Source organism: Kitasatospora sp. NPDC091207 (assembly GCF_044768625.1).
Taxonomy (GTDB): Bacteria; Actinomycetota; Actinomycetes; order Streptomycetales; family Streptomycetaceae; genus Kitasatospora.
On sequence record NZ_JBIVVS010000001.1, the window covers coordinates 304,427 to 360,533 of the forward strand.

50 protein-coding genes, 1 tRNA gene and 3 pseudogenes are annotated in these 56,107 nt (G+C 73.7%); 21 read left to right on the forward strand and 33 right to left on the reverse strand.

Features of this window, described 5'->3' with window-relative positions; genetic code table 11:
• The 3 genes and pseudogenes from ACIQTO_RS01350 to ACIQTO_RS01360 form a co-directional block, all read left to right on the forward strand.
• Positions 1–506 (forward strand): annotated as a pseudogene (locus ACIQTO_RS01350) (hypothetical protein); the annotation flags it as partial.
• Between the two features lie 184 nt (positions 507–690).
• Positions 691–1,947, forward strand: coding sequence for an SPFH domain-containing protein (locus ACIQTO_RS01355; protein WP_402381287.1), 1,257 nt, complete (start codon positions 691–693; stop codon positions 1,945–1,947).
• On the forward strand, positions 1,944–3,035 hold the full coding sequence (locus tag ACIQTO_RS01360) for a C40 family peptidase (RefSeq protein WP_402381290.1): 1,092 nt from the start codon (positions 1,944–1,946) through the stop codon (positions 3,033–3,035). Before ACIQTO_RS01355 ends, ACIQTO_RS01360 begins: the two co-directional genes overlap by 4 nt.
• Before the next feature lie 198 nt (positions 3,036–3,233).
• Here the strand turns inward: ACIQTO_RS01360 and ACIQTO_RS01365 are convergent, their stop codons facing one another.
• Complete coding sequence (locus ACIQTO_RS01365) at positions 3,234–4,199, reverse strand: aldo/keto reductase (RefSeq protein ID WP_402381293.1); 966 nt, start codon at positions 4,197–4,199, stop codon at positions 3,234–3,236.
• Between the two features lie 162 nt (positions 4,200–4,361).
• On the opposite strand from ACIQTO_RS01365, the gene ACIQTO_RS01370 reads away from it, so the two are divergent.
• The gene (locus ACIQTO_RS01370; protein WP_402381296.1) at positions 4,362–4,562 is read left to right on the forward strand and encodes a hypothetical protein; all 201 of its coding nucleotides are present in this window, start codon (positions 4,362–4,364) and stop codon (positions 4,560–4,562) included.
• A gap of 54 nt (positions 4,563–4,616) precedes the next feature.
• Here ACIQTO_RS01370 and ACIQTO_RS01375 read toward each other — a convergent pair whose 3' ends face one another.
• The 8 genes and pseudogenes from ACIQTO_RS01375 to ACIQTO_RS01410 all read right to left on the reverse strand — a co-directional run bounded on the left by ACIQTO_RS01375 (position 4,617) and on the right by ACIQTO_RS01410 (position 14,897).
• On the reverse strand, positions 4,617–5,363 hold the full coding sequence (locus ACIQTO_RS01375) for an endo alpha-1,4 polygalactosaminidase (protein WP_402382698.1): 747 nt from the start codon (positions 5,361–5,363) through the stop codon (positions 4,617–4,619).
• Between the two features lie 319 nt (positions 5,364–5,682).
• Positions 5,683–6,378 (reverse strand): spherulation-specific family 4 protein, encoded by a 696-nt coding sequence (locus tag ACIQTO_RS01380; RefSeq protein ID WP_402381298.1) that lies wholly within the window; start codon positions 6,376–6,378, stop codon positions 5,683–5,685.
• Positions 6,375–7,280 carry an NAD-dependent epimerase/dehydratase family protein gene (locus ACIQTO_RS01385; RefSeq protein ID WP_402381301.1) on the reverse strand — a complete coding sequence of 302 codons (906 nt, stop codon included), beginning with the start codon at positions 7,278–7,280 and terminating at the stop codon, positions 6,375–6,377. The genes ACIQTO_RS01380 and ACIQTO_RS01385 overlap by 4 nt, the downstream gene beginning before the upstream one ends.
• Before the next feature lie 140 nt (positions 7,281–7,420).
• Positions 7,421–8,122 (reverse strand): annotated as a pseudogene (locus tag ACIQTO_RS01390) (NDP-sugar synthase); the annotation flags it as partial.
• A gap of 72 nt (positions 8,123–8,194) precedes the next feature.
• The gene (locus ACIQTO_RS01395; protein WP_402381304.1) at positions 8,195–9,187 is read right to left on the reverse strand and encodes a GDP-mannose 4,6-dehydratase; all 993 of its coding nucleotides are present in this window, start codon (positions 9,185–9,187) and stop codon (positions 8,195–8,197) included.
• A 131-nt stretch (positions 9,188–9,318) separates the two neighbouring features.
• Positions 9,319–10,845, reverse strand: coding sequence for a hypothetical protein (locus ACIQTO_RS01400; RefSeq protein ID WP_402381306.1), 1,527 nt, complete (start codon positions 10,843–10,845; stop codon positions 9,319–9,321).
• Between the two features lie 79 nt (positions 10,846–10,924).
• Complete coding sequence (pelF, locus tag ACIQTO_RS01405) at positions 10,925–12,433, reverse strand: GT4 family glycosyltransferase PelF (RefSeq protein ID WP_402381309.1); 1,509 nt, start codon at positions 12,431–12,433, stop codon at positions 10,925–10,927.
• A gap of 106 nt (positions 12,434–12,539) precedes the next feature.
• Complete coding sequence (locus ACIQTO_RS01410; RefSeq protein ID WP_402381312.1) at positions 12,540–14,897, reverse strand: hypothetical protein; 2,358 nt, start codon at positions 14,895–14,897, stop codon at positions 12,540–12,542.
• A gap of 411 nt (positions 14,898–15,308) precedes the next feature.
• Between ACIQTO_RS01410 and ACIQTO_RS01415 the strand changes: the two genes are divergently transcribed.
• Complete coding sequence (locus tag ACIQTO_RS01415) at positions 15,309–16,307, forward strand: tyrosine-protein phosphatase (RefSeq protein ID WP_402381315.1); 999 nt, start codon at positions 15,309–15,311, stop codon at positions 16,305–16,307.
• 34 nt (positions 16,308–16,341) lie between these two features.
• On the opposite strand, the gene ACIQTO_RS01420 is transcribed toward ACIQTO_RS01415, so the two are convergent.
• The 8 genes from ACIQTO_RS01420 to ACIQTO_RS01455 form a co-directional block, all read right to left on the reverse strand.
• Positions 16,342–17,268 carry an RNA polymerase sigma factor SigF gene (locus ACIQTO_RS01420; protein WP_402381318.1) on the reverse strand — a complete coding sequence of 309 codons (927 nt, stop codon included), beginning with the start codon at positions 17,266–17,268 and terminating at the stop codon, positions 16,342–16,344.
• Positions 17,269–17,458: 190 nt separating this feature from the next.
• Positions 17,459–18,439, reverse strand: a complete 981-nt coding sequence (locus ACIQTO_RS01425) for an RNA polymerase sigma factor SigF (protein ID WP_402382700.1) — start codon at positions 18,437–18,439, stop codon at positions 17,459–17,461.
• Between the two features lie 270 nt (positions 18,440–18,709).
• On the reverse strand, positions 18,710–19,003 hold the full coding sequence (locus tag ACIQTO_RS01430; protein ID WP_402381321.1) for a Dabb family protein: 294 nt from the start codon (positions 19,001–19,003) through the stop codon (positions 18,710–18,712).
• 81 nt (positions 19,004–19,084) lie between these two features.
• Positions 19,085–19,249: a hypothetical protein gene (locus ACIQTO_RS01435; RefSeq protein ID WP_199926184.1), complete on the reverse strand. Its 165-nt coding sequence runs from the start codon at positions 19,247–19,249 to the stop codon at positions 19,085–19,087.
• A gap of 450 nt (positions 19,250–19,699) precedes the next feature.
• Positions 19,700–19,789 (reverse strand) — tRNA-Ser (locus ACIQTO_RS01440).
• 69 nt (positions 19,790–19,858) lie between these two features.
• Positions 19,859–20,374 carry a tRNA adenosine(34) deaminase TadA gene (gene tadA, locus ACIQTO_RS01445; protein ID WP_402381325.1) on the reverse strand — a complete coding sequence of 172 codons (516 nt, stop codon included), beginning with the start codon at positions 20,372–20,374 and terminating at the stop codon, positions 19,859–19,861.
• Positions 20,375–20,414: 40 nt separating this feature from the next.
• A complete protein-coding gene (locus ACIQTO_RS01450; RefSeq protein WP_402381327.1) occupies positions 20,415–20,981 on the reverse strand; it encodes a tRNA adenosine deaminase-associated protein in 567 nt (188 codons plus the stop codon).
• A gap of 232 nt (positions 20,982–21,213) precedes the next feature.
• Positions 21,214–21,450, reverse strand: coding sequence for a hypothetical protein (locus tag ACIQTO_RS01455; RefSeq protein ID WP_402381330.1), 237 nt, complete (start codon positions 21,448–21,450; stop codon positions 21,214–21,216).
• A gap of 184 nt (positions 21,451–21,634) precedes the next feature.
• Between ACIQTO_RS01455 and upp the strand changes: the two genes are divergently transcribed.
• Positions 21,635–22,270, forward strand: a complete 636-nt coding sequence (gene upp / locus ACIQTO_RS01460) for a uracil phosphoribosyltransferase (protein WP_402381333.1) — start codon at positions 21,635–21,637, stop codon at positions 22,268–22,270.
• A gap of 118 nt (positions 22,271–22,388) precedes the next feature.
• Here the strand turns inward: upp and ACIQTO_RS01465 are convergent, their stop codons facing one another.
• Positions 22,389–23,039, reverse strand: coding sequence for a LytR C-terminal domain-containing protein (locus tag ACIQTO_RS01465; RefSeq protein WP_402381336.1), 651 nt, complete (start codon positions 23,037–23,039; stop codon positions 22,389–22,391).
• A 249-nt stretch (positions 23,040–23,288) separates the two neighbouring features.
• Positions 23,289–23,585 (reverse strand): type II toxin-antitoxin system VapB family antitoxin, encoded by a 297-nt coding sequence (locus ACIQTO_RS01470; protein ID WP_030061387.1) that lies wholly within the window; start codon positions 23,583–23,585, stop codon positions 23,289–23,291.
• A 148-nt stretch (positions 23,586–23,733) separates the two neighbouring features.
• Here ACIQTO_RS01470 and ACIQTO_RS01475 point away from each other — a divergent pair, with 148 nt between their 5' ends.
• Positions 23,734–25,344 (forward strand): helicase HerA-like domain-containing protein, encoded by a 1,611-nt coding sequence (locus ACIQTO_RS01475; protein ID WP_402381338.1) that lies wholly within the window; start codon positions 23,734–23,736, stop codon positions 25,342–25,344.
• Positions 25,345–25,361: 17 nt separating this feature from the next.
• On the opposite strand, the gene ACIQTO_RS01480 is transcribed toward ACIQTO_RS01475, so the two are convergent.
• Complete coding sequence (locus tag ACIQTO_RS01480) at positions 25,362–26,528, reverse strand: hypothetical protein (RefSeq protein ID WP_402381341.1); 1,167 nt, start codon at positions 26,526–26,528, stop codon at positions 25,362–25,364.
• 163 nt (positions 26,529–26,691) lie between these two features.
• Positions 26,692–27,360: a rhomboid family intramembrane serine protease gene (locus tag ACIQTO_RS01485; protein WP_402381344.1), complete on the reverse strand. Its 669-nt coding sequence runs from the start codon at positions 27,358–27,360 to the stop codon at positions 26,692–26,694.
• Between the two features lie 105 nt (positions 27,361–27,465).
• Here ACIQTO_RS01485 and ACIQTO_RS01490 point away from each other — a divergent pair, with 105 nt between their 5' ends.
• Complete coding sequence (locus ACIQTO_RS01490) at positions 27,466–27,984, forward strand: YbhB/YbcL family Raf kinase inhibitor-like protein (protein WP_402381347.1); 519 nt, start codon at positions 27,466–27,468, stop codon at positions 27,982–27,984.
• 97 nt (positions 27,985–28,081) lie between these two features.
• The gene (locus ACIQTO_RS01495; RefSeq protein ID WP_402381350.1) at positions 28,082–28,651 is read left to right on the forward strand and encodes a hypothetical protein; all 570 of its coding nucleotides are present in this window, start codon (positions 28,082–28,084) and stop codon (positions 28,649–28,651) included.
• 1 nt (position 28,652) lies between these two features.
• On the opposite strand, the gene ACIQTO_RS01500 is transcribed toward ACIQTO_RS01495, so the two are convergent.
• Positions 28,653–29,615, reverse strand: coding sequence for a helix-turn-helix transcriptional regulator (locus ACIQTO_RS01500; RefSeq protein WP_402381353.1), 963 nt, complete (start codon positions 29,613–29,615; stop codon positions 28,653–28,655).
• Between the two features lie 96 nt (positions 29,616–29,711).
• On the opposite strand from ACIQTO_RS01500, the gene ACIQTO_RS01505 reads away from it, so the two are divergent.
• Positions 29,712–31,253 carry an MFS transporter gene (locus tag ACIQTO_RS01505; protein ID WP_402381354.1) on the forward strand — a complete coding sequence of 514 codons (1,542 nt, stop codon included), beginning with the start codon at positions 29,712–29,714 and terminating at the stop codon, positions 31,251–31,253.
• A 73-nt stretch (positions 31,254–31,326) separates the two neighbouring features.
• On the opposite strand, the gene ACIQTO_RS01510 is transcribed toward ACIQTO_RS01505, so the two are convergent.
• The 3 genes from ACIQTO_RS01510 to ACIQTO_RS01520 form a co-directional block, all read right to left on the reverse strand.
• Complete coding sequence (locus tag ACIQTO_RS01510) at positions 31,327–31,767, reverse strand: hypothetical protein (RefSeq protein WP_402381357.1); 441 nt, start codon at positions 31,765–31,767, stop codon at positions 31,327–31,329.
• A 236-nt stretch (positions 31,768–32,003) separates the two neighbouring features.
• Entirely contained in the window at positions 32,004–32,273 is a 270-nt protein-coding gene (locus ACIQTO_RS01515; protein ID WP_402381360.1) for a DUF2087 domain-containing protein, read from the reverse strand.
• 113 nt (positions 32,274–32,386) lie between these two features.
• A complete protein-coding gene (locus ACIQTO_RS01520) occupies positions 32,387–33,013 on the reverse strand; it encodes a TetR/AcrR family transcriptional regulator (protein ID WP_402381362.1) in 627 nt (208 codons plus the stop codon).
• Between the two features lie 84 nt (positions 33,014–33,097).
• On the opposite strand from ACIQTO_RS01520, the gene ACIQTO_RS01525 reads away from it, so the two are divergent.
• On the forward strand, positions 33,098–33,508 hold the full coding sequence (locus ACIQTO_RS01525; protein ID WP_402381365.1) for a DUF4345 domain-containing protein: 411 nt from the start codon (positions 33,098–33,100) through the stop codon (positions 33,506–33,508).
• An 82-nt stretch (positions 33,509–33,590) separates the two neighbouring features.
• Here the strand turns inward: ACIQTO_RS01525 and ACIQTO_RS01530 are convergent, their stop codons facing one another.
• Positions 33,591–34,184, reverse strand: coding sequence for an HhH-GPD-type base excision DNA repair protein (locus ACIQTO_RS01530; RefSeq protein WP_402381367.1), 594 nt, complete (start codon positions 34,182–34,184; stop codon positions 33,591–33,593).
• 998 nt (positions 34,185–35,182) lie between these two features.
• On the opposite strand from ACIQTO_RS01530, the gene ACIQTO_RS01535 reads away from it, so the two are divergent.
• From ACIQTO_RS01535 to ACIQTO_RS01565, 7 genes are all read left to right on the forward strand, one after another.
• Complete coding sequence (locus ACIQTO_RS01535; protein ID WP_402381370.1) at positions 35,183–36,490, forward strand: multiprotein-bridging factor 1 family protein; 1,308 nt, start codon at positions 35,183–35,185, stop codon at positions 36,488–36,490.
• 99 nt (positions 36,491–36,589) lie between these two features.
• Entirely contained in the window at positions 36,590–37,456 is an 867-nt protein-coding gene (locus ACIQTO_RS01540; RefSeq protein WP_402381373.1) for a TIR domain-containing protein, read from the forward strand.
• Entirely contained in the window at positions 37,453–39,390 is a 1,938-nt protein-coding gene (locus tag ACIQTO_RS01545; protein WP_402381375.1) for a hypothetical protein, read from the forward strand. The genes ACIQTO_RS01540 and ACIQTO_RS01545 overlap by 4 nt, the downstream gene beginning before the upstream one ends.
• Positions 39,387–40,664, forward strand: coding sequence for a hypothetical protein (locus tag ACIQTO_RS01550; protein ID WP_402381378.1), 1,278 nt, complete (start codon positions 39,387–39,389; stop codon positions 40,662–40,664). The genes ACIQTO_RS01545 and ACIQTO_RS01550 overlap by 4 nt, the downstream gene beginning before the upstream one ends.
• Before the next feature lie 286 nt (positions 40,665–40,950).
• Positions 40,951–43,542 carry a germacradienol/geosmin synthase gene (locus tag ACIQTO_RS01555; protein WP_402381381.1) on the forward strand — a complete coding sequence of 864 codons (2,592 nt, stop codon included), beginning with the start codon at positions 40,951–40,953 and terminating at the stop codon, positions 43,540–43,542.
• 183 nt (positions 43,543–43,725) lie between these two features.
• The gene (locus ACIQTO_RS01560) at positions 43,726–44,523 is read left to right on the forward strand and encodes a VOC family protein (protein ID WP_402381384.1); all 798 of its coding nucleotides are present in this window, start codon (positions 43,726–43,728) and stop codon (positions 44,521–44,523) included.
• Positions 44,523–45,059 (forward strand): DinB family protein, encoded by a 537-nt coding sequence (locus ACIQTO_RS01565; RefSeq protein ID WP_402381386.1) that lies wholly within the window; start codon positions 44,523–44,525, stop codon positions 45,057–45,059. The genes ACIQTO_RS01560 and ACIQTO_RS01565 overlap by 1 nt, the downstream gene beginning before the upstream one ends.
• A 66-nt stretch (positions 45,060–45,125) precedes the next feature.
• Here ACIQTO_RS01565 and ACIQTO_RS01570 read toward each other — a convergent pair whose 3' ends face one another.
• Positions 45,126–45,836, reverse strand: a complete 711-nt coding sequence (locus tag ACIQTO_RS01570) for an ArsR/SmtB family transcription factor (RefSeq protein ID WP_402381389.1) — start codon at positions 45,834–45,836, stop codon at positions 45,126–45,128.
• A gap of 135 nt (positions 45,837–45,971) precedes the next feature.
• Positions 45,972–46,892, reverse strand: coding sequence for a MerR family transcriptional regulator (locus ACIQTO_RS01575; protein ID WP_402381392.1), 921 nt, complete (start codon positions 46,890–46,892; stop codon positions 45,972–45,974).
• Positions 46,893–46,986: 94 nt separating this feature from the next.
• Here ACIQTO_RS01575 and ACIQTO_RS01580 point away from each other — a divergent pair, with 94 nt between their 5' ends.
• Positions 46,987–48,546, forward strand: coding sequence for an alpha/beta fold hydrolase (locus tag ACIQTO_RS01580; protein ID WP_402381395.1), 1,560 nt, complete (start codon positions 46,987–46,989; stop codon positions 48,544–48,546).
• Between the two features lie 145 nt (positions 48,547–48,691).
• Here the strand turns inward: ACIQTO_RS01580 and ACIQTO_RS01585 are convergent.
• The 4 genes and pseudogenes from ACIQTO_RS01585 to ACIQTO_RS01600 all read right to left on the reverse strand — a co-directional run.
• A pseudogene (locus tag ACIQTO_RS01585) lies at positions 48,692–48,850 on the reverse strand (carboxymuconolactone decarboxylase family protein); the annotation flags it as partial.
• Between the two features lie 260 nt (positions 48,851–49,110).
• Entirely contained in the window at positions 49,111–49,971 is an 861-nt protein-coding gene (locus tag ACIQTO_RS01590; protein WP_402381398.1) for a lysostaphin resistance A-like protein, read from the reverse strand.
• Positions 49,972–50,154: 183 nt separating this feature from the next.
• Positions 50,155–51,423, reverse strand: coding sequence for an ATP-binding protein (locus ACIQTO_RS01595; protein ID WP_402381400.1), 1,269 nt, complete (start codon positions 51,421–51,423; stop codon positions 50,155–50,157).
• A 316-nt stretch (positions 51,424–51,739) separates the two neighbouring features.
• On the reverse strand, positions 51,740–52,867 hold the full coding sequence (locus tag ACIQTO_RS01600; RefSeq protein WP_402381402.1) for an NADH:flavin oxidoreductase: 1,128 nt from the start codon (positions 52,865–52,867) through the stop codon (positions 51,740–51,742).
• A 449-nt stretch (positions 52,868–53,316) separates the two neighbouring features.
• Here ACIQTO_RS01600 and ACIQTO_RS01605 point away from each other — a divergent pair, with 449 nt between their 5' ends.
• Together ACIQTO_RS01605 and ACIQTO_RS01610 are read left to right on the forward strand one after the other, a co-directional pair.
• Positions 53,317–54,522, forward strand: coding sequence for a PP2C family protein-serine/threonine phosphatase (locus ACIQTO_RS01605; protein WP_402381405.1), 1,206 nt, complete (start codon positions 53,317–53,319; stop codon positions 54,520–54,522).
• Positions 54,523–54,825: 303 nt separating this feature from the next.
• Positions 54,826–55,077 (forward strand): hypothetical protein, encoded by a 252-nt coding sequence (locus tag ACIQTO_RS01610; protein WP_402381407.1) that lies wholly within the window; start codon positions 54,826–54,828, stop codon positions 55,075–55,077.
• A 67-nt stretch (positions 55,078–55,144) separates the two neighbouring features.
• Here the strand turns inward: ACIQTO_RS01610 and ACIQTO_RS01615 are convergent, their stop codons facing one another.
• Entirely contained in the window at positions 55,145–55,720 is a 576-nt protein-coding gene (locus ACIQTO_RS01615) for a DUF5994 family protein (RefSeq protein ID WP_402381410.1), read from the reverse strand.
• Positions 55,721–56,107: the final 387 nt, after the last annotated feature.

Sequence of the window (56,107 nt, forward strand, 5' to 3'; positions counted from 1 at the left end):
CGCTCACGGCGGCGACGCCCTCGGCGAGTCCGAGTACGAGTCTGACTCCGGGCCCGACTCCGAGCCCGAGCCCGGGCGTCGGTCCACGTCAGAGCGTCAGCCCGAGCCCGACCGCCGTCACCCCGGCCGCCGGCACGCCCGCCCCGGCAGGGACCGCCCCGGCCGTCCCGCCGACCCCGGCCACCCCGGCCGGCACGCCCCTCATCCCCGCCCTCATCCCCGCCCTCACCCCCGTCCCCACAGCCACTCCGACCGCCGGGGCCGTGCCGGCGGTGCCGGCCGGGCAGGTCTCGGTCGAGCCCTCCCGGGCGCTGGCCGCGCCCCCGGCCGGGCCGTCCGGCGGGCCCTCGACCGGGGCCGGAGCAGCGCGCGCCCAGCCGGCCGCCGGCCACTCCCGGGCCGAGGGCTGGCGTGGCGTGCTCGCCGGTCTGCTGCTGTTGCTCACCGGGATCGGCCTGATCACCCGCCGGGTCTTCGCTCGCGGCCCCGGCGGCCGAAGGCGCTGAATCACTCCGACCATCCGCTCATGTGCCTGCGCGTCAGGTCAGCTTCGGATGATTCGTCAGTAAATGTCGACACGCTCTATCTCAAATGTCGCATTTGATGACGTATGAACTTAGCCTGACTCTGGCACTGCCCGTCAGATCCGGGCCGCCCGTTGCGCGACACACTGAACCCGAGGATCCGTGCATGGACGTCACCCGCGATTCTTCGCAGCGACCCGACCATTTGCCCAAGGCGTTGCCCCCGGCCCTGCCGGAACGTTCCGCCTCCGGCTCCAGCCCGCTGGTGAGGGCGGTCAAGACCGACAAACCGGTCGACCACGGCCCGGCGACGACGCCGCTCGTGGTCGTCCCCGGCCCGGCGGGCACGCCGGTCGACCTGCGGGACCCGCTGGAGACGGCGGCCCCGGAGGCCGTGGAGCTCCCGGAGGCCACCCCGGCCGGCGCGGCCACCGCGACCACCTCCCGCCGCCCCCCGCGCGCCGACCAGGCGCTGCGCGAGCACGGCGCCACCGCGTTGCCCGGCTGGATCGCCCTGCTGGCGCTGCTGGCCGGGGTGGCCGCCGTCCTGCTGGTCCTGCTGAACGACGGCGTCATCCCGTACTGGGACGCGCTGCCCGATCTGCGCAGCGCCGCCGCCCGGGCCGGCGGCGGGGCCGAGGTGGAGGCCAGGTCCGTCGCCGCCGTCAGCGCGGCCGGTCTGCTGATCGTCCTCTCGCTGGCCGGGCTGCTGGCCAACGCGGGCGGCGAGACCCGGGTGCTCAGCCGTTGGGGCCGCTACCGCGGCACCGTCCGGCGCACCGGACTGGTCTGGGTCAACCCGCTGCTGCGCCGGCGCCGGGTGGATGTGCGGCTGCGGCACTGGCGCAGCGAGCCGGTCAAGGTGGTCGACCGGACCGGTACGCCGATCGTCGTCCGGCTGCTGATCGTCTGGCGGGTCAAGGACACCGCCCGGGCGCTGCTGGCGATCGAGGACCACGAGAACTACCTGCGCGAGCAGGTGCAGGCGGTGCTGACCCGCACCGCGTCCATGCTGCCGTGCGACAGCAACGCGGCGCCCGGCCCCGCGCTGCGCGACGGCCAGTGGTTCGCCGACGAGCTGACCCGCTCGCTCGCCGCCGAGGTCGCCCCGGCCGGACTGGAGGTCTACTCGGCGCAGCCGCTGGCGCTGGACTACGCGCCCGAGGTCGCCGAGTCGATGCGCCGCCGCCGGCTCGCCGACCTGGACGCGGGCCTGCGCACGGTGCTGGTGGACGACGCGGTGGAGGCGGCGGCGCTCGCCGTCCGCCGGCTGGAGCGCGCGACCGCGCACGAGCTGGACGAGGCCGCCCGCAGCGCGCTGATGGAGCAGCTGCTGGTCGCCTTCGTCGCCCCGGCCGGAGTGGCCGCCTCGGTACCGTCCCCGGCCGCCCGGGCCGGGCGGAAGGAAGGACGACCGGCATGAGGATAGCCACCGGTACGGAGACCGATGTCGCGGCGGACTTCGGAGCCGACTTCGGCGCCGGCTTCGAAGCGGGGTTCGAAGCGGGGTTCGCGGGTCTCGACGCCGACGCGGCGCTGATCGGTTTCGAGGAGAGCCTCGGCAGCATCCCCGCGATGGCGGGTTGCGGCTGCGCCAACTGCGCCGCCCGGCCGCGCACCGCCCGCCCGACGGCCGGGGCTTCGGGGGCGTCCGGTGGCGCGCGAATACACCGGGCCGTGCGAAATACCTGCCTGGCCACCACGGTGCTGGCGGGAGCCGGCGTGGTGGGGCTGACGGCCGGTGCCGGGTCCGCGCACGCCGCGCCCGGCAAACCGGGCTGGGACGGCTCGAAGTACTGGTTCAAGAGCGTGAGCGGCGCCTGGCGCTGGACCAGCCACTACGACGTCTACGCCGCCCGTACCGGCGCGTCGGGCGCGTCCGGCGGGTCCGGCGGGTCCGCCGGCAAGGTGGCCGTCTCCAACGGCCCGGCCACGCCCCCGGCGTCCTCCGGGTCGTCGTCCGGGTCCTCCTCCTCGGGGATGCGGCAGGGGTGGGACGGCTCCAAGTACTGGTTCAAGAACGGCAGCGGCGAGTGGCGGTACACCAGCCACTACGACGTCTACCTCAGCCGCACCGGCCAGTCCGGCGGCGGGTCGGCCGCCACATCCGCGCCGTCCGCCACCCGGCCCGACAGCGGGCCGGCCTCCCGTGGCATGCAGGCGGCGGTCGACTACGCGCTCGCCCAGCTCGGCAAGCCGTACGTCTGGGGTGGCAACGGCCCGTCCGGCTACGACTGCTCGGGGCTGGTCCAGCAGGCCTACCGGCGCGGCGGGATCAGCCTGCCGCGGGTGGCGGACGACCAGTACGCGGCCACCACCCCGATCACCGCCGGGCAGCTGCGCCGCGGTGACCTGCTGTTCTGGTCGGACAGCGGCCGGGCCTCCGGGATCCACCACGTGGGGATCTACCTCGGCGACGGCACCTTCGTCGAGGCGCCCCGGCCGGGGAAGACGGTGCGGGTCTCCACCCTCAGCAGTGGCTTCTACCCCACGCATTTCGGGCGCCCGTAACGATGCCTCCGGCGCGGGGGGCCCCCGGCGGGGGGGCCCCCCCGGGGCCCCCCCCCGGGGGCGGGGGGCCCGCCCCCCCCCCCGGGGCGCCCCCCCCCGGGGGGGCGCCCCCCCCCCCGGGGGCGGGCCCCCCCCCCCGGGGGCGCGGGGGGGGGGGCCCCGGCGCCCCCCCCCCCCGGGGGCCCCCCGCCGCCGTGGTCAGGAGGACGCGCCGTCCAGCAGGGCGAGCTCCTCCGGGGTGAGCCGCAGGGAGGCGGCGGCCAGCAGCGGGGGGAGCTGCTCGACGCCGCGGGCGCTGGCAATCGGGGCGGCGACCGTCGGGCGGGTGCCCAGCCAGGCCAGCGCCACGCTGGCGAGCTCGACGCCGTGCTCGGCGGCGACGGTGTCCAGCGCCTCCAGCACCTTGGGGCCGCGCGGGTCGGCCAGGTAGCGGGAGGCGCCCTCGGACCGGGCGCTGGTCACGTCGGCGCCGCCGAGGCGGTACTTGCCGGTCAGGAAGCCGGAGGCGAGGGCGTAGTAGGGCACGGTGGCGAGGCCGTGCTCGGCGACCACGTCGGCCAGCGGGCCCTCGAACGTGGCGCGGGAGACCAGGTTGTAGTGCGGCTGGATCGCGACGTACTTGGCCAGGCCCTCGCGCTCGGAGAAGGCGAGGGCCTCGGCGAGCCGCTCGGCGCCGATGTTGGAGGCGGCGATCGCGCGGACCTTGCCCTGCTTCACCAGCCCGTCCAGCGCGGTGATGAACTCCTCCACCGGGGTGTCGTCGTCCTGGTGGGTGTAGTAGAGGTCGATGTGCTCGACGCCGAGGCGGCGCAGCGAGCCCTCGACCGAGGACTTGATGGTGGCCGCGCCCAGACCGCGGGCCTCGGGGTGGAGGCCGACCTTGGTGGCGATCACGATGTCGTCGCGGTTGCCCCGGCTGCGCAGCCAGTCGCCGATGATGCTCTCGGACTCGCCGCCGGTGTTGCCGGGCACCCAGGAGGAGTAGGTGTCGGCGGTGTCGACGAAGTTTCCGCCGGCGGCCGCGTACGCGTCGAGGACGGCGAAGGACTGTTCCTCGTCGGCCGTCCAACCGAAGACGTTGCCGCCGAGGGAGAGCGGGTGCACGGCGAGGTCGGAGGTGCCGAGCTGGACCCGGCCGGGGGCGTCACTGTGGATTCCGGTCATGACCCGAGTCAACCGGATCGCGTGGACGGGCATTCCATCCTCCGGACAAGCTTCACAAGCTTGTCGTACTCCCCGGCCCGGGCCGCCGCGCGGGGTGGCCGGGGAGCGCCGGAGGAGGTCCGGGGTGTCGGCGGGGTCGGCGGATTCGTTAGAGTCCGTGCCATGGCTGACAACGACTACGACCCCGCCGGCAACACCCAGATGTTCCGGGCGTTCGTCGACGAGACCCCGGCACCCCAGGCACCGGGCTCCGTCTCCACCTACGGCAGCAGCAACGGCGGCAGCCGGACCGGCCTGATCGCGGTGATCGCCGTCGTCGCGCTGGTCGCGGTGGGCGCCGTCATCTGGCTGGCGGTCAAGTAACCCTTCCGACGCGGTGCCTGGCGGGCCGGTACGCCCTGCCGTCCCGACGGGGCCTCAGCAGGGCTTCCGCCAGGCGTCCAGCTCCAGTTTCTTCTGCATCGAGCTGAGGCCCAGCGACTTGCTCTGGGCACAGAACTTCTCCGTGCCGAGCTTGTACTCGACATGGAAGACCGCCTTGCCCGCCTGGATGAAGGGCGAGAGCCGGGCGCACTCGTTGAACTGCGCGCACTCCTCGTTCACCGCGAAGTCGAAGTCGGCCAGCAGGGCGGGGATCTGGTCCAGGTCGTTCTTCAGGCCGATCGCCATGCCGCGCTCATGGGCGAGCGAGGCCAGCATGCGGTTGTACCGCAGCTGGTCCTCCGCCGTGAGCGGGAAGCCGCTGTTCTGGTTGTAGGCCTCGATGGTGTCGGGCTCGACGGCGTCGAAGCCCTTGCTGCGGCACATGTCGAAGCGGGCCGCCATCAGGGGCTTCAGCTGGTCGATCTTGCGGATGTCGAACCACTTCTCGCCCTTCCAGCCGTTGCCGGAGCCCTGGAGCGCCTTGGTGAAGGCGGCGGAGTCGGGGCGGAAGTCCTCCCAGGAGCCGGCGTTGATGTAGCAGATCACCTTCCGGCCCTTGGCGTGCAGGGCGGCGACCACGGAGGCGTCGGTCTCGAAGCCGTCGACGTCGTAGACCGGGACGTCCACCGACTGGTCGACGCCGCCGCCGAGTTGCCACTGCCAGGCGAGGCCGGGGGCGGGCTGCCAGCGGGCACCGGCGGGCTGCGGCGCCGTGCCGGGGGTGCCGGGGGTGCCGGGCACGGAGGGGGTGCCCGGGGTCGCCGGCGCTGCCGGGGTCCCCGGAGCGCTCGGGGTCCCCGGGGTCGGTGTCGCGGGCGCGGACGGGGTGCCGGGAGTGCTCGGTGTGCCGGGCTCGCTCGTCGCGGGTGCGGACGGGGTGCCCGGGACGGGGGCGGCGGTGGCCGCGGGCGGCTGGGCGCCGGTGGCGTCGGCCGAGGGCTCGTCCTCGTCCTCCGAGCCCGAGCTGCTGCACGAGGCGAGCGCCAGGGCGGTGGTCAGGGCGAGGGCGGCCCACAGGGGCCGGGTGCGGCGGGTCACGGTACTCGAACTCCGGGTGGGATCAGGTCGGTTCGGTGACGGTCAGGGTGTGCGGCAGGGTGCTCCACGGGTTCTCCCCGGAGCCCGGGACGGCGCAGCCGACGCCGGCCCGGCGGGCGGCGATCAGCGCGGTGGCCTCCCCGGCCTCCGCGGACGGCACGTCGTACACCAGGTGACAGAAGCGGGCGGCGGCGTGCCGGCCGGTCCACAGCGGCAGGGTCATCGTGCGGTACGCCTCCCAGTCCCCCTCGAAGGTGACCAGCAGGTCCGCGATGCCGACCTCGGCGTAGCCGGGATCGGGGTGGTCGCCGTGGCCGAACACCACGGTGGCGCAGCCGGCGGCGCGGGCCGCCGTGGCCAGCCGACGGTAGTGCGCCAGCGCACCCGGATGGGTGGCGACCTGGTCGAGGTAGACGCCGGTGATGCCGTGGCGCTGACGGTACGTCAGGATGTCTTCCACCACGGCGGCGTGGGGCCGTCGGCCGTAGTCGGTGTCGGCGTAGCCGAGCAGTGGGAGGCCGGCCTTGCGCAGCTCGTCGGCGGCCTCGGCGAAGACGTTGTCGGGGGTGTCGCCGGGGCCGTCGGCCAGGTTCAGCACGACGGCGGCGATCCGGCCCGGGTCGGCGGCGGCGACCGCCTGCCAGGCCGCCGGGTCCACCGCGGGGTGGACGTACAGCGGCACCAGCAGGCGGCCGTCGAGGTGGCTCGCGCCGGTCATGCGGTGACCAGTGGGTCGGTGCTGAGCCACAGGTCGCGCAGGGTGTCGGCGAGAGCGGTCTCCGGGTGCCAGCCGAGCTCCCGGGCGGCGGCCGAGACATCGGCCTGCTGCCAGGAGACGGCGGCCGAGCGCTCGGAGCCGGCGCCGCTCTCGTCGATCCGGCCGGCGAAACCGGCCGCCGCGACCAGGCCGTCCGCGATCGCCCGGACCGGCTTCGCCTGTCCGGAGGCGAGGTTGAGCACCCGGGGCAGCGGGCGCTCGGCGGCGACGGCCAGGCCGACCGCCCGGGCGATGTCCCGGGCGTCGACGAAGTCGCGGTGGGCCGAGAGGTCCCCGACCTTCACCACGCCGCCGGCGCCCTCCGGGGTCGCCCGGCGCAGCTCGGCGGCGAGCCGGCCGGGCAGTGAGCCGGCCGGTGCGCCCGGACCGACCGGGTTGAACACCCGCAGCACCACGGCGTCCAGCGGCGAGCCGGCCACCGCGAGGGAGCCGGCCAGCTTGGTCGCGCCGTAGACGCCGACCGGGCGGGCGTCGGCGTCCTCGGCGAGGGAGCTGCCGGGGGCGCAGACGCCGTACTCGCCGGCCGAGCCGATGTGCACCAGCCGGGCCTTCGGAGCGCCCAGCCCCAGGGCCTCGCAGAGCACGGCCGGGCCGCGCGCGTTGACCTCGGCGAGCGTGACCGCGCTGCCGGACACCGCGCCGGCGAAGTTCACCACCGTGTCGGGGGCGAGCGCGGCCAGCTCCTCGCCGAGCGGGCCGGCCTGGGCGGTGGCCAGGTCCAGACGCAGGTCGTGGTCGGGCCGCCGGCCCGCGGTCAGCACGGTGGCTCCGGGCAGTGACCGCAGGACGGTGGCGGCGTGCCGGCCGAGGAAGCCGTCCGCGCCGAGCAGCAGGATTCTCACGCGGCCCGCCCGCCGTTCTCGGGGCCCGTCGCCGCGGCCGCCGCCGGCTGCCCGTCGGCGGCGTCCGCCGCGGTGCGGGCGGCCGGGATCGGCAGCTCCGGCCCGTTCGGCACGGCGTACAGGCCCTCGGGCTCGGCCGGGAGGAGCAGCGAGCGGTTGAGCGCGAAATCGGCGTTGGCCCGGTCGTAGTCGTCGGGTCGGCCGATGTCGAGCCAGTAGCCGCCGAACTCGTAGGCGGCCGGCGGGGTCTTGGCGGCGAGCAGGTCGAGGACCAGTTCGTCGAAGCCGAGCGGCAGGCCGGGGGTGTACGCGGCGAGCGCCGAGCGGGACACGCCGTAGACGCCCATCGAGACCCGGTAGTCGATGCTCGGCTTCTCCTGGAAGCCGGTGATGGAGCCGGACTCGGTGGTCAGCACGCCGAAGTCGATCTTGACCTGGCGGGCGTAGGTGGCGATGGTGAGCGGCGCCCCGGAGGCCTCGTGGTGCTTGAGCACTCCGGCGAAGTCCAGGTCGGTGAGGATGTCGCCGTTCATCACCAGGAAGTGCTCGGGCAGCCGGTCCTGCATGGTGAGCAGCGGGCCCATGGTGCCGAGCGGGCTGTCCTCGACGGCGTAGCCGACCCGCAGCCCCCACTGGGAGCCGTTGCCGACGTAGGCGCGGATGATGTGGCCGAGGTGGCCGATGGCCAGGGTGACGGTCGTGAAGCCCGCGGCGGCGAGCTGGCGCATCACGATCTCCAGGATCGCGTGCTGGTCGCCGATCGGGACGAGTGGCTTGGGGAGCGCGGTGGTGTACGGACGAAGGCGTACGCCCTTGCCACCGGCCAGGATCACTGCATGCATGGTGTTTCCCCCACGGAAGGTTGGTGCGACAGGAGCCTTTGGGTGTCGGTGCTGCCAGTGAGGTGCGGCAGATCAGACGTTGTAGATGTCGGTCTTGTAGCGCGCCAGGTTGGCGGGGTCGCGGAAGAACTCGATGGTCTGCTCCAGGCCCTGCTCCAGGGAGAACTGCGGGGCCCAGCCGGTGGCCGTGCGCAGCCGGGTGGCGTCGGCGACCAGGCGCATGACCTCGGAGTTGGCCGGGCGGATGCGCTGCTCGTCCTCCTTCACCGTGATGTCGACGCCCATCAGCTTGCCGATCAGGGTGACCAGGTCGCCGACCGAGATCTCGCCGCCGGTGCCGGCGTTGAAGGTCTTGCCGACCACGGTCCCGGCGGGGGCGGTGCCGACCGTGCGGAAGGCGTTGGCGGTGTCCTTCACGAAGGTGAAGTCGCGGGTCGGGCGCAGGTCGCCGAGGGTGATCTCGCGCTCGCCGGCGGCCAGCTGGGCGATCACGGTGGGGATGACGGCGCGCATCGACTGGCGCGGGCCGAAGGTGTTGAACGGGCGCAGGGTGACGACCGGGGTGTCGAAGCTGGCGTAGTAGCTGTCGGCCAGCCGGTCCCCGCCGGCCTTGGAGGCCGCGTACGGGGACTGGGTGTTGATCGGGTGGTCCTCGGTGATCGGCACGGTCTGCGCGGTGCCGTAGGTCTCGCTGGTGGAGGTGTGCACCAGGCGCGGGACGTCGAAGTGGCGCACGGCCTCCAGCACGTTGAGGGTGCCGGTGACGTTGGTGTCGACGTAGGAGTGCGGGGCCCGGTAGGAGTACGGGATCGCGATCAGCGCGGCCAGGTGATACACCGCGTCGGTGCCCTTGACCAGGCCGATGACGGAGCCCGGGTCCCGGACGTCGCCGAGGACGATCTCGACGGAGTCCAGCACCTCCTTGGGGAGGGTCTCCAGCCAGCCGAAGGACGAGAAGGAGTTGTACTGCACCATGGCGCGGACCTGGTGGCCGTCCGCGACCAGGGTCTCGACGAGGTGGGAGCCGATGAAGCCCTCGGCTCCGGTGACGGCGACGTTGCTCATCCGGTGAATCGCTTTCTGCTCTTGGTACGGGGTGAGGACGGCTGGGTGGGGAACAGTGGTGACCCAGCGCTGGTGGTTCAGCGGTGCTTGGTGGTGCGGCGGTGCTCGGTGGTGCGGCGGTGCTTGGTGGTTCAGCGGTGCTTGGTGGTGCGGCCGAGCACGGGCCCGGCGATTGCGGTGAGGACGGCGGCCGCGGCCCCGCAGCCGATCAGCTGCAGGAGGGTCGGGTCCACACCGGTCAGCAGTCCGGCGCACTCGGCGCCCGCGGCTGCCAGACAGATCAGGGCGGTGCTCCAGCTGAACCCGAAGGCGTTCAGCAGCAGCGCCAGCCAGAGTGAGCCGCCGAGCAGCAGCAGCGCGCCGAGCTCCGGGACCCCGAGCGCCGGGGCGCCGGGCCAGAGCACGGTGGCGGCGGCGTCCAGCGCGGCCACGGTGGTGAGGTAGATGAACAGGCAGCCGAGCAGCACACCGGCGGTGCGGCGGGCGAACGCGGCGGGGGTGTGGCTGATCCGCAGCCCGGCGACGGCCATCGCCCGGTAGCGGAAGAGCAGCCACTCGGCGAGTCCGAGGCTGAGCGTCAGCGCGATCATGGCCGGCCCCGTCGGGCTGGCGGACGCGCCTTCGGCGGCGCCGGTACGGACCGCCTGGTGAACGGTGGTGCCGAGACCGGCGATCATCGTGAGGGTGCCGACCGCCAGGCCGAACAGCAGGTGCGGCAGCTCCTGGCCGATCGGGAGCTTCAGCATGGTGGCGTCCTGCTCGCTGCGCAGGCAGCGGACGATCTCCCGGCCGGCCAGTCCGACCGCGAGCCCGAGCGAGGCCAGCAGCACGACCGTCCGGACGAGCTGCGGCACGTCCACGGCCAGCACCACGCCCGCACCGATCGCGGACGGCGCCAGGGCGACCAGCAGGAACTTCTCCCGCCCGAGCACCAGCAGGACGGTGGCCGCCGCCAGATAGCCGGACTGCCCGGCGGCGAAGCAGAGCGCGCCGAGCGGACCGCCGATCACGTACCCGGCGGCGGCCGCGACCAGCGCGCCCAGCGGCGCGCCCACGGCCAGGCAGATCCCGGCCGCGCGACGCCGGCCGCGGCCCAGCCAGGTGTACGAGCGGTGCGCCAGCGCCTGGTTCCAGGACCAGCTGACCAGGGTGGCGACGGAGAGCGCGAGCATCCCGGAGGGGAGGCCGAAGCGCATCCGGGTGGCCGCGAACAGGTTCGCGCCGAGCAGGTAGCCGAGACCGGGCAGGGCGAACACCAGGCCGCGAACGACGCACCGCCAGGGGTCGGCCCGCCAGGGGTTGGCGAACTCGGAGCTCGGGCCCGGGTAGCGGCGCTGGACCTTCTCGAACAGCTCCTCGGCGACGGTGAACGCGTCGGGGCGGCCGTACAGCAGTCCGGCCTGCTCGTCGGAGAGGCCGTCGGACTCCAGGAACGCCGCGATCTCGTAGGGGTGGACCGCGTCGGCGCAGACGTCGGCGAGCCGCTCGGCGAGCTCGTCCAGCGGGTCCGCGGAGAGCTCCAGCTGCTCCTCGGGCTCGGTCCGCTGCGCGGGCAGCACGGGCCGGCGGCGCCCCCTCGGGAGGGTGCGCAGCTGGACGGTCTGCTCGGCCCAGTCGGGGCCGGCCTCGTCGGGCACCAGGCGGAGCGGGCCGCTCATGCAGCCACCTCGTTCACGGTTCGCCCGCCGCGCCCGGCCGCCGCTCCGCGGCACCCGCGCCTGTGGACGGTCGGCTCGTTCACGCGCCCACCTCGCTGCGTTCGGTGACGGCGACGGGCTCGTCCCAGTCCGGTTCGGGGGCCCCGTCGGCCACGGCGACCACACCGTTCGGCAGCCAGCGGGAGGTGCCCAGCAGCTCGGTGTAGATGCCGCGGAAGCCGTCGATGTTCTGGCGGAGCGTGAACTGCTCGATCACCCGCAGCCGGGCCTGCTCGCCGAGCCGGGCCCGGCGCTCCGGGTCGCGCAGCAGCTCGACGGCGGCGGCCGCCATCGGTTCGGGTTCACGCGGGGGGACGACCAGGCCGGTGTCGCCGACGGCCTCGCGCACGCCGCCCACGTCGGTCGAGACGGTGGAGCGGCCGCAGGACATCGCCTCGATCAGGGTGAACGGGAAGCCCTCGCTGATGCTGGAGAGCATCACCACGTTCCCCGCCGCGTACGCGTCGGTGATGTCCGCGACGCGGCCTTCGAAGGCCACCGAGTCGGCGACGCCGAGCTCGGCGGCCAGGGCTATGCACTGGTCGCGGTAGCCCTCGCCGCCCTTGGGCGTACCGCCGAACAGCCGCAGCCGCGCGTCGGGTATCTCGGCCCGCACGATCGCGAAGGCGCGGATCAGCGTCTCCAGGTCCTTGATCGGGTCGACCCGGCCGGCCCAGCTGAGCGTGGGCGTCGAGGGCTCCGGCCCGGCGGGCGGGAAGGCTGCCGGGTCCACGCCGTTGTAGACGGTCCGGATGTGCGCGGACGGCGTGCCGCCGCGCTCCTCCCAGCGCCGGTTGTACCGGTTGCCGGGGGTGACCAGCGCGGCCCGCCGGTAGCTCTCCTCGGCGAGCATCCGGTAGAAGCCCAGCAGCAGCGCCTTGACCGGCCAGCGGTAGGGGCCGGTGCGGTACCCGAGGTAGCGCTCGCGCAGGTAGATGCCGTGCTCGGTGAGGAGAAACGGTACGCCGTACTGCTGAGAGGCGATCAGCCCGGGAAGGGTGGCCAGGCCGCCGCTCGCGGCGTGCGCGACGCCGTCCTGCGGCGGCTCGACCGACAGCGGGCGCAGCGCGTGCTCCAGCAGGTCGGTGGCGTTGAGCGCGTCGTGCATTGTGGGCCGGGAGACGGCGGTGGAGAGGTAGTCACGGGTCCAGACGTGCTGGAGGGTGCGCAGGGCGCGCTCGCTGCGCAGCGCCGGGCTGAGCAGCCCGCGCCGGGCGAGGTCGGCGAAGCCGTACAGCTCGGTGCCGAAGTGGGTGGTGTAGACCGGGTCCAGGATGGAGTGCAGGAAGCGCTCGTACGCGTTGAGGAAGCGGCGCATCTCGCGGCCGCGGGGTGGTCTGCCGTCGCCGGCGGGGCCCCAGAGCGGCGCGGTCGTGACGGACCGCACGTTGGCGGGCAGCTCCCAGGCCAGCGGTTCGTGGCCGGTGCCGGTGACGGCGATGACGTCGAAGTCGACGTCCGGCATGCCCTGGACGAGCTGGTCGCACCAGACGCTCACGCCGCCGTGCTGGTGCGGGTACGTCCCCTCGGTGAGCAGGGTGACGCGCATTCCTGTCCCCCCTCCTGTCCTTGCGTCAAGCGCCCGGCCTGGACGGCCGGGCCCGGTGGCCGGTGGCGGGGCGGGCCGTCGCCCGTCCCACCACCGGTGTCACCTGTTAGCGGGTGCCGGACTGGCCGGCGGTCTTCTTGGTCGGGTCGGCCTTCCCCCCGGAGGCCTTGCCGTTCTGGGCGCCGTTCTTGGCGGTGCCCTTGGTGCTGCTCCTGCCGGCCGTGACGCCCTTGCCCGGCACCGGGACCCCGCTACCGGGGACCAGCGTCGGGGCGTCGGTCCGGGCGGTGTCGCTCGGGCCGGCGGGGACGGCGTCGGCGGTGCCCTGGGGCACGACCTTCTTGTCGGCCGGCGCCGGGGCGGTCAGCGTCTTGGCGGTGTTCGGCGCGGCGGCCGGGGCCGCCGGGGTGACCGCGGCGGCCAGCTTCAGCTGGACGTTGCTCTGCAGCGCCCCGGGCTTCACCCAGCCGGACAGCGTACCGGCGTAGGCGGTGCCGAACGCGGCCGAGCCGATGGCGAGCTTCTGGGTGGTGCCGGTCGGCATGGTCGCCTGGACCTGGACGCCGGCCGGCGCGTTCACCGTGACGGTGTCGCCGACCCGGTAGGCGCTGACCTGGCCGGCCGCGAGGGCCGTGTTCCAGGCCGCGCGCCGCTGGAACTCGGCGCCGATGTCCTTCTGCGCCAGGTTCACGATCGGCGCGTTGTCGGCGTGCAGCGCGCGGTAGGTGGAGAGGACCTTCTCCAGCACCGGGTAGACGATCCGGTCCTCGGACAGGTTCGACTGGTGGATGAAGTGCGGTCGCGGGTCGTTGCTCAGCACGTGGCCGAGGTCGATCCGGGCCTCCAGCGGCACGATGTACGACTGGTAGCCGGTGTTGACGTCCAGCGGCGTCGGCAGGCAGGTGGAGTTGGCGTTGTTCTCGCAGACCCCGCTGCCACCGTTGGCCACGCTGGTGTAGATCCAGTTGTACTCGTCCGTCTCCTCCTTCGCCGTGCCGGCGTTGTAGAAGACGTTCATCGGGTACCGCGGCACGGTCAGCACGGACGAGCCGACGGCCCGCTGGGCGGACTCGCGGGAGGCGTCGCTGGCCGTCCACTTGACCCCGTTGGCGACCAGCGAGGGCGCCAGGTACGGGTTGTCGCTGGTCTCCTGCGGGGCGGTCAGCAGACCGGAGTGCTCACCGGTGACCAGCTCGGTCTTGTCGATGTGCAGGTTGCGCGCCGCGGCCCAGTCGATGTTGTTCTTGACCTGGGACGTGATGGTGGCCTGGTCGACCCAGGTGGTGTTCCCGGCGGTGTCCTTCGTGCACTTCCACGGCACCACCGAGACGTCCTGCAGGCAGCCCAGGTACGGGTGCGTGTAGGTGTGGTTGACCCACCGGTAGCTGTTCTGGTCGGCGACCATCTGGTCCACCACCGGGTCGGTGGTGACGGAGTGGTCGGCCTTCCAGTCCTCGCTGCCGCCGCCGTTGAACACCATGTCCATGGTGAAGTTGTTGGCGGTCTGCCACTGCTTGGCGTACTGCGCGTCGGCGACCGTCATCCGGATCGGGTTGGCCGTCTCGGGGGTGCCGGGCGGGCAGGTCACGTCACCGGGGGTGCACTTCAGCACGGTGTCCCAGCGGTCGTCCGCCAGGAAGACGTCGTCCACGTGGGCCGCGAAGTAGTTGCGGTCGTAGCCGAGGTGGACGCCCTGGGTTATCCAGTCGACTATGCCGCGCGCCAGCAGCCGGTACTGCTGCTGGTACTGGTTGTAGACGAAGGTGACGACCAGCTCCTTGCGGCCGTCGTGGGTGTACTCGCCGACCAGCGAGCCCTTGGTGGTGGTGCCCGGGATGGTCGTCTCGACCAGCGGGGTGAAGCCGGCACCGGCCGGCAGGGTGCTCAGCGGGGTGGCGAGGAAGCCGTAGCTCTCGCCGATCGCCGGGTCGTTGTCCTCAAACGGGACGCTGCCCTTGAGGTAGCCGAACGGGCCCGCGAGGCCGGCCGCGGAGACCTGCCCCTCGAAGCCGTCCAGGCTGCCCATGTAGCCGGGGTCGGCGGCGTAGTTCAGGCCGACCTCCGGCCTGGCGTAGGTGTACGCGTCGACCTGGCGCACGCCGAACGCGGCCTCGTAGGCGGCGATCGCCGCCATCTCGGCCGAGCCCGCCTCGAACGGGTTGTCGTTGGGCAGCACGATGCCCTGGAACTTGCCGCGCGGCTGCCCGTTGAGGCTGTCGCTGAGGAAGGCCGCATTGATCACCGGACGTCCGGCGTCGTTGAGGTCGACGAACTTGTACGGGGTGCCCTGGCTCTTCAGCTCGGCGGCGATGGCCGCCGACGCGGGGCCGCCGTCGCTGATCACCAGGACCGTGAGGTCGATCCTGGGGGCCGCGGTGGCACCGTGTGCGAGGGACGACTGCAGGCCACCGGCCAGCAGGACTGCTGCCGCGCAGGCGGCAACTCTTCGGGTCGCTCGACCCATGTGTGTTCCTCCCCTGGGCAGGGCGCTTGGCTGCTCGGCGCTCGCCTGCCCGGTCGCTGTTCGCGGGCAGCAGGCTGCCCGGCGCCCATCCTGGTGGAGAGTCCGCACCGATTGGGACCAAATGGGCAGGAGTGCAGCGAATCTGTTACCAACGTTCATGGCGATGCCACGAAGGCGCTGATTGTGACCGGAAGAGCACCTGTTGCGCAAATAATGAATTGAGAATTAAAAACCGCGCCTGAGCGTTACTGCTGGTCACCGACCGTACGGCTGTGGCAGGTATGCCGCGCCCTACACTGGCGGCTCGCGCATGACACTCTTGCACATCCCCCTGTTCCGTCGGGCAGGTTCATGCAATATCGCGTCGGGTTGTGCCATGGCACAGTCCGAATATCCAATGGAGGCCGCCGCGTGACCGAGCAGCAGACCGAGACCGCCGCAATCGAGGCCCCCGGGAAAGCCGCGCGGACGTCGGCGGAGGACCACCGGGACGGTGTCCGGGAAGGGGCTCCGGAGGGTGCTCGGGGGGCCGCCCAGCAGGCCCGGAGCCTCGGCCTGGGCGGCGCCGTCAACGCCCGCGACCTCGGCGGCTACCGGACCGCCGACGGGCGGGTGCTGCGGCACGGTGTCGCGCTGCGCAGCGACGGCCTCAACCGGCTCACCGACCAGGACCTCGACCTGCTCGCCGCGCTCGGCCTGCGCCAGGTCGTCGACCTGCGCAGCCTCGACGAGGTCCGGGAGGCGGGCCCGGACCGCGTCCGCGGCCTGCCGGTCGCCGCGATCGCGGCCGCCGAGCTGTCCGCCGCGCCGATCACCGTCGAGCGCACCGCCCCGGACGGCGTGACCCTGCACCACCTGCCGGTCTTCGCCGCCGATTTCGACATCTACGTCGCGCTGCGCGACGCCCTGGCCGACCGCAGCCCGGAGAAGCAGCGCGCGCTGCTCGGTGACGGCCGGGCCGCCGCGATGATGACCGGTCTCTACCAGTGGTTCGTGACCGACCGGGTGGCCCGCGAACGGTTCGCCACCGTACTGCGCCTGCTGGCCGCGCCGGACGGGGCGCCGCTGCTGTTCCACTGCTCGGCCGGCAAGGACCGCACCGGCTGGACGGCGGCCCTCCTGCTCACCGCCCTCGGGGTGGACCGCGAGACGGTCTTCGCCGACTACCTGCTCACCAACGAGCGCTCCGCCGAGATCGTCGAGAACATCGTGGACAGCTTCGGCACCCGCGGTCTGATGCAGGAGCCGCAGCTGCTGCTCCCGGTGTTCCGGGCGGAGCGCCGGTACCTGGAGGCGGCCTTCGAGGAGGTCGCGGCCGGCTGGACCGACTTCGGGGCGTTCTGGCAGGACGGCCTGGGCCTGGACGACGCCGTGCTGGCGGGCCTGCGGGCCAACCTGCTCGCGCCCTGACCCGCCCCGACGGGCCCGGACCCCGGGCCCCGGCTCAGCCCTCGCTGATCAGGCCCTCACGCAGCTGCGTGAGGGTCTTGGTCAGCAGCCGGGAGACGTGCATCTGCGAGATGCCGATCTCCTCGCCGATCTGCGACTGGGTGAGGTTGCCGAAGAACCGCAGCATGATGATCCGGCGCTCGCGCGGCGGCAGCTTGGCCAGCAGCGGCTTCAGCGACTCGCGGTACTCCACGCCCTCCAGCGCGAGGTCCTCGTAGCCGAGCCGCTCGGCCAGCGGGCCGTCGCCGTCCTCCTCGCCGGGGCTGGAGTCCAGGGAGCTGGCGGTGTAGGCGTTGCCCACCGCTAGGCCCTCGACCACGTCCTCCTCGCTGACGCCGAGGCAGACGGCCAGCTCGGCGACGGTGGGGGAGCGGTCCAGCTTCTGGGCGAGGTCGTCGCCGGCCTTGGTGAGCGCCAGCCGCAGCTCCTGCAGCCGCCGGGGCACCCGGACCGACCAGCTGGTGTCCCGGAAGAAGCGCTTGATCTCGCCGACCACGGTCGGCATGGCGAAGGTGGGGAACTCGACCCCGCGCTCCGGGTCGAACCGGTCGATCGCCTTGATCAGGCCGATCGTGCCGACCTGGACGATGTCCTCCATCGGCTCGTTGCGGCTGCGGAACCGCGCGGAGGCGTACCGGACCAGCGGCAGGTTGAGCTCGATCAGGGTGTCGCGGACGTAGGTGTGCTCCTCGCTGCCGGCCTCCAGGGCGGCGAGCCGCAGGAAGAGCGAGCGCGACAGCGTCCGGGTGTCCAGCCCGGGGCCCGGTGGTGCCTGCGGCACGGCCGCGGCGGCCGCCGCGGGGCCGGTCTCGGCGGCGGCCGGTGCGTCCGGGCCCCGCTGGAGCGGGATCCGGTCGACGGCGACCGCGGTGCCATGGGTCTGACCAGCGTGGATCTCCGCAGTGCCCAGGTCTCCGGACATGCACCCACCCCCTTGTGACTGACAGTTGAACGGATTCCGTCGCGCGGTGGTTCCCGAGGACGCCCTCCCCCTGCATACCGGAACACAGTCCCCGGCAAACCCGAAGGTCGCAAGACGTCACGCGGCGGTAACGCGGAGCAATCCCGGTCGGGCCGGCCGGTCGGCGGCGTTCTGTCCGGGATTGTGACGGTCAGTCTTCCCAGGAATTGCCGGTCCGAAGCCTGGTCAGGATGCGTGAGAGCAGACGGGACACGTGCATCTGCGACATCCCCAGCTCGGTGCTGATCTGCGACTGTGTCAGATTGGCGAAGAACCGCAGCATGACGATCCGCCGCTCCCGCTCCGGCAGCTGGACGAGCAGGTGGCGGACCATGTCCCGGTGCTCGACCTCGGCCAGGGCCGAGTCCTCGTAGCCGAGCCGGTCCAGCAGGGCGAGCCCGCCCTCGTGCTCCTGGGCGGCCTCCAGGGAGGCCGCGTTGTACGCCCGGCCGGCGTCCAGGCAGGCCCGGACGTCCTCCTCCGGGATGCGCAGGCTGGCGGCGATCTCGGGCACCTTGGGGGCCCGGCCGTGCATCACCGTCAGCTCCTCCATGGCACCGCTGACCTGCACCCAGAGTTCCTGCAGCCGGCGCGGGACGTGCATGGTGCGGACGTTGTCGCGGAAGTAGCGCTTGATCTCGCCGAGGATGGTCGGCAGCGCGTAGGTCGGGAACTGCACGCCGCGGTTCGGGTCGAACCGGTCGATCGCGTTGATCAGGCCGATCGTGCCGACCTGGACGACGTCCTCCATCGGCTCGCTGCGGCTGCGGAAGCGGGTGGCCGCGTAGCGGACCAGCGGGATGTTGACCTCGATCAGCGCGGCCCGGACCCGTTCCCGCTCGGGGGCGTCCGGGGGCAGCTCGGCGAGCCGCTCGAACAGCACCCGGGTCAGTGTCCGGACGTCCACCACCGGGCGGCCGCCGGGGCCGCGCAGGCCGTCCGGCCGGAGTTCGCCGGCCGGGCCGATCACGGTGGCCAGCACCTCGTCCCCGGGCGGGGGCGCCGGGCGCTCGGCGTCCGGTGGGGCGGCCTGCGCCGGGGCCTGGACGGCGGTCGGCGCGACGGCCTCCGCGGTGGTCCGCCCGGCGGCCGGACCGGTGCCGGTGTCCGGCGCACTCCCTGGTGTCCGCACGGACACGTCACCCCTCCCAAAGTCGACAACGGTGGACTCGCGGACCGGGTGTCGCGTCTCGATTCACCACCTCGCCATGTCCGGCAAAACCGGTCATAGCATCACAAGGCGGGCGCAGGTCGGGCAAGCACCGAGGGGAGGTGTGTTGATGCGGTGCCGGAGCTTCACGAGGCCTCCCGGCGCACCGGCCGGGGGCGTTCCGGGGCAGCGAGAGGCGCCCCGCCCGGGTCTCGGGCGGGGCGCCAGGGCCGTCCGGGGGATGTCCCGGGATCAGACCTCGATGTCGGCGATCACCCAGGTGGCGAACTCGCGCCACTGGCCGGCCGCGGCCTGGTGGGCCGGGTGGGTGAGGTAGGCCTGCAGCGCCGCACGGTCCTCGACCAGGCTGTTGATCGCGTAGTCGTGGGCGATGTCGCGCTCGGTGGTGTTCCAGCCGCACTCCCACTCGCGCAGCTCGGGGATGACCGGACCGAGCGCCTCGAAGGCCTTGGCGCCGGCGAGCGCGCGCTCGTCGTCCTTGCTGACGCCTTCGTTGAGCTTGAACAGGACCAGATGCCGGATCACGATGCCGCTCCTCGCGGACGGGGGTTGAGGGTCCCGCTCACCGTAGTCGGTGCCGCCGGGGGCGAACGACCGCCCCCGGGGTCACTTCACCAGGCCGGTCATGAAGGTGCCGACGGCCTTGGCGGCGTTCGAGATGCCCTCGAACCCCAGTTGGACGAGCTCGGCCGCGCGGGCGGGCGAGGTGATGATCGTGTAGAGCACGAAGATGAGCAGGAGGACCATGCCGATCTTCTTCGCCTGCGCCATCCGGTGACTTCCTCCCTGCTGTGGGCCGCCGCCATTCGGTCCCCGAGCGGTCCTCTGCATTGGGCAGCTTATCCACCGGACGGCCCATCAAGTGTGCGACGCGTTCACCCGGCGGGACGAAGGTCCCCGCGAGTGGGGCCTTTCTCCGGGTGCCCCGGCGCGGGCCGTCGAGCAGGATGGGTGATGTGCCGAGGATCTGGCAGGAATCCCCGGCACGTGGATCCGGAGCTCCCCGCTGTGGGACCGGCCGCCGCGACTTCCCCCCGACGCGGCGCCGGTTGTGGGACTCCGCCGGGGGAGCGGTTGGTCCCCCGAGCCGCTCCCCCTCCAGGCTCCGTACTCGCCGGGCGTTGGTGGTCATCAGCCCCGAGTGCGGAGCTTTTCCGCGCCCGAGGGTGTGCGGGAACGACGAGGGCCCCGGACCGTTCCCGGTCGGGGCCCTCGTGTCGCTGGCGGTAGCGGTGGGATTCGAACCCACGGTGAAGTTGCCCCCACACACGCTTTCGAGGCGTGCTCCTTTGGCCGCTCGGACACGCTACCGAGGGGAACTCTACCGGACGGGTGGCGCGGTCACGAAATCCGTATCGGGACGGCGGCCGGCGGCCGTGTTCAGCGGTGGGTCCCGAAGAAGGCGCGGAGCTGCTCGCCGCACTCGTCGGCGAGGACGCCGGGGATCACCTCGGGGCGGTGGTTGAGCCGGCGGTCGCGCATCACGTCGAAGAGCGATCCGGCGGCGCCGGCCTTCTCGTCGAGGGCGCCGTAGACCACCCGGTCGATGCGGGCGAGCACGATGGCGCCCGCGCACATGGTGCAGGGCTCCAGGGTGACCACCAGGGTGCAGCCGCTGAGCCGCCACTCCCCGCGTGCGGCGGCGGCTTCGCGGACGGCGACCACCTCGGCGTGCGCGGTCGGGTCGCCGACCGCCTCGCGCGCGTTGTGGCCGCGTCCGATCACCTCGCCGGCCGGGTCCAGGACGAGCGCCCCGACCGGGACGTCCCCGGTGGCCGGCGCCAGGGCGGCCTCGGCGATGGCGAGGCGCATCGGCGCCGCCCAGCGGTCGCGGACCGGGTCGGGGCGGACGGGGGCGGCGAGCGGGGCTATCTGGCGGACGGGCGCGGACTGCATGGCATCCAGTGTCCGGCATCCGGCGACGGGCACCGGCCCGCTACCGGACGGCCTCCAGGATCTCGCCGCAGCCGAGGGCCTCGGCGATCTCCTCCAGGGCGTCGCCCGGGACCGCGCCCTCACCGCTGAGGGCGAGCAGCTCCTCGGAGGGGAGGCCGAACTCGGTGAGCAGGTGGGCGTCGCCGAGCGGGCCGACCGGCACGCCGCCGTGGGCGTCGTCGTCCTCGTCCGCCTGCTCCGCCGCCTCCGCCTCGTCCTCCAGCTCGGCGACCAGGTTGTCGAGGTCGCCGAACTCGCTCTCGCCGGCCTGGTCGACCAGTTCGTCGGTGAGGACGGAGCCGTAGCTGCTGCGGGCCGCGGCGGCGCCGTCCGACACGAAGATCCGCGGGTCCTCCTCGCCGTCCACCCGGACGATGGCGAACCAGACGTCCTCCTGTTCGATGAAGACCAGGACGCTGTCGTCGTCCTGGGCGGCCTCGCGGGCCAGATCGGCCAGATCGGCCAGGGTTTCGACGTCGTCGAGTTCCGTCTCGCTCACATCCCACCCGTCCTCGGTGCGAGCAAGCACTGCAGCGAAGTACGCCACCAGGGACACTCCCAAGATCATCGGTCTCGGCTCGGCGCTCCGGGCAACGCGAAATCTGGCCGCCCCCGCGCCAGAGGCGGCCCGCTGTTCGGACCGTCCCATCGGAATCGTGACAGAAAGCCCGGCTTTGCGGGGGGTGTTCGGCAGCGCGTCTTTGCAGGTCGTGTCGGAAGGGTTGGCCGGGGGCCGGTGAACGGGCGCCGGGTGCGCCGGGTGCGCGCCGCCGGTCCGTCGGGGGAGTGCCGTGGGCCCGTCAGATCCGGAAGGTTCGCATTCGCATCGCTTCGCGCATCCGCCGTTCCTTGGTGCGCCGGGGCTGGACCCGCTCCCGCAGTTCGCGCGCCTCGGCGAGTTCGCGGAGGAACACCGTCCGCCGTTTGCGGCGCTCCGCCTCGGTCTCCGGTTGGTCCGGGGGCAGGCCCGAGCGCCCGCCCGACGGGCCCGTGGGCCCGCCCGCCGAGCCGTCCCCGGTCTTCGGGTTGCTCGTCATAGGACCTGACTTTCCCAGATCGGCCGGATTGATACCACAGGAGGACGTTCCGCCCGGACATTCGCGGTGCGTCACGGCGTGTCATGTCTGCGTGACCCCGGACGGCCCCGTGCGGGGTCACGGAGTCGGCCGGGCGGGTCGCGGGGTGGCGTACGGGCGCCCGGGGCCGGGCTAACCTCGACATATGCGGATCCACGTCGTCGACCACCCCCTGGTCGCCCACAAGCTCTCCACCCTGCGCGACGAGCGCACCGACTCGCCGACCTTCCGTCGCCTGACCGACGAGCTGGTGACCCTTCTCGCGTACGAGGCGACGCGGGACGTCCGCACCGAGGAGGTGGAGATCACCACGCCCGTGGCGGTCACCACCGGCACCCGGCTGAGCTACCCCCGCCCGCTGGTCGTCCCGATCCTGCGGGCCGGCCTGGGCATGCTCGACGGGATGACCCGGCTGCTGCCGACCGCCGAGGTGGGCTTCCTCGGCATGGTGCGCAACGAGGAGACCCTGGAGGCCTCCACCTACGCCACCCGGATGCCGGACGACCTCTCCGGCCGCCAGGTCTACGTGCTCGACCCGATGCTGGCCACCGGCGGCACGCTGGTCGCCGCGATCAGGATGCTGATCGAGCGGGGCGCCACCGATGTCACCGCCGTGGTGCTGCTGGCCGCGCCCGAGGGCGTCGCGGTGATGGAGCGGGCGCTGGCCGGGCTGCCGGTCACCGTCGTGACCGCCGCGGTCGACGAGCGGCTGAACGAGAACGGCTACATCGTCCCCGGCCTCGGCGACGCGGGCGACCGCCTCTACGGCACCGCGGGCTGAGTCCGCGGGCGCGCGAAGCCCCGGGCGCGCGAAGCCCCGGGCGCGGGACGTCCGAGCGTACGGAGAGAGCCCCCCGGCCTGGTGCCGGGGGGCTCTCGTGCGCCGTGTGGTGGCCGGCTCAGCAGCTGCCGGTGCTGCTCGGGGTCGGGGAGGGCTTGATGGCCAGGGCCAGCGCGGCGGCGGCCTGGGTCTCGTCCAGCAGGGTGTTGTAGCTGTCGCCGACCACGACGTCCACGGTGTTGTCGGTGCGGGCGTCCGTGGTGACGGTGGCACCGGCGATCTGCGAGCTGATCAGTGTGGCGGCGCCGGCGCCGGCCGGGCCGGCGATCACCACGGCGGTGCCGGGCACCTTCTTGTCCAACTCGGCCGGGGCGTTGCCCTTCTTGTCCACGGTGAAGCCGCGCTTGGTGAACTCGTCGGCGGTCCGCCCGGCCAGGCCCGACTTGGTGGTGGCGTTGAAGACGTTCAGCTTGAAGCCGGCCGGCTGCGGGATGGCGTGCGGATCGCTGGCGGGGGCGTCCGGGGTGGGGGTGGGAGCGGCCAGCGGTTTGCCGGACGGCGTCGCGCAGGCCTGGGCGGAGGCGTTCTTGCCCTTGCCGGTGAAGATGTCGTAGAGCTGGACGCCGCCGAGCGCGATCAGCGCCAGCGCGAGCAGCGAGCCGATCAGGGCCATGACCTTGCGGCTCTTCTTCGGTGGCCGGCCGAGCCGTGGATAGGCGTTGCCGGTGACGCGGTACTGCTTCCCCTTCAGGCCTTGGGGAGTCAACATGCTCACGGTTTGTCTCCCCCTCGTGCCAGGGCGGGGATCGGGTGACGGATTCGGCCTGGGTGGGCGGCGTTCGCCACGGACTGCGGCCGTAGTCAGCAGATTAGTGCCGGACGGCTGCGAAGGTACTAAACGATCATCATCTGGAGTACGTCGGCACCCGAAAGGGGGTACCGGCGGATGCGCGGACCGCCCTCCGGAGGTGGCCGGAGGGCGGTGTCCACGCGGGTGGTGGGGTGCGGGAGGGGCCCGTCACTCCATTTCGAGGACACGGGCGTGCAGCACCTGGCGCTGCTGGAGCGCGGCGCGTACGGCGCGGTGCAGCCCGTCCTCCAGGTAGAGGTCGCCGTGCCACTTCACGACGTGGGCGAAGAGATCGCCGTAGAAGGTCGAGTCCTCCGCGAGGAGGGTCTCCAGATCGAGTTGGCCCTTGGTGGTCACCAGCTGGTCCAGCCGCACCGGACGCGGGGCGACGTCCGCCCACTGGCGGGTGCTGGTCCGGCCGTGATCCGGGTACGGCCGCCCATTGCCGATGCGCTTGAAGATCACACGGAAAGCCTACCGTTTGGGCGGCGGATGGCGCAGCAGCCGCGACCCCGCCACGCGCACCGGCGCGAGCTGCGGGCGGACGATTGCGGCTGTTTCATGGGAAATGTCGCGAACGTCGTTCCTCAGCTGCGCCTCTGGAGAGTGCCCGATGACCACCGCCGAGCCGCCGTCCCCCGGTACCGAGCCGCTCCCGCCCGCGGCGCGGGAGATCGCCGAGGGGTACGCCTTCACCGGGCCCGCCCTCGACCTCGGCGCGGTGGTGCTGGACGGCACCGCCCACCGCGGCGCCCAGGTGCGCATCCCGCTCGGGGTGCTCAACCGGCACGGGCTGGTCGCGGGTGCCACCGGCACCGGCAAGACCAAGACGCTCCAGCTGATCGCCGAACAGCTCTCCGCCCAGGGCGTGCCGGTGTTCCTGGCCGACGTCAAGGGTGACGTCTCCGGGATCTCCGCGCCCGGCGTGCCGAGCGAGCGGACCGCCGCCCGGGCCGCCGAGGTCGGCCAGGACTGGTCCGCGCGGGGCTGCCCGACCGAGTTCTACGCGCTGGGCGGCCTGGGCACGGGCATCCCGATCCGAGCCACCGTCACCAGCTTCGGCCCGCTGCTGCTGGCCAAGGTGCTCGACCTGAACGAGACCCAGGAGTCCTCGCTCGGCCTGGTCTTCCACTACGCCGACCGCAACGGCCTGGAGCTGTACGACCTCAAGGACCTCACCGCCGTGATCGCCTTCCTCACCTCGCCGGAGGGCAAGGAGGAGCTGAAGGGCATCGGCGGGATCTCGGCGGCCACCGCGGGAGTGATCCTGCGCTCGCTCACCATGCTGGAGAACGAGGGCGCCGGGGCGTTCTTCGGGGAGCCGGAGTTCGACACCGCGGAGCTGCTGCGGACGGCGCCGGACGGGCGGGGCCTCGTCTCGGCGCTGGAACTGCCCGCGGTGCAGGACCGGCCGCGGCTCTTCTCCACCTTCCTGATGTGGCTGCTGGCCGACCTCTACCAGGAGCTGCCCGAGGTGGGCGACCTCGACCGGCCCAAGCTGGTGTTCTTCTTCGACGAGGCGCACCTGCTCTTCAAGGGCGCCTCCAAGGCCTTCCTGGAGGCGATCACCCAGACCGTCCGGCTGATCCGCTCCAAGGGTGTCGGGATCTTCTTCGTCACCCAGACGCCGAAGGACGTCCCGGCCGATGTGCTCGGCCAGCTGGGCAACCGCGTGCAGCACGCGCTGCGGGCCTTCACCCCGGACGACGCCAAGGCGCTCAGGGCGACCGTCTCCACCTTCCCGCGGTCCACCTACGACCTGAGCGAGGTGCTGACCTCGCTGGGCACCGGCGAGGCGGTGGTGACGGTGCTATCGGAGCAGGGCGCGCCGACGCCGGTGGCGGTGACCAGGCTGCGGGCCCCGCAGTCGCTGATGGGCCCGGTCGACCCGGCCGCGCTGGCGGCGGCGGTGGTCGGGTCGGCCCTGGCGGCCCGCTACCGGGACCCGATCGACCGGGAGTCGGCCTACGAGAAGCTCGCCGCCCGGGCGGCCCGGCCGGCTCCGGCCCCGGTGCCGACGCCGGAGCCGACGCCGGAGCCGGCTCCGGTGCCGGGCGAGGAGGCCCGGGGCCCGGACGGGGCGCGGGCCGGGAAGGACGACGCCGGGGTGCTCGGGATGCTGCTGAACAACCCGACGCTGAAGTCCTTCGCGCGCTCGGCCGGGTCGCAGCTCGGGCGGGAGATCTCGCGCAGCCTGTTCGGGACGAGCCGGCGCCGGCGCTGAGGGAACCGCCCGGGGACCTACCCGGCCAGCGCGGCGCCGATCCGGTCCAGCGAGGAGAGCCGCATCAGGCCGTAGTGGTAGAACTCGACCTCCGGCACGCCCAGCTCGCGGAGCACGGCGATCTTGGCGGCGAGGTTGGCCGGACCGTCGCAGTCCGAGGCCATCGGGCGCAGGATCACCGCCATGTCCCGCGGGCGGACCCCGTGCAGGGCGAAGGCGGCGATCTTCTCCCGGACGGCCTCCGGGGTGTGCGCGTAGCCGAGCGTCTCGATCTGGTCGGCCGCCCCGGCGAGCGCGGGCAGGTCGATGCCGGAGAGCCAGCCCCGGCCGGGGCCGCCGCCGTCCATGAAGGTGAGCCGCATGCCGTGCCGCCGTGCCTCCTCGGCGACCTCGGCGGCGAGCGAGGTCACGGTCACGGCGGAGGCGTCGACGTAGGCCGCGACGGCGCCGTCGGCCAGCTCGTCGAGGGCGGCGGGTTCGGCGGCGGCCGCGTCGTCGGCCAGCCGGCGGCGCAGCTCACCGCGGACGGCCGTCGCCACCTCGTCGGCCGGGACGCCCGCGCGGACGGCGGCGGCGCGGCAGTGGTCGCAGAAGCAGATCCCCAGCAGCGCCTCGGCGACCGGGCCCAGCTCCTCGAAGTAGCGCTCGTGGTGGTAGCCGTGGCGCAGCCCGTGGAAGTGCAGCGACTCGGCCCGGATCGCGTCCACGCCGTACCGGGCCAGCTCGCCGACCAGGGTCACCGCGTACTCGCGGACCTCCGGGGCGGCCGGGCAGAGCTCGGTGAGGTGGCGGTCGCCGAAGGCGTTGGCGGGCGCGCAGTCCGGGTGCTCGAAGCCGAGCCGGTCGTTGTGGCAGAACACCGTCCAGGCGTGCAGCTTCAGCCCGCGGCGCCGGGCCTCGGCGGCGGCCTCGGCGAAGGGGTCGCGGTCGCCGATCGCGGTGGAGGGGGTGGGCCGCAGCCGCCGTCCGGCCCAGCGGGCCGGGTCGGGGCGGAAGTAGGCGGCGCCGGGCTCCAGGTAGCGGATCACCCGGCGCGGGTTGTGCGGGAAGACGTCCCGGGCCTCGTGGTAGACCGAGGCGAGGGTGACACCGCCGACCCCGGCCCGGTCGGTGAGGTTGCCGAAGAAGGTGTCGGTGCCCTCGTCCAGCAGGTCGGTGGCGAAGGCGAGGACGGACGACTCCACGGTGCGGCTCCGGAGCAGGGGGAAGGTGTCCCCGTCACGCTAGCCGCAGGCCCGGGATTGGTCTATACCTGGCTGTAACGGGCGGACGCCGTGGCGCCCCTTGCCCGAGCCGGCCGTCGGTCCCCGCCTGCCGCCGTCGGCCCCCGCCGCCGGCCGTCGGCGGTCAGAGGCCGAGGCCGTCCAGTTCCTTGTGCAGGGCGGACCGGGGGCCGGCGGCGGCCTCGGTCGTGGCGGTCGTGGCGGTCGTGGCGGCCTTCGGGCCGCGGTCGCGGAGCAGCCAGGCGGCGGCGAGCCCGCCGAGCAGCCCGCCGAGGTGGCCCAGCCAGCTGACCCCCTGGGCCACCGGCAGGACGCCGATCAGGAGGTAGGAGTACACGGCCGCGACGACGACGCCGATCACCGCGTCCAGCAGGTTGCGGTCGAGCACCCCGCGCAGCACCAGGTAGCCGAAGTAGCCGTAGACCAGGCCGCTGGCGCCGGCCGTGACCGCCTCGGGGCGCTCGCACAGCCAGACCGTGAGGCCGCTGGCCACCACGATCATCAGGGTCGCCCAGAGGAACTTCCGCAGGCCCCGGTAGGCGGACAGGAACCCGAACACGAAGAGCGGCCAGGAGTTGGCCTCGATGTGCCCCCAACCGAAGTGCAGCAGGGGCATGGTGAACATGTCCGGCAGCTCGTCGAGCCGACGCGGCATCAGCCCGAAGTCGTAGGAGAGCCCGTAGTCGTCCATCCAGTTGACCACCTGCACCGCCCAGATGACGGCGAGCAGGCCGAGCATGGTGAGGAGTGCGCGGCGGGAGTCGGCCAGCAGACGGGTGAGCTTCGGGGTCATGACCCGACTGTAGAGCCGGTCCGCGCGGGGCGGCACCCCACTACAGTGAACCGCGTCATTCAGCCTGGTCCGGGCTGTCCCGACTCGTCGAGAGGTGACCGTTTCATGAGCGTTCGTCCGCCGCTGCCCTACGAGTTCCTGCCGCAGGTACCGTCCTTCGAGCTGACCAGCGAGGACATCGCCGAAGGCGGCAAGCTGGCCGAGGAGTTCATCCACGCGGGCGGCAACCTGTCGCCGCAGCTGGCCTGGTCCGGCCTGCCGGAGGGCACCCGGTCCATCGCCGTCACCTGCTACGACCCGGACGCCCCGACCGGCTCGGGCTGGTGGCACTGGCTCGCCCTCAACCTGCCCGGCGACCTCACCGGCCTGGCGCGCGGCGCCGGTTCGTCCGACGCCGACCTGCCCGGCGCGGCCTCGTTCCACGGCCGCAACGACTTCCCCGGCACCAAGTACGACGGCGCCGCCCCGCCGCCCGGCCCGGCGCACCGCTACGCCTTCGCCGTGCACGCGCTGGACGTGGACGCGCTGGACGTCACCGCCGAGACACCGGCGGCCCAGATCGGGTTCCACCTCACCTTCCACACGCTGGGCCGCGCGGTGCTGACGGCCGAGTTCGGCGTCTGATCCGACCTCAGGAGTCGTCCGCGATGCCGTCGCCGGTCGTCCGGCCCGCCGAAGTCTGGCGCCTGCCCGGGAGGATGTCCGGGCGGGCCGCCGGGCGGTGGGCCGGCCGGCAGCCCGGGAGCTGTCGCTGGGCGACGACGTCCGGGCCCTGGTCACCGACCGGGACGGCCGGATCTGGATGGCCTTCGGGGACGAGGACGAGGGGGTCTACGGCGACCACCCGACGGCCCACCCCGGCCTGACCGCCGCGGACACCGCCGGCCGGGTGGTCTGGCGCCCCGGGCCGGGCGAACTGCCCGGCTGGCCGCTGGAGGGCCTGGCCGCCGCCACCGAGGGGAGGGCGGCCTGGCCGGCCCGGTACCCCGACAGCTCGGGCGGCCACCTGACCAGGATCGATCCGGCCGGTGGGCCGTCGTCGAGCGTGAAGTGCCCGGTGCGACTGCCGATCGGCTTCGCGATCAGCGGCCGACGGGGCGTCTTCCTGACCGGCGAGGGCGAGACCGTCCGTGCGAACCGGTCGGCAAGGACCGGCAGGAGACCGGGCGCGGGCGGCTCCAGCTGCCCGGCGGGCCCGGCCGGGAGCGGGCGCACGGCCGGGACGGCGTGCTGCGGTTCCGGGCCGGGGACGTCTGGTACGAGGTGGCGGGCCGGACAGGACCTGACCTGACCTAACCGCCGAGGCCCGCCGCCCGGCCGGCGCGGGCCGCCAGGTCGCGCAGGTGGGCGTGCATCTGGGGCGGCTCGTGCACCTCGAACTCGCAGCCGAGCATCACCAGGCGCATGGCCAACCACTCCAGCGACTCCGCCCGGGAGCGGAGACGGCAGCCGCCCCCGTCGATCGGCTCGATCTCGGAGTCGCGGCGCAGCCAGTACGGGATGTCGGCGGCGGGCATGTGCAGGGTGGCGACCAGGGTGTACGTCGGCGCGAGACGGTGGAGCTTGCTCGCCACGTACGCGGCCGCGTCCTCGGCGGGGAGTTCACGCGGGGTGATCCGGGCGCCGGTGGCGAACGGTCCGCTGATCCGGTCCACCCGGAAGAGCCGCCAGTCGTCCCGGTCGAGGTCGTAGCCCACCAGGTACCAGCGCCGCCCGGCCGAGACCAGCCGGTTGGGCTCTACCCGGCGGTTGGACTCGGCGCCGTCGCCGGCCCGGTAGCCGAAGCGCAGCCGCTCCCGGTTGGTCACGGCGTTGGCGAGCACGGTGAGGTCCTCCGGGTCGACGGTCGGCCCGTCGCCGCTCAGCAGTGGCACGGTGGCCGCGTTCAGCGCGCCGACCCGGTGGCGCAGCCGGGCCGGCAGCACCTGGAGCAGCTTGCCGAGGGCCCGGACCGAGGCCTCCTCGATGCCGACCACGGCGTGTCCGGCGGCCGCCCGCAGCCCGACCGCGATGGCCACCGCCTCCTCGTCGTCCAGCAGCAGCGGCGGCATGGCCGTCCCCGCGACCAGCCGGTAGCCGCCGACCGCGCCCATCGTCGCCTGGACGGGATAGCCGAGCTCGCGCAGCCGGTCGATGTCGCGGCGGATGGTCCGGGGGCTGACCCGCAGGCGCTCGGCCAGCTCGCTGCCCGGCCACTCGCGCGGGGTCTGCAGCAGGGACAGCAGGGTCAGCAGCCGTGCCGGGGTGTCGGTCATGGTCACCAGGATGCCGGACATGGCGGACAGGAGCTGACCTATATGACCCCTATCGTCGCGGACGTGCCGAAGAGCGAGGGTGTAGGGGAGAAGAAGATGACAACGGATTCCGGAGCGGGACCCGGGGTGGACGCCGGGGCGGTGTCCGACCGTCGGAGGTGGATCGCGCTGGCGATCGTGATGACCGCCTCGTTCATGGACCTGGTGGACGTCACCATCGTGAACATCGCGATCCCCAGCATTCAGGAGGACACCGGCGCCTCGTTCAGCGCCATCCAGTGGGTGACCGGCGGCTACGCCCTGGCCTTCGCGATCGGGCTGATCACGGGTGGCCGACTGGGCGACATCTATGGCCGGAAGCGACTGTTCCTGATCGGGATCGGCGGCTTCACCATCGCCTCGGCGCTCTGCGGGCTGGCGACCGGCGCCGAGATGCTGGTCGCGACGCGGATCCTGCAGGGCGCCACGGCGGCGCTGATGGTGCCGCAGGTGCTGTCGATCATCCACGCGTCCTTCCCGGCGGAGGAGCGCGGCAAGGTGTTCGGCCTGTTCGGCGCGGTGGTCGGCCTGGGCGCCGTCTCCGGGCCGCTGATCGGCGCGCTGCTGACGGAGTGGGACCTCTTCGGGCTGGCCTGGCGGCCGATCTTCCTGATCAACCTGCCGGTCGGCATCGCCGGGCTGCTGCTCGGCCGGGCGTTCATCGGGGAGTCCCGGGCGGACAAGGCGCTCAAGCTGGACCTCGTGGGCGTGCTGCTGGCCAGCGTCGGCCTGCTGATGCTGCTCTACCCGCTCACCCACGGCCGGGAGGCCGGCTGGCCGCTCTGGGGCCACCTGTCGATGGTCGGCAGCCTGCCGGTGTTCGCGCTGTTCGTCGCCTACGAGAAGGTGAAGACGCGGCGGGACGGCTCGCCGCTGGTCGAGCTGTCGCTGTTCCGGGTGAAGAGCTTCGCGGCCGGGATCGGCGTGCAGCTGACCTTCGGCCTGGTCACCGGGATCTTCTTCCTGGTCTGGACGCTCTACATGCAGATCGGGCTGGGCTGGAGCCCGCTCAAGGCCGGGACGACGGGCATCCCGTTCTCGATCGCGGTCTCGGTGGCGGCCGGGCTCTCGGTGCAGCAGCTGGTGCCGCGGTTCGGCCGCAAGGTGCTCCAGGCGGGCGCGCTGGTGATGGCGGCGGGCGCGCTGACCTACATCTGGGAGGCCGACCGGTACGGCACGGCGATCGCGCCCTGGCAGATGGCGCTGCCGCTGGTGGTGATGGGCGCCGGAATGGGCCTGATCGTCGCGCCGATCACGGACGCGGTGCTGGCGGAGGTGCCGCGTGAGCACGCCGGTTCGGCGTCGGGCCTGATCAACACGGTGAACCAGCTGGGGACGGCGCTCGGGCTCGGGCTGGTGTCGGTGGCGTTCTTCGGGGCGATGGACGACGTGGTCGCCCCGGAGGCGGTCGGCACGGCGTTCGGCGGGGCGTTCATCAACGCGATGTGGTGGGTCGTGGGGGTGCTGGTGGCGGTGTTCCTGCTGATGTTCGCGCTGCCGAGGCGGAAGGCGGCGGTCGTCGCCGACGGGGCCGACGGGCGCGATGTGGCCGGCTCGGCCGACGTGGTCGCGGAGGAGCAGAAGCCGGTCCTGGTCTGACGGTGTGCGGTGGGGCCCCGGTCGCGACGCGCGGCCGGGGCCCCGTGCGTTCCCGGGACGGCCGGGCGAGCCCTCAGCCGTCCGGGTCGGCGTACTCCTCGCGCGGCTCCTCCAGCAGGTCGGGCCAGAGGTCGGGGTCCCCGGGACCCTGACCGAGCCGGCCCAGCAGCGCGGTGAACTCCTCCAGCGCGGCCGCCGTGTCGGAGCCGGTCAACCGCTGCTCAAGGCGGGCCAGCAGCCCGAGTGCGCCCGCCAGCGCGGGCAGCGACGGGGCCGCGAGCCCGCCGTGGCCGTCCGCGTGGTCCCAACCGTCGGGGTTGTAGACCTCGACCGCGCCGGTGGCGCCGTCCACCATCAGATGGAGCTGGTGGAACGTGCCGACGCAGTAGGAGAACCGGACCTGGGTCTGGTCCTCGTCCGGGGTGCGGCGGCCGAACAGCTCGTCAGGGTCGGCCTCCCACAGGCCCTTCTCCGGCAGACCGGTCGAGTCGTAGCCGACGAAGTCGAGCTCCACCGGCCGGGATCCCCACCGAGGTCAGGAAGGCGCGGGTGGCCGCGTGCTCCAGTCGGTCGGGCAACCGGTCGGGCCGCCACACCGTGCCCGGGCCGAAGCAGGACTCCAGTCAGGCGGTGGTGGCCGCGGCGGCCGCCGGCAGCTCTTCGGTCTCGCTCAAGGACGTTCTCCCCCTCGGGACGGCAACAGCCCTCTTCCTGCCGTGCGGTGCCGACGGGCCGTCCGGGGGTGCCGCTTCAGGCGGCGCGGCGGTAGCTGCTGCCGTCCTGAGGACGGGTGAGATGACCGCCCTCGACCAGGAAGCGGCGCAGGGCCGGGTAGTCGTCGTGCACCGTCCGCAGCGTCTCGTTGACCTCGCGCTCGCTGTAGGAGCGGTCCGCTTCGAAGAGGGTGCCGGCGAGGTGGGTGAGCAACTGTGCGCGACGGGCCGCCTTGCGGGGGATCGCGGGCAGGCGGCCGTCGGCGGAGAAGAGCGAGCGCACGGCGGGGCTGTCGGTGTCGGTCATCCGTGGAGCCTCGCCCGGGGGGTGGTGGCCGGGCAACAGGTTTTCGGTCGGTGCGCCGGGCGGGGGCGTGGGGTTCGGTGGGCGTGGGGTTCGGCGAGGTTCGGTGTGGCGGCTCAGCGCGGCCAGTCCGGGGCGGGGTCGGTGGTGAGGAGTGGGCGCAGGGCGCCGAGTACCGCGCCGACGCAGGTGTCGCGCAGTTGGGTACGGGTGCAGGTCTCATGGGCGAGCCAGTCGACGCAGAGCACCTGGACGAAGACCAGCCAGCTCTTCAGCACGCCGGACACCGCCTCGTGCGCGGCCGCGTCGGCGAGCGGAAGCACGTTCAGCAGGCGGGCGCGGAGTTCGTCGAGCTCGTTGGTCATGATCGTCCGGATCACCGGGTCCCCGGCGAGCACCCGGTTGGCGGCCAGCACGGCGTTGCGGTTGGCGATGAAGTAGTCGAGGTGGGTGTCCATGCCCTGGATCAGCTGGTCGACCAGGGTGTCGGCGGGGTCGAGCCGGGTGTCGGCGAGCAGTTGGTCGGCCGCCTGCCGGTAGACCGCGGCGAACAGGTCGTGCTTGCTCGGGAAGTGCCGGTAGAGCAGTGCGCGGGAGACGTCGGCCTGCTCGGCGATGTCCTCCATCAGCACGTCCTCGTACGGGCGGGCGGCGAAGAGCCGCGCGCCGACGGAGAGGAGTTGGGCGCGGCGATCGGCCGGGCTGAGCCGCCGGCGTCGCCGGCTCTGGTCGCTGGGAGGCACGGGCGAAGCCTACTTGACACGCGTCTACTAGCTGGTCCCTACTTAAGTAGACGTGTGTCAAGTAATGGTGGGGGTGGGTTGATCATGGCCAGGGCTCTGCGGGCGCTCGCGTGGACGACGGGGGTCGCCTGCGTGGCGATCGGGCTCTTCCACGTCCTGGGCGGCAACGCCTCGATCCCGGGGGAGGAGGACGCCGGCGCGACGATCGACAGCCTGGGCCGGTTCTTCGGCGCGGTCTTCGCCGGCTACGGGCTGGCGTGGATCTGGGCGGCCCGGCAGGCGCCGATCCCGGCGGCGGTGGTGCGGGTGCTGGCCGGAGTGTTCCTGCTGGGTGCGCTCGGGCGGGTGCTGTCCATCGCGGTGGAGGGGTGGCCGCACGGCTTCCAGACCGGGTTGATGGTGCTCGAACTCGCCCTGACGCCGGTCTACTTCTGGCTCGCGGAGGCGGACGAGAAGGCGGTGCGGGGCCCTTCGGGGGTCGCAGGACTTCGATGACGGCGGTCCTTCGGTTCCCTTTGGCGCCCTTCGGTGCCCGGCGCTCCTCGTGAGCGCCGGGCAGCAATGGTGTGATGCCTGATCAGACCTTGGCCGTCTTGGCCTCCTTGGCGGCCGCCTTCACCTCTTGCTTGTGGACGCGCACCTTGTCCAGCGATTCCGGGCCGGTGATGTCCGCGACCGACCGGTACGCCCCCTCCTCGCCGTACAGGCCCGCGGCCTCGCGCCAGCCCTCGGGCCGCACGCCGTACTGCTTGCCGAGCAGTGCGAGGAAGATCTGCGACTTCTGCTTCCCGAAGCCGGGCAGGGCGTTGAGGCGGCTGAGCAGCTCCCGGCCGGTCGCGACATCGCGCCAGAGCGCCGCCGCGTCGCCGTCGTACTGCGCCACCAGGAACTGGCAGAGCTGCTGCACCCGCTTGGCCATCGCCGCCGGGTAGCGGTGCACCGCCGGCTTCTCGGAGAGCAGGGCGACGAACGCCTCGGGGTTGTGGACGGCGATCTCGTGCGCGTCGAGGTCGTCCCGGCCCAGGCGCTGCGCGATGGTGAGCGGGCCGGTGAACGCCCATTCCATGGGCACCTGCTGGTCCAGCAGCATCCCGACGAGCGCGGCGAGCGCGCTGCGCCCGAGCAGGTCGTCGGCCTCGGGCTGCTGTGCGAGCCGGACGGTGACGTTCATGGGCAAGCCCTCCTCGGATCGTGGAGACGCGGATCGCCGCCCAGTCTGGTGGACGGGGGAGGAGGGATCGGCGTCAACACGCCCGTAGGGGTGGATTGGTTGAGTTGGCGGGCCTTGTCCCGGCTGGTTGGTTTGTGTTCGATCCTTGCTGGCCGTCCGGCCCGCCGCGCCCCGCTGCCCGGCGGCGGTCCGGGCCAACGCCGGTGCTTCCCACGGGCCGTGGGCCCGCGTCGGGCCGGGCTCGGGAGGGGATCGCCGTGCCGCCGGGGTGCTGGTCGGTGGTCGATCGGCCCCCCGCGATGGCATGCGCGACGGCGAGGGCGGCCACCTCGACGCCGATCTCGCGCGCGATGGTGAGGGCCCAGCTGCCGGCGGCCTTCAGATGGGCGAGCACCCCGGCTTGGCCGCCCTGCTGGGCGGCCACCTCGGCCTGGGCGGCGGCGCCGACGGCATCGTCGTGCTCGGGAGTGGTCGCCTCGCCCTTCAACGCGGCGCGCAGGAGATCGAGTTGGCCGGCGAGGGTCGAAAGGTCGACGGCGCCGCCGTCGGCCGAGCGAATTCGTTTTCGTGGAACGGATCGCCCTCGAACAGGGTGATCGGACCGGGCGGACAATCGCCGTCGCGACGAAAGTCGGCCCGTGACTCCAGATGCCGGGCGGGGTTTCCCGCCCGGTCGCCGCGCTGTGCCGCCGCCGTCCCCGGAGCGGGCCGCGGGGTGGCGGTGGGGGTGGCCCGGGCGCCGGGCTCAGGTGCCCGGCGGCCGGTGCTCGGAGAGGGGCAGCCGTCCTGTCATATCAGTGGACTTGTCGCTAACTCCCTTTGTCCTCAGGTCGAGTAGCCGCCACATCGCCACTGGTGAAAGAGGAAACGGGAAACAGCGCCATTCCCCGCTCACCCCCCTCGTCCGCATGCCAATATTCATGCGGAGACGGGGGGAGATACCGTCTCCGGCCCATGACGCAGAACCACGGGCAGGCGGTTCCAGAGAGGGGGTTGGCATGCGCACGTCCAAATCGCCCGACATGGCCGGCGCGTTCGGTCCGGAACTGCGCAGACGGCGGATCGCCGCCGGACTGACGCTCACCCGGCTGGCCGAGTTGCTCAACTACAGCAAGGGCCACCTCAGCAAGATCGAACGCGGCCACAAGACGCCGCCCCCCGACCTGGCCCGCCGCTGCGACGCCCGTCTCGGCGCCGGCGGCGAGTTGGAGAAGCTGGTGCCGTCCGAGACCCCCGAGCGCGGAACGGGGGTGGACGGCGCCGCGGTCGACGACGCGGCATGGCTGCTCCGGGTCGGCCCCGACGGCGTCCGCTGGCCCGGGGGTCTCGGGCGGCGCCGACTGCTCGCCGTCGGCGCGACCTCCCTGTTGGGGGTGGGAGTCGCCGCCGCCGTGGTGCCGCAGCAGGCGGCAGCCGAGACCGCGCCGGTGGACATCTTCCGCCTGCAGTTCGACCAGATGCGGACACTCGGGCAGACGACCGACCCCGGGGTGCTGCTGCCGCTGCTCACCGTGCAGACCCACACCCTGCGCGAACTCGCCGTCCAGGCCGGTGCGTCGAGCCGTCCGAAGCTGCTGGGCCTCGCCGCGCGGTACGCCGAGTACGCCGGCTGGATGGCCCAGGAGGCCGGCGACAACCCGGCCGCCCTCTGGTGGACCGCCCGCGCCGTCGAACTCGCCGAGGCCGGCGGTGACCACGACCTCGCCTCCTACGCACTCGTCCGGCGGGCCCTGGTCACCCTCTACGCGGGGGACGCCGCCCGGACCGTCGAACTGGTCACCCAGGCCCAGGAGGGCCGGCTGCCACCCCGGATCCGCGGCCTCGCCGCCCAGCGCGAGGCCCAGGGCCACGCACTGGCCGGCGACCACTCGGCGAGCCTGCGCAGCCTCGACCGGGCCCGCGACCTGCTGGCCCGGGCCGCCGCGGAGGACGGTACCGGCACGCCCGTGCTCGGGACGAGCACCCTGGCCGACCCCGCCGCCATGGTCACCGGCTGGTGTCTGCACGACCTCGGCCGCCCCGCGCAGGCCGCCGAGGTCCTCGACCGCGAGTACCCGCGGATCCCCGCGCACGCCGTCCGCAGCCGCGCCCGGTACGGCCTCCGGCGCGCCCTCGCGCACGCGGCCGCCGGGGAGATCGAGCACGCCTGCGCGCTGGCCGCCGAACTGCTGCCGCTCGTCCCGGGGTTGCGGTCGGCGACCATCACCACCGACGTGGAGCGGCTCGCCCGTGAGCTGGCCCGGTTCCGGGCCAACCGGGCGGTGCTCGACCTCCAGCCCGCGCTCGCCGCGGCGCTCCACCCGTAGACCCGGCCCGTCCGGCCGCCCTCCGCTTCCCGTCCGGCCTTTCCCCGGCGTCTCCCCGGCCCGGCCCTGCCCTGTAACTCCCTGGAGAGGTGATCCGTCATGCCCGACATCTTCGTGAACTACCGCACCACCGACGAGGACACCGGCGCCACCCTGATCGAGCGCGAGCTGTCCCGGCGGTTCGGCAGCGAGCGGGTGTTCCGCGCCAGCAAATCGATCAAGGTCGGCCGGCGCTTCCCGCAGGAACTGCTGACCGCGGTGCGGCGCAGCAGCGTGCTCATCGCCGTCATCGGCGACCGCTGGGCCGACGCCCGCACCGCGGACGGCCGGCGCGCGCTCGACGACCCCGAGGACTGGACCCGGCGGGAGATCGTCGAGGCCTTCGAGAGCGGTGCGCTGGTCGTGCCGGTGCTGATCGGCCGGGCCACCCGGCTCAACCGGCGCGACCTCCCCGCCGAGCTGGGGGAGTTGGCCGACTGCCAGTACCGGCGGCTGGACACCCGCAGCGCGGACGCCGACCTCGCCCGGATCGGCGACGACCTGGCCGAGGCGCTGCCCCAACTCGCCGAGGCGCAGCGGCAGCTCGCGAAGAGCGAGGCGGAGCGGCCGGAGAGCCGCAACCGGGTGGGCCGGGTGGACGGCAGTGTCGTCCAGGCCAGGGACTACACGCACCGGCAGAACGGCGGCATCGGCAACGTGGGCGGCGACGTGGGCACCTTCATCAACACGGCGAACGGGCCGCTGCACACGGGGAGCGGGGAGCAGCGCAACGAGATCCGCAACGGGGGCGTGCAGTTCACCGGGGAGGGCGCGAACTACCTCGAACGCGGCACCGTGAACCAGGAGTTCGGCGCCCGCCGGGAGCGGGACGAGCGCCGGGACGGGGACCGGAGTGAGGACCGCCGGGACCGCCGGGACTGCGGGGACCACGGGGACCGCGATGGGAGTGAGGGCCGGCGCCGGTGACCGAGACCCGCATCGGGGATGCGCACGGGCCGACGCACACGGGAACCGGGGACCAGCACTTCTACTACCTGCTGGCCGGTGAGGACCGGCTGGTCCGTACCGGTATCGATCCACTGCGGGTGGCGCTGGAACACCGCCGCTGGCTGAGCAGCCGGTTCGTCTCCCCGCGGGGCTACGGCGATGCGGCCGAGCGGCTGGAGAAGCCCGGTACGACCGTGCTGCTGGCCGGGTCGCCCGGTAGCGGGCGACGGACGACGGCCGTGGTGCTGCTGCACCGGCAGGGCGCCGAGGCCGACCGGTTCCGTGATCTGTCGTTGGCGGACCAGCGCACCGAGGAACCCGAGCCGGCCGAGGGGGACCGGATCCTGCTCGACCTCTCGGGGGCGTCCGAGCAGGAGTTCGCGGGGGAGCAGCAGTGGCTGTCGGCCTACTGGGACAAGGTCGAGCGCTCCGGTGCGCGGATGGCGGTCGTGCTCCCCGACGGGTACGACCGGCTGCTCCGGTCGGACCTCCGGCCCCTGGTGGTGCCGATCGAGCGCCCGCGCGGTGACCGCGTGCTCGCACGGCATCTGGCGCGGGCCGGAATCGACGTCCCGGCGGCGGAGTTGCGGGAATCGGTGCTCGGAGAGCTGTTGGAGCGCTCCGCCATGCGGGAGTTGCAGCGGCTCGCCGAGCTCATGGAGCAGGCCCGCTCGACGGGCGGCGACCTCGCGCTCTGGGCGCGGCGGGCGGTGCAGGCGCTTCGGGACCGGAGCAAGGAGGTGGCCGACCAGGTCGCCGGGCTCGCGGAAGGCCGGCAGCGGGCGCTGCTGCTGGTGGCGGCGATGCTGAACGGGGCGCCGGCCGACGTGGTGTTCCACCAGGCCGAACGGCTACTGGTGATGCTGAAGCACCCGCCGGAGGAGAAGCCCAGGCTCGACCGGACCGACCTCACCGAACGGCTGGACGACCTGCGGGTGGCGGTCGACCGGGACGGGCGGATCCAGTTCGACGCGCTGGCCTATGACGCGGCGGTCCGGGCCCACTTCTGGACGTACTACCCGGACCTGCGGGCGGCGTTCGGACAGTGGGTGGGGGAGACGGTCAGGGCGGGGCGCCTCGGCCAGCAGGACCGGCGGCTCTTGGTGGCCCGCTTCGCGGAGCAGTCGCTGCGGGTGGGCAGGACGCGGCCGCTGTTCGAGCTCGCCGAGTTCTGGGCGGCGGAGACGAGGCTGCTGCCGGAGTCCATCGAGGTGCTCGCCTGCGGGCTCGCGGACGAGCGGTTCGGCCCGGCCTTCCGGGCGCGGGTCTACGACTGGGCGACCACGGCGCGGCTGCACCCGAACCTCGTCCGCGTGCTGGCGCGGATCTGCCTCGACGTGATGGCGCCCACCCACCCCGACCAGGCGCTCGTCCGGCTGCACCACCTCGCCCGGGGGGCCGCCGAGGGTGGGCCCCAGGACGCGCGGGAGGCCCTGTTCGTCCTGGTCCGGCGGGACCGGCGGCTCCACGCGAAGCTGATGGCCCGGCTGTGGGACGCGATGGAGACGCGGCGGGTGGACTCGGCGGACGTCGGGATCTTCCTCGGTCTGATGGACCCGCTGTCGTGGGCGCCGGACCGGGCCGTCGTCCGCGGCTGGCGTGCGGTCCTGGCGGTGGCCCCGGCGCAGCGGTGGGAGCCGGTGGTGAAGCGGTGGCTTTCCGAAGCCCTGACGGAGCCGGCCCGGGGGGAGCGGCTGATGCAGGTGCTGGTCCACGCCGCCGAGGAGCGGGCCGATCTGCTCAGCCGGCTGTACCTGGTCGGCTACGACTGGGCGGCGACCGGCGGGGACTCGTCCCAGCGGCCCGGGCGGGACGAAGTGGCCGGCCGGTTCTGGCAGTTGATCGATCGTGCGCAGGGCATTGAACCGATGGACCCGCCCCGGGCGCGTCCGTCCGAGGAGAGGATCGCGTGAGCCCCATGAGCAAGGTCCGTGTTGCCGTCCTCGCCGGTGTGGCCGGTGCGGTGCCCGTGGTGGGCGGGCTGTCCGCCAAGTGGCCCGTCTGGTTGTGGGCGGGGGCGGCGGCCGTGGTCGCCCTCGTGGTGCGGCAGGCCGCCGGGCGCCGGGGCGCGCCGGTGGTGGAGGCGCCGGGCGGGCCGTACCCGCCGACGGCGCCCCCGCTCCACCCACCGGTGGTCGAACTCCCCTACCAGGAGACCCGGGTGGAGGGCGTCGCGCTGCCCAGCGGGGTGCCGGACTACGACTTCCTCTTCTCGGCGACGGTCTGGTGGCGGCCGGTGCAGAACATCGGCGGCCTCGTCCACGCCAACCCGGGCAGCCTCGCGGTGGAGACCGTGCTGGCCCGGGCCCGGGCCGTGACCGAGCGCGAGCACCCCGGCCGGCTGGACCTCGTACGGCACCGGTTGGAGGGGACGCTCGGCACGCAGAGCCCGGATGCCGCCGGGCTGGTGGTGGCGATGGGCGGCCGGGTCGGGCTCGGCCTTCCGGAGGCGGACCGGGAGCGGCTCGGCAAGCTGTCCGAGGTGCGTAAGGCCGAGGAGGTGTGGGAGCACGAACGGCGGTACGAGCGGAACAAGCGGGCCTACCTCGGCGAGGACGTGCTCAAGTCGCCCGGCAGCGCGGTGGTCTGGTGGCTGGCCCGGCACGACGAGGAGGTCAGGGAGGCGGTCGGCATGATCGGCCCGCTCGCCCAGCTGTCGGCGGCGGCCACCGACCAGCCGGTTGACGAGCTGTACGAGCACCTGGTGACGCGGCCGGTGCGGCAGCCGGTGCCGTTCCTGGACGCGGTCGCGCCGGGGTCGGTGACCGCGCTGCACCACCCGGACGTGGACACGGGCCCGGTGGCGACGGCGGCCGGGCCGCAGGAACCGGAGCGGAGCGGGCCGGCGGTGGTCGGCCCGCTGAACGACCTGATGGACGACGCCGACCTCGACCGTGAGGAGGGCGAGCGGACCGTCTACGCGCTGCGGGTGGCCGGGATCACCGAGGCCATGGGGCACCCGGAGGCGGCGGCGCTGATCCGGGCGAGCCTGGCGGAGCCGCCCGAGGACGGTGCGCCGGTGCCCGGCGCGTTCGTGCCGGGGCCGGTCCGGCCGGCGGGACCGGCGGGCGGGGCGGGTCCCGGGGCCGGGGCGCCCGTGCCGGGCGATCCGGAGGAGCCGGACGAGTCGGTGCCGGCGGCCTGGGAGGTGTACATGCAGGACTCCGTGAACGGCAGCGGGGGCTGAGCGGGAGCCCGGCGACGGGACGGAGGGGCGAGCGGTCACCGCTCGCCCCTCCCGGCGTTCCCGGGCGGGAAGGGCCTCCGAATCCGTACAGATGAACCAGAACTGTCCGTTCTATCGGGCAGGAGTTCGATCCAAGTGGTTTATCTCATACGACTGTTGCGGTTGTCCGGTGGAGATCGTCGGTCAGGGGTAATGCTGAGCCGACCGGGTGGCGGGCGCGGCGGACCGAAGGCTCCCTCCGCCGTGCCGGTCGGCCTCCTCGACGCGTCCAGAAAGGCTCGCCCCGGTGACTCAGCCGTTCGAACTGCCCTCCTTCTACGTGCCGCATCCGGCACGCCTCAATCCGCACCTGGACGGGGCCCGCACCCACTCCACCGCGTGGGCGAGGGAGATGGGGATGCTGGAGGGGTCGGGCATCTGGGACCAGGCCGACCTGGAGGCGCACGACTACGGCCTGCTCTGCGCCTACACCCACCCGGACGCCTCCGCCGAGGCGCTGTCCCTGGTCACCGACTGGTACGTGTGGGTCTTCTTCTTCGACGACCACTTCCTGGAGATCTACAAGCGCAGCAACGACCGTGAGGGCGGCAAGGCCTACCTGGACCGGCTGCCGCTCTTCATGCCGGCCGACCCGGCCACCCCGATGCCCGAGCCCACCAACCCGGTCGAGGCGGGTCTGGCCGACCTCTGGCGACGCACCGTGCCCTCGATGGGCGAGGACTGGCGGATCCGGTTCGCCGAGAGCACCCGGAACCTGCTCAACGAGTCGCTCTGGGAGCTCGCGAACATCAACGCGGGGCGGATCGCCAACCCGGTCGAGTACATCGAGATGCGCCGCAAGGTCGGCGGCGCGCCCTGGTCGGCCGGGCTGATCGAGTACGCGGCCAACGCCGAGGTGCCGAAGGAGGTCTCGGGTTCGCGGCCGCTGCGCGTCCTGATGGACGCCTTCTCGGACGGCGTCCACCTGCGCAACGACATCTTCTCCTACCAGCGGGAGGTCGAGGACGAGGGCGAGCTGAGCAACGGCATCCTCGTGCTGGAGACCTTCCTCGGCTGCACGACGCAGGAGGCCGCGGAGGCCGTCAACGACCTGCTCACCTCGCGGCTCCAGCAGTTCGAGAACACCGTGTTCACCGAACTGCCGTGGCTGTTCACCGAGACCGGGCTCGACCCGGTGGGCGTCGCCCGGGTGCTGGCGTACGTCAAGGGCCTGCAGGACTGGCAGTCCGGCGGTCACGAGTGGCACATGCGGTCCAGCCGGTACATGAACGGCGGCGGCGCGGCCGCGCGTTCGGCCAACTGGTGGGACCAGTACGCGATCGGCGGGATCGGGACCGCGGCACTGGACATGCTCCGGGTCGGCGCGGCGCGTGGACTGCCCGGTGGGCTGGGCGAGTTGGGCTCGCTGAGCGGAGTGAACACGCTGGACGGCACACCCGGCTCGCTGGGCGGCGTCGACCCGGCGGTGCGGCGGGCCAGGTCGCACGGCCACGTGCCGTTCCAGCAGGTCGGGCCGTCCCGGCTGCCGGAGTTCAAGCTCCCCTACACCGTGCAGCTCAGCCCGCACCTGGACACCTCCCGGCGTGTCACCGTGGAGTGGGCCGCCCGGATGGGCATGCTGGAGGCCCAGCCGGGCGTTCCGGGCTCGGACATCTGGACGGCCGAGAAGGTCGCCGACTACGACTTCCCGCTCTGCTCGGCCGGCATCCACCCGGACGCCACCGCCGAACAACTCGACCTCACCTCGGCCTGGTTGACCTGGGGGACGTACGGCGACGACTACTACCCGGTGGTCTACGGGCGGACCCGCGACCTGGTCGGGGCCAAGCTCATCACCGAGCGCTTCTCGACCTTCATGCCCGTCGACGGCAGCCCGACGCCGGTGCCGGTGAACGCTCTGGAGCGCGGCCTGGCCGACCTCTGGGAGCGGACCAGCGCCCCGATGACGGCGGACGCCCGGCGGAAGTTCCGCACCGCCATCGAGGACATGACCCTGAGCTGGGTCTGGGAGCTCAACAACCAGGCGCAGCACCGGATCCCCGACCCGGTGGACTACATCGAGATGCGCCGGAAGACCTTCGGTTCCGACCTCACCATGAGCCTGTGCCGGCTGGCCCACGGCCAGGCCGTCCCGCCGGCGATCTACCAGAGCGGGCCGATGCGCTCGCTGGAGAACGCGGCCGCCGACTACGCGTGCATGATGAACGACCTGTTCTCGTACCAGAAGGAGGTCGAGTACGAGGGCGAGGTGCACAACGCGGTACTGGTGGTGCAGAACTTCTTCAACTGCGACTACCCGGCGGCCGTCCGCATCGTCGACGACCTGATGCACTCGCGGCTGAAGCAGTTCCAGCACGTGGCGCGGAACGAGTTCCCGGTGCTCTACGACGACTTCGAGCTGGGCGCGGAGGCCCGGGCGCTGCTGGACGGGTACGTGAAGGAGCTGGAGAACTGGCTCGCGGGCATCTACGTGTGGCACCGGGACTGCCGGCGGTACGGCGAGGCGGATCTGCGGCGGCACTTCGGGCGGGACCAGGCCTGGGCGGGGCCCGCGGTGCCGGCCGCGCCGGTGCCGGTGGAGCTGCCGGACGGGCCTGCGGAGGGGACCCTTCCGGCCGCGCCGGTGTCGCTGCCGCTGCCGGCCGCCGCGGGCGCGGCGCTCCCGTTCGGCGCGTCCGGACTGGGGACGTCGGCGGCGCGGCTCGCCTTCGCGGCGGCGCCGGGGCGGGCGGCCGCGGGCGCGGTGGAGGAGGCGCCGCGCCGGGGGCTCGTGCCGACGGGCCCGGTCGGCTTCGGGACGGCGGGTGCGCGGCCGCCGCTCGCGGCGGCGGTCCCGGCGGCGGTCCCGGCGGCCGCACCGGGGGCGGGGCAGGGGTGAGCGGATAGCGGCGACCGGTCGATCCGGTCCTGTGACGGCCCGCCGGGGTGCTCCGGCGGGCCGCCGTCGTTCCGGGGCGGACGGGGCCCCGGGGGGGCGGGGTGCGGCCGCTCGGGGCGCGGTCGGGCGGGTGACTGGCTACTGTGGCGAATCGGGACAAACCGCTACCTGGAGGGCAGGATCATGGCCGTGCTACCCGAGGGCACGCCCTGTTGGGCCGACGCGATGTTCAAGGACCTGGACGGCGCGAAGGCCTTCTACGGGGCGGTGCTGGGCTGGACCTTCGGCGAGAGCGCGTCGGAGTTCGGCAACTACACGACGGCGTACTCGGACGGCAAGGCGGTGGCCGCCGTCGTGCCGCCGATGCCCGGGGAGGAGGTGAAGTCGGCCTGGTGCCTGTACCTCGCCTCACCGGACACGGCCGCCACCGTCGAGAAGATCCGGGCCGGGGGCGGCGAGGTGCTGATGGGCCCGATGCGGGTCGGCGACTTCGGCTCGATGGCGATCGCCAAGGACCCGGGCGGCGTCACCTTCGGCGTCTGGCAGGCCGATCGTCACGAGGGCTTCGAGAAGCAGAACGAACCGGGCTCGTACACCTGGGCCGAGGTGCTCACCCGTGAGCCGGGCAAGGCGGACGCCTTCTTCCCCGCCGTCTTCCCGTACACCACCAAGCGGATGGACGCCGACCAGGTCGACTACAAGATCTTCCAGATCGACGACCGGCCCGCGCTCGGCCGGATGAAGGTGGGCCCGGACGACCTGCCGCCGGAAGCGCCGTCGTACCTGAGCGTCTACTTCGCGGTGGACGACTGCGACGCGGCCATCGCCAAGGTGACCGAGCACGGCGGGCAGCTGTTCTTCGGTCCGATGGACAGCCCGTTCGGCCGGTTCGCGGCGGTCGGCGACCCGCAGGGCGCGGCCTTCGGAGTGATCGACCTGGGCACGACCGCCGGTGACATGCCCGTACTGGCGGACGCCTGATGAGCGACGTGGAACAGGTCGGCGGGGAGCGGGCCGGCGGGGAGCGCTCCGGTGGCGAGCGGGCCGATCTGCTCCAGACGCTGGACAAGCACCGCGGCTTCCTCCGGTACACCGTCCGCGACCTCGACGACGAGCAGGCCGCCCGCCGCACCACGGCGAGTGACCTGTGTCTGGGCGGCCTGATCAAGCACGTCATGGGCGTCGAGGACCGCTGGATGCGGTTCGCGGTCGGCGGGGCGGAGGCGATGGGGCGGGAGTCCGTCGACTGGGAGGGCCAGTTCCGGATGGCGGACGGTGAGACGCTGGCCGGCCTGCTCGCCGCCTACGAGCGGGTGGCGCGCGAGACGGACGAGCTGGTCTCGACCCTGCCGGATCTGGACCTCGGCCACCCGTTGCCGCAGGCGCCGTGGTTCGAGCCGGGCGCCGTCTGGTCCGTGCGCCGGGTGCTGTTGCACGTCATCGCGGAGACCGCGCAGCACGCCGGGCACGCGGACATCATCCGGGAGTCGCTGGACGGGGCGAGGACGATGGGGTGACCCTGCGGTGGGGCGAGGACGACGGGATGAACCCGCGGTGGGGTGACGCCGACGGGCCCGAGCCCGTCACCCCACCGCCGCCGGGTCGAGGGCCACCCCGAGCAGCTCGCGCAGCGCCCGGTCGCCCGCCGGCGTCACCCGCAGGGCCCGGCCGGAGCCGATCCGCTCGACCCAGGCCCGGTCCAGCGCGGCCCGGCAGAGCACCGCGCCGAAGACACCGCCCAGGTGGCTGCGGCGCTCCGTCCAGTCCAGGCAGCCGCGCACGAGCGGCCGGCCGCCGGCGCGCCCGGTGCGGGCCGGCAGCCCGACGCCCAGGCCGGCCAGCCACTCCCGCCCGGCCGCGGTGACCGCGAGGCCGGCGTCGTCCGCCACCAGCCCGCGCGCCAGGACGGCCTCGGTGACCGCCACCCCGAGCCGGCCGGCCAGATGGTCGTAGCAGGTCCGCGCCCGGGCCTCGGCGCTCAGCCGGGTGGACTCGCGCAGATTGCGCGGCCCGGGCCCCGCCGGGCCGGTGCCCGCCGCATAGGCGCAGAGGTCCTCGATCAGCGCCGCGGCCGCCGGGCCGGCCAGCCGGACGTACCGGTGCCGCCCCTGCCGTTCCTCGGCCAGCAGGCCTCCGGCGACCAGCCGGGACAGGTGCTCGCTGGCGGTGGACGGCGCGACGCCGGCGTGCCGCGCGAGTTCACCGGCGGTCCAGGCCCGCCCGTCGAGCAGGGCGGTGCAGAACGCGGCGCGGGTCGGGTCGGCGAGCAGTCCGGCGAGCTGGGCGAGCGACATGCCCCCATGGTGCCCCGGACACGGTTCGGCGGGTACCGAAACATCCCGGGGCCGGCGGGACGGCCCGGGGCCGCCCCGCGCCCTCCGGCGACCCGGGCCTCGTGGTGCGCCGACCCTGCGCGCCCGTCCGCCCGATCAGGCCGCGGCGTCGGCGAGTTGGCCGGCCAGGGAGGCGCGGAGCCACTCGTGGGCGGAGCCTGGCGTGACGGCGGGCGGGGTGGCGAGTTCGGTGGCGAGCTGCCAGTAGCGGTCGACCAGCGGGTCGGCGGTCTGGTCGAGCACGTACCCGAGGCGGTGACGGAACTCCGGGGTGTCGCGCAGGCCGCGCGAGTCGGCGTGCGCGGCGACGAAGCAGTCGAGGGCGTCGCCCGCCCGCGCCTCCCCGCGCGTCATCTCCGCCGCGGCCAGCTCGTACGCGAGGCCGAGGCCCTGGTAGAGCACCGCCGGCCGGTAGTCCTCGTCGGGCGCGCGGAGGTCGGGCCGGCAGGGGTCGACGCTGAGCCTGCCCGGGGCGGTGAGCGCGTGCATCCGGGCGAAGGCCAGCACCTGGGCCGGGGTCGGGTCGTCGGGGGGCGACGGGACGGCCGCGTCGACGACCGCCGCGAGCAGCTCGGCGGGGAGCCGCAGGGGCAGCACGCGGCGCCAGAAGCGGGCCATCACGGTGGTGTCGGGCGGGCCGGACACCACGCCGATCAGGCGCAGCCGGTCGGCGCGCTCGGCGGGGGTGCAGTCCTGGAGCAGTTGGAGGGCGGCCTCGCGCCAGCGCAGGGCGGCCAGCTGCGACCCGACTTCGCGCAACTGCCGGGCGACGGCGTCCTCCAGTGCCGACTCGTGCTCCAGGGCCCGGCCCACCTCGGGAACGGGCAGGTCGAGCGTGCGCAGGGAGCGGATCAGCCGCAGCCGGTCCAGCGCCTCCGGGCCGTAGCGGCGGTGCCCGCCGGAGCTCCGGCCGGCTTCGGGCAGCAGACCGCGGTCGGAGTAGAAGCGGACGGACTTGACCGTGGCGCCCGCGCGCTCGGCCAGCTCCCCGATGCTCCACATGACGTCGGGCGACAAGACTTGAACCTCCCTCAGGGGGAGTTCCTACCGTACCGGTGTGCACGGGCGGCCGGGAGTCGTCCGGGTGGACGATGCGGGTAAGGAGACGATCATGACGACGTTCGTGCTGGTGTCGGGGCCCTTCACCGATGGCCGGGTCTGGGGTGAGGTGACCACCAGGCTGCGGGAGTCCGGGGCCGAGGTGCACCCGGTGACGCTCACCGGCCTGGGCGACCGGCGTCGGCCGGCCGGTCCGGACACGGGGCTGGAGACGCACATCGACGACGTGGTGCGGCTGATCGACGAGACGGACGCGCCGGAGGTGGTGATCGTCGGCCACGACTACGGCATCCACCCCGTGCTGGGCGCGGCCGACCGGCGCCCGGAGCGGATCGCCCGGATCGTCTACCTGGACGCGGGCATGCCCCAGGACGGCGACGTCGCCCTCCAGCTGGTCCCCGACGAGGAGGTGCGGGGCCGGCTGCTGAACCCGGCGGGCCCGGACGGGGACGACGGGTGGATCGCCCCGCCGGCCGCCGACGGGTGGCAGCGCTGGGGCAGCACCGCCGGGCTCTCGGAGGAGGCGCTGGCCCGGCTGACCGACCTCGCCTCGCCGCAGCCGAGCGCCACCTTCACCCAGCCGCTCCGGCTGACGGGGGCGCTCGCGGCGGTGCCGACCTCGGGCGTCTTCTGCACCGCGAGCGGGATGAGCATCGCCAAGCTGGAAGGGCTGATGACGCTGGGCATGCCGCAGCTCAAGGCGCTCGCCGACCCCCGGGTGGGCTTCTTCGACCTGGACACCGGCCACTGGCCGATGCTCTCCCGCCCGGACGACCTGGCCGAGCTCTTGCTCCGAGCCGCCGCCGGCGGGGGCCACCGGCTGACCGCGCCCCCGACCGAGGAACTGCCCGGCCACCTCCGCCCGTTCGCGCTGGACGTGCCCGAGCAGGCCCGCGAGCGCGTCGGCCGGGTCGACCTCCACCTGCCGTCGGACCTCGCGGAAGCGGAAGCGGGAGCCAAAGCGGGGACGGCGGCGGAAGCGGGAGCGCCGCGCCCGGCGGTGCTGTTCGTGCACGGCGGCCCCGTCCCGGAGACCGTCCGGCCCACCCCGCGGGACTGGCCGACCTACGTCGGCCACGGCCAGTACGCGGCGAGCCAGGGCGTGATCGGCGCGACCCTGGACCACCGGCTGCACTCCCTCGCCGACTACCCGCTCGCCGCGCAGGACATCGCCGACGCCGTCGAACTGCTCCGCGCCGACCCGCGCGTCGACGGCGACCGCATCGCCCTCTGGTTCTTCTCCGGCGGCGGTCCGCTCTCGGCGGACTGGCTGTCCGCGCCCCCGTCCTGGCTGCGCTGCCTCGCCGCGAGCTACCCCATCCTCGCTCCGCTGCCCGGCTGGCACGCCGTGGACAGTCGGTTCCGCCCCGCGACCGCTCTGGCCGGTGCCGGCCGGCTGCCGGTCGTGCTGACCCGGGTGGGCCTGGAGGTCTCCGAGATCGCCGCGACGGTCGAGGCGTTCGTGGCCGCCGCCGCGGCGGAGCGGACGGACCTCGAAGTGATCGACGTCCCGCACGGTCACCACGGGTTCGACACCCTCGATCCGACGGACGAGTCGCGCGAGGCCATCGAGCGGGCCTTCCGCGTAGTCCTCGGGCACCTCCTGCCCTGACCTGCGGCGCGGCCCCTGCGGGGGCGGTCGAGGACCCGGCCCCGCGGGGGTGGCGCCGGGCCCTCGACCGCCCCCCTGGTCTGTGCCGGCGCACACCGCCGGGCGTGGGTCGCGCCAGTAGGTCGGGCCAGTGGGTCGGGTCGGGTCAGTGCCCCGCGCGCTCGTCGGTGCCGGGGACCTTGGCGGTGCCGAGGGCGATCCGGTTCCAGGTGTTGATGGTGAGGACCAGGGCCAGCAGCCGGGCCAGCTCCTCCTCGGTGAACTGTGCGGCGGCCCTCGCGTAGACGTCGTCGGGCAGGCCCGCCTGGGCGCCCTCGAATCCGTCCCGGCCGGGGGCTTCGCCGCTCCGGGCGGCCGCGCGGTTCCCGGGCCGACCCGCTCGGCCCGGGGGAGGGGCGGGTCGGCGGCCGTGCCGGGCGGGGCGGCCGCCTCCTCGGGGCGGGACGCGATCGACCGCGCTCCCGCCAGGCCCTCGAAGGCGAGCGCCGGGGCACGCGGGCCCCCGGTGCGCCGGTCGGCCGCGAGTCCGTCCAGGTGGAGCCGCCCGGCCCGCCGGTCGACCGGTTACGGCAGAGCGGGGGCGGGGGACGGAACGGCGGCGGGTTCGATCCGGCGGCGCCGGACGAGCAGGACGACGATCAGGGTGACCTGGAGGAGGACCTGGAGGAACGCGCCCACCGAGACGGCCGGTTCGGGTCCGGTGAGACCGGAGAAGAGGCTGGTGTCCCACAGTCCGTGGACCAGCATCGGCAGCAGGATCGTGCCGCCCACCCGCAGGCACAGGTAGAAGAAGTACCCCGAGGTCGCCACGATCAGGGCCTGGGCGATGGCCGAGGGGCCGGCATGGATCGCGTTGGTGACGTGGACCAGGCCGAAGACGACGGAGGAGTACAGCGCGGTCTTTCCCTCGCTGAAGCCGGCCCGGCGGAAGAACTGGACGCCGACGCCCCGGAACATCAGCTCCTCGCCGACACCCACGAACACTCCGAGCACGAGCACGGAGACCACCAGTGAGGCCTGCTGGTCGGCGAGGTGCCAGTAGTTGAAGCCGAGGATCGAGACGGCGAGCATCGACACCGGCACCAGCCGCACCCACCGCCGCACGGGGACGCGGTAGTGCAGCACGGACTTCCACCAGCCGAGCCAGGTGATCACGGCGGCGCCGAACAGGATCGACACCCCGATCGGGACGAGCGCCCCGCGCACGATCGCCTGCGTCGTGGGGAACTGGCTCTTGGACCCCGAGGTGTCCACACCGATCGCGAGCCCGATCCCCTGGATGATCGCCAGGTAGAGCACCACGATCAGGGCGAACTGCCACCCGGCGAGCCTGCGTCCCGGCCGGTCGACCGCATTTCCGGCGGGCTCCGCTTCGGCCGTCGGCGTCGCTGTCGGTGTCGGCTCCAGGGAGTCCGGGTTCGCCACTGCATGCTCCTCGCTGTCCGTGTCGCGACCGGGCCGGACGGGTCTGCCGTTCAGGTGGTCACGGAGCTCATGTCGGGCCCCGGACTCGTCATATCATCCTTATCGGAAAAATAGGACATTCTTGCGACGTGAGCTGCGGGTCGTGAATCGTGTGCGGGGCGGCCCGCGCGGCGCGGATCGCCCTCAGGTCCGTCCGTAGCGGACGGCCTGGTCGGCGAACTCCCGGGCCATCTCCTCGGTCACGGTCGGCCGGGTGCGCCGGATGGCGTCCAGGTAGTCCTCGGTGCCGGGCTCGGTCCGTTCCCCCGTGTCGAGGGTGTGTTCGAAGACGGCCTGGGCGACCGCCATGGCGACCTGCCTGATGTCGGCGGGGGTGAAGCCGCCGCTGGCGTCGGCCAGGGCGGCGGTGTCGGCCGCCGTGCCCGTCCGGGCCGTGTAGCCGATCCAGAGGGCGGTGCGGGCCTCGTGGTCCGGCGGCCCCACCGGCAGGACGTAGTCGAAGCGGCCGTGGCGCAGGAACGCCGGGTCCAGGGTGGCCACCGAGTTGGTGGCGCAGACGAGCAGCCGGCCCTCCCGGTCGCGGAACCGCACGATCGACTTGAGGAGCTCGTTGACCACGCCGACCGACGCGGGGTCGGCGAGGCTGCGGGTGCCGGCGACCTCCTCGACCTCGTCGATGAAGACCAGCACGTGGTCCAGCTGCGCCATCTCCTCGAAGCGCCGGCCGAGCCCCGTGGCCAGCCCGTCCTCCAGTGCGAGCCGGGAGGGGAAGAGTTCGACGAACGGCCAGCCCAGCCGGCCGGCGACGGCCTTGGCGAAGGTGCTCTTGCCCGTGCCCGGGGGGCCGAACAGCACCACCGCGCGTGGCGGCTCCACCCCGTGGGCGTCCGCGAGTTCGGGGTTGGCGAGCGGCAGCACCAGCCGCCGTTCGATGAGCCGCTTCTCGTCGGCCATCCCGGTGAGCTGCCCCCAGAGGCGGGCCTCGGGTACCACCGCGCCCAGCGACGCCAGCAGCGTCGCGCCCTGGGCGCCCACCGCCTCCGGCTTCTCGAAGTACGTCAGCCCGCGGTGGGGGCGGAACCCGGAGTTGCCCAGGGCCGCGGCGCCGGTCTCCTCCTCGGGCAACAGGGCCGCGACGACCCTGGCCCCGGCGTCCTGCAACCGGTGCTCCAGGGCGGACAGCAGCGCCGTCCCCAGGCCCAGGTTCCGCCAGGCGGGATGCAGCGCGATCCGCAGCACCCAGGCCCGGTCCCCGTCCACCCGGCCCACCGCCGCGCCCACCAGGTGCCCGTCGGCCACCGCGACGACGCTCGGGTTCTGCGCCTGCAGCGCGGCGACCAGCTCCGAGAGCCGGAAGACGGCGGGCCGGTCCGTGGTGGCGCTCTCACCGTCGAGCCGCACCACCGCTTCGAGATCGTCCGGAGTGAAGTCCCGAACGTGCCACACCGCCATACCGAGCCTCGAACGCCGCGCTTCCGGGCTTCCATCATCGCCCGCGCACCCCCCACCCGCCCGTCCGGAGGGTGCGTCGAGCTCGTCGCGAGTCGAGTGGGCGCTACGTGCCGTGGCCGGTCTCCTCGGCCGCCCTCAGGCGCTCGAGTCCGTCCAGGAGCAGCGGTGCCGACGCCGCCGACGCCGCCGTGGCCGGCTGACCCGTCGTCGCCCGCCGGGCGCACCGCGCCACCGGTGGGACGACGGAGGCCCGGACCGTCGCGACGGTCCGGGCCTGCCGGCGCTGGGCCCCCCAGGGGTTGTGCCGGGCGACCCCCTAGCTCAGGGTGTTCAGGGCCGCCGGGTCGTACGACTTCAGCTCGTCGAACCGGCCCGCCAACACCTTCGCCGCCCACCGCGGGTCCTGGAGCAGCGCGCGACCGACGGCGACCAGGTCGAACTCGTCGCGCTCCAGCCGGTCGAGGAGGTTGTCGATGCCCTGGACCGGGGCGCCCTCGCCCGCGAAGGCACGGAGGAAGTCGCCGTCGAGGCCGACCGAGCCGACGGTGATGGTGGGCCGGCCGGTGAGCTTCTTCGTCCAGCCCGCCAGGTTGAGGTCCGAACCCTCGAACTCCGGCTCCCAGTAACGGCGGGTGGAGGCGTGGAAGACATCGACGCCGGCGGCGGCGAGCGGTGCCAGGACCGCCTCCAGCTCCTCCGGGGTCTCGGCGAGCCTGGCGTCGTAGGCCTCCTGCTTCCACTGCGAGTACCGGAAGATCACCGGGAAGTCGGGTGCGACGGCCTCGCGGACGGCAGCCACGATCTCGGCCGCGAACTTCGTGCGGTCCACGTGGTCGCCGCCGTAGGCGTCGGTCCGTCGGTTGGTGCCCGCCCAGAGGAACTGGTCGAGGAGGTAGCCGTGGGCGCCGTGCAGCTCGACGCCGTCGAAGCCGACCCGCTCGGCGGCCGCGGCGGCCTCGGCGAAGGCGCCGATGACGTCGTCCAGGTCGGCCCTGGTCATCGCCCTGCCGGTGCCCTCGGTGCCGTTGATGCGCAGGCCGGAGGGGCCGACGGCGGGGGCTTCGGCGAAGGGCGGCTGGCCCTGCTGGCGGACCATGCCGATGTGCCACAGCTGCGGCGCGATCGTTCCGCCGGCCGCGTGGACCGCCTCGGCGACCTTCGCCCAGCCCGCCAACTGCTCCTCACCGTGGAACCGCGGCACCCGGTCGCTCTGCCCGGCCGACTCGTGGCCGACGTAGGTCCCCTCCGTGAGGATCAGGCCCACACCCGCGGCGGCGCGCCGGGCGTAGTACGCCCGCACGTCCTCGCCGGGGACGCCGCCCGGCGAGAAGCTGCGCGTCATCGGCGCCATCACGATGCGGTTCGGGACGGTCAGGCCGTTCAGCGCCAGTGGCCGGGCGAGCAGCTCGGCGGCGCGGGAGGCGGAGGACGCGGTGATGGTCATGGAAGTCCCTCGTTGCAGAAGGTATGTGCACGTGCATTGAATGCCTGAAGGTGCAACCGCTCCGGCCCCCACGGCATTTCACCCGCACGTCGAGCCGCCCTGTGATCCCGGCCACGCGGGCCCGCCGGGCGGGACACCGCCGCGACGGCTTCCGGCGGGCGCGGGGCCTTTGCAGGGCGGGCCGGTCGCCGACCGGTCCGCCCGTCCTCCCGCAGGTTCGTCCAGCTGTCCGGAAGGGTCCGCAGGTGTCCCGGCCCGGCGGGCGCACCGCCGAGGGCCCCGGGGGCGCGACGCACCGCCGTGGGGCGTAATGGAAGGACCCGCCCCGGCGGACTGCGCCGCAGTGCCGGGGCCGGGGCGTCGAGGCCCGGGATGTCGGGGCCGGGGTGTCGGGGCCGATCGAGCCGGTGCCGAGTGCCGCGACCGGAGGAGGACGGCGGTGAGCGTGGATGCGCGGTGAGCGGTCGTCCGGCGCGGCGGAGCCGGACCGGTCGGAGGGCCGCGGCGAGCGTCTGCTGGGCGCGCTGCTCGACCGGGCCCATGAGCTGCCGCCCCGGCTGATCGTCCCGTTGGTCGCCGACGTGGTGCGCGGGCTCGGCGGCCGTGACCCGGCGCTCCTGCTGCAGGACTACGGCCAGCTGGTGCTGGCGCCGCTGCGGGGGCGGGGGTTGGCGGCCGGGGGGCCGGTGCCGATCGACAGCTCGCCCGAGGGTGCGGCCTTCCTGCGCGGTGCCCTCGTCGAGGAAGCGCGGGCCGACGGGGTGCGGGTGTACCTGCCGTTGCTGGACGGCGGTGACGAGGTGGGGATCCTGGCCCTCACGCTGGACGCCGTCGATGAGGAGGACCGACCGCTGTTGCGGCGCCTCGCCGCCCTGACCGCCGATCTGCTGATCACCAAGAGCGCCTACACCGACCGGATCTTCCAGGCCCGGCGCCTCGAACCGATGAGCGTGGCCGCCGAGATCCAGTGGTCGCTGCTGCCCCCGCTGTCGATGACCGTCCACCGGGTCGCCGTGGCCGGCATCCTCGAACCCGCCTACCAGGTGGCCGGTGACAGCTTCGACTACGCGCTCAACGACGACCTCCTGCACGTGGCCACGATCGACGCCATGGGCCACGGGCTCGACGCCGCGACCATGGCGACCGTCGCCATCGGCGCGTACCGGCATGCGCGGCGCGCCGACATCGGGCTGGCCGAGATCTACGCGTTCATGGACCGGGCCATCGCCGAGCAGTTCGGACCGGACCACTTCGTCACCGCGCAGATGATGCGCCTCGACACCCTGACCGGTCACCTGCAGTGGGTCAACGCCGGCCATCCCCAGCCGCTGCTGATCCGCGACCACGTCGTCGTCGAGCGGCTGGAGAGCGAGACCACCCTGCCGGTCGGCTTCGGCGGCGAGGAGCCGGTGATCAGCGAGCGGGAACTGCGGCACGGTGACCGGGTCCTGTGCTTCACCGACGGCCTGGTCGAGGAGCGCGAGCCCGGCGGGGAGCAGTTCGGGGAGGAGCAGCTCATCGGCTGGGTCAACCACGTCGAGCGCTCGCAGACCGGGGTGCGGGCCGTGGTGCGCGCGCTCTCCCACGTCCTCAAGGAGCAGCGGGGCGGGCGGACGAGCGACGACGCCACCCTGTTCCTGATCGAGTGGCGCTGAGGGGGCCGGCGCCCCCGCTCCGGGAACCCCGTGCGGGCAGAAAGGAGCGGCGGACGGCGTCACCTTCGAGTTCGACCCGCATCCGAGCGGTGCGCGGGGCGTCCTGCGGGTCGGCGGGGCCACGCCGTCCCGGAGCGGGGTCTGTGCAGCCCGGAGCGCGGCTCCAGGTCGTCGGCGGCCGTCTGCGAGGCGGCGCCGCGTACCGACGGCGGTCCGTTCCGGGCGGATTCCACCGGTCGCGGCCGATCAGCCCCGCCCCTACCGTCGTGACCGGGGGCGGGAACGTCGGCACGGGAGGCCAGGATGCGGCACTACCGATGGATTCTGGAGACACGGGGCGAGGACGGCCATTGGTCCCGGCAGGACGGCGCTCCCCAGCAGGATCCGCTGGAGTACGACGGGCCGCCCCAGCGGGCGGCCAACCACCTGCGGGACGTGTTCGTGCGCACGCTCTCCCGGCCCGCGCCCGGCCCGCGGGCGATCAGGATCCGCCTCTGGGAGGGGGCCGACGTCGACGGTCCGCCCCAGGCCGAGGCCGAATGGTCACGCGAGTGACCCACCCGGCTCCGCGGCCGTGGCGGGCGGGTACCGCCCCGCCGGTCCCCCCTCGACGCCCCGCCGACTACACGGGGACCGGCCAGGAGGCGGCCCGGGTGCGGGCGACATCCGCCCGCACGCCTGCGTCACCGGCGCCGCCGGACGGAGCGACGGCCGACGGCAGGAAGTCGGAACGGGACCCCGGAGCCTGTGCCCCGCCGCCCGTCTCCGCGGCGATCAGGTCGCTCGCGGCCGTGGTGTTCGCGGGAGCGGCGGCTTCGGCCATCAGCCGGGCGGCATCGACGGCAGCCGTCTCCGGCGGGACGACCAGCAGGTTCAGCCTGAGTGGGGCGTACGAGAACACCGCGATCGTGTGCTCGTCCTGCTCGGTGGAGAACCATCCCGCGTGGACGGTGTGCCCGGTGACCGGGATCCGCCGGGGGATGACGGGCCACTGCGCGGGGTTCACGGTGATCCGGGTGACCCGGCCCCACCGCTCGTCGATGTCGGCGGCCAGGGCGGGGAGTTCGCGGAGAAGGTCACGCGAGCGGGGCCACCAGGCTCCGTCCAGGCGGCCGGGCCGCACGCCGCTGGGCGCGAGGGAGAGCCGTGCGGTGGAATCGGGGGCGGCGGGCGTCGCACGATCGAGCATCGTGGTCATGATCAAGAACCTGTCCCCGGGCCCGCCCACGAGGCCGGGTCCGGCATTGCCGTTCGCCGGAGACGACGCCAGTACCCGGTGCCGGCATGCGGAATGCCTTCGGTGATGTCCAGGTTACTCTCGGTCCGGCCGGACCGGGCATGGTCGCGGCGGTGAGGTTCCCCGCCCGGACCCGGCCGTGGACAGCACCCTGCCGGAGGAGCGGTGCCCAGCGGGCGACGGCTCGGCCGGGGAGCCGGCCCACCGGGTGCGGTCGCGCGGCGGGCCGTCCCCGCTGGGCCCGGCAACGGCGACCACAACGGGCGACCACAGCTGCGACCACAACGGCGACCGCGGCACGACGAAGGCCCCGACCGCTCAGCGGTCGGGGCCTTCCGTTCGCCCCGG

Bases quoted from the DNA above. Each gene is read 5' to 3' on its own strand.
- ACIQTO_RS01540 (WP_402381373.1), top strand. From the start codon at position 36,590: ATGCCCGACATCTTCGTGAACTACCGCACCACCGACGAGGACACCGGC.
- ACIQTO_RS01490 (WP_402381347.1), top strand. From the start codon at position 27,466: ATGAGCGTTCGTCCGCCGCTGCCCTACGAGTTCCTGCCGCAGGTACCG.
- ACIQTO_RS01560 (WP_402381384.1), top strand. From the start codon at position 43,726: ATGGCCGTGCTACCCGAGGGCACGCCCTGTTGGGCCGACGCGATGTTC.
- ACIQTO_RS01600 (WP_402381402.1), bottom strand. From the start codon at position 52,867: ATGACCATCACCGCGTCCTCCGCCTCCCGCGCCGCCGAGCTGCTCGCC.
- ACIQTO_RS01535 (WP_402381370.1), top strand. From the start codon at position 35,183: ATGCGCACGTCCAAATCGCCCGACATGGCCGGCGCGTTCGGTCCGGAA.
- pelF (WP_402381309.1), bottom strand. From the start codon at position 12,433: ATGCGCGTCACCCTGCTCACCGAGGGGACGTACCCGCACCAGCACGGC.
- ACIQTO_RS01580 (WP_402381395.1), top strand. From the start codon at position 46,987: ATGACGACGTTCGTGCTGGTGTCGGGGCCCTTCACCGATGGCCGGGTC.
- ACIQTO_RS01525 (WP_402381365.1), top strand. From the start codon at position 33,098: ATGGCCAGGGCTCTGCGGGCGCTCGCGTGGACGACGGGGGTCGCCTGC.
- ACIQTO_RS01370 (WP_402381296.1), top strand. From the start codon at position 4,362: ATGGCTGACAACGACTACGACCCCGCCGGCAACACCCAGATGTTCCGG.
- upp (WP_402381333.1), top strand. From the start codon at position 21,635: ATGCGGATCCACGTCGTCGACCACCCCCTGGTCGCCCACAAGCTCTCC.
- ACIQTO_RS01380 (WP_402381298.1), bottom strand. From the start codon at position 6,378: ATGACCGGCGCGAGCCACCTCGACGGCCGCCTGCTGGTGCCGCTGTAC.
- ACIQTO_RS01360 (WP_402381290.1), top strand. From the start codon at position 1,944: ATGAGGATAGCCACCGGTACGGAGACCGATGTCGCGGCGGACTTCGGA.
- ACIQTO_RS01565 (WP_402381386.1), top strand. From the start codon at position 44,523: ATGAGCGACGTGGAACAGGTCGGCGGGGAGCGGGCCGGCGGGGAGCGC.
- ACIQTO_RS01395 (WP_402381304.1), bottom strand. From the start codon at position 9,187: ATGAGCAACGTCGCCGTCACCGGAGCCGAGGGCTTCATCGGCTCCCAC.
- ACIQTO_RS01410 (WP_402381312.1), bottom strand. From the start codon at position 14,897: ATGGGTCGAGCGACCCGAAGAGTTGCCGCCTGCGCGGCAGCAGTCCTG.
- ACIQTO_RS01465 (WP_402381336.1), bottom strand. From the start codon at position 23,039: ATGTTGACTCCCCAAGGCCTGAAGGGGAAGCAGTACCGCGTCACCGGC.
- ACIQTO_RS01500 (WP_402381353.1), bottom strand. From the start codon at position 29,615: ATGACCGACACCCCGGCACGGCTGCTGACCCTGCTGTCCCTGCTGCAG.
- ACIQTO_RS01595 (WP_402381400.1), bottom strand. From the start codon at position 51,423: ATGGCGGTGTGGCACGTTCGGGACTTCACTCCGGACGATCTCGAAGCG.
- ACIQTO_RS01605 (WP_402381405.1), top strand. From the start codon at position 53,317: ATGCGCGGTGAGCGGTCGTCCGGCGCGGCGGAGCCGGACCGGTCGGAG.
- tadA (WP_402381325.1), bottom strand. From the start codon at position 20,374: ATGCAGTCCGCGCCCGTCCGCCAGATAGCCCCGCTCGCCGCCCCCGTC.
- ACIQTO_RS01365 (WP_402381293.1), bottom strand. From the start codon at position 4,199: ATGACCGGAATCCACAGTGACGCCCCCGGCCGGGTCCAGCTCGGCACC.
- ACIQTO_RS01355 (WP_402381287.1), top strand. From the start codon at position 691: ATGGACGTCACCCGCGATTCTTCGCAGCGACCCGACCATTTGCCCAAG.
- ACIQTO_RS01505 (WP_402381354.1), top strand. From the start codon at position 29,712: ATGACAACGGATTCCGGAGCGGGACCCGGGGTGGACGCCGGGGCGGTG.
- ACIQTO_RS01475 (WP_402381338.1), top strand. From the start codon at position 23,734: ATGACCACCGCCGAGCCGCCGTCCCCCGGTACCGAGCCGCTCCCGCCC.
- ACIQTO_RS01450 (WP_402381327.1), bottom strand. From the start codon at position 20,981: ATGATCTTGGGAGTGTCCCTGGTGGCGTACTTCGCTGCAGTGCTTGCT.
- ACIQTO_RS01435 (WP_199926184.1), bottom strand. From the start codon at position 19,249: ATGGCGCAGGCGAAGAAGATCGGCATGGTCCTCCTGCTCATCTTCGTG.
- ACIQTO_RS01530 (WP_402381367.1), bottom strand. From the start codon at position 34,184: ATGAACGTCACCGTCCGGCTCGCACAGCAGCCCGAGGCCGACGACCTG.
- ACIQTO_RS01420 (WP_402381318.1), bottom strand. From the start codon at position 17,268: ATGTCCGGAGACCTGGGCACTGCGGAGATCCACGCTGGTCAGACCCAT.
- ACIQTO_RS01485 (WP_402381344.1), bottom strand. From the start codon at position 27,360: ATGACCCCGAAGCTCACCCGTCTGCTGGCCGACTCCCGCCGCGCACTC.
- ACIQTO_RS01570 (WP_402381389.1), bottom strand. From the start codon at position 45,836: ATGTCGCTCGCCCAGCTCGCCGGACTGCTCGCCGACCCGACCCGCGCC.
- ACIQTO_RS01515 (WP_402381360.1), bottom strand. From the start codon at position 32,273: ATGACCGACACCGACAGCCCCGCCGTGCGCTCGCTCTTCTCCGCCGAC.
- ACIQTO_RS01610 (WP_402381407.1), top strand. From the start codon at position 54,826: ATGCGGCACTACCGATGGATTCTGGAGACACGGGGCGAGGACGGCCAT.
- ACIQTO_RS01400 (WP_402381306.1), bottom strand. From the start codon at position 10,845: ATGAGCGGCCCGCTCCGCCTGGTGCCCGACGAGGCCGGCCCCGACTGG.
- ACIQTO_RS01455 (WP_402381330.1), bottom strand. From the start codon at position 21,450: ATGACGAGCAACCCGAAGACCGGGGACGGCTCGGCGGGCGGGCCCACG.
- ACIQTO_RS01615 (WP_402381410.1), bottom strand. From the start codon at position 55,720: ATGACCACGATGCTCGATCGTGCGACGCCCGCCGCCCCCGATTCCACC.